The sequence below is a fragment of the Brochothrix thermosphacta DSM 20171 = FSL F6-1036 genome (genome assembly GCF_036884295.1).
GTDB classification, from domain to species: domain Bacteria; phylum Bacillota; class Bacilli; order Lactobacillales; family Listeriaceae; genus Brochothrix; species Brochothrix thermosphacta.
In genome coordinates, this window is record NZ_CP145608.1 from 2,479,877 (window position 1) to 2,537,547 (window position 57,671).

Genomic DNA, 57,671 nt, shown 5'->3' on the forward strand with positions numbered 1-57,671 from the left:
TGTCACTTCGCCTGCTTCATTTGATACCAGTTTTTCGATTACTGTTTTACCTTCTGCATTAATTACTTTAAACTCTGCATTTTCTAAAAATTTTCCATCAACATCTACTTTCGTTAATACTGCACTACCTTTGTAGTTTACAAATTCGCCTACATTGACGACTTTAGGCATCGCTGCTTGCTCTGCTTCTATTGTAAATTCAACAGTGTCAGTATTTAAAACGTATCCTGTTGGTGCTTTTGTCTCAACAAACTGGTATGTTCCTGGTGCAAGTTCTGTAGCTGTCACTTCGCCTGCTTCATTTGATACCAGTTTTTCGATTACTGTTTTACCTTCTGCATTAATTACTTTAAACTCTGCATTTTCTAAAACTTTTCCATCAACATCTACTTTTGTTAACACTGCACTACCTTTGTAGTTTACAAATTCGCTGGCATTGACGACTTTTGGCATCGCTGCTTGCTCTGCTTCTATTGTAAATTCAACCGGTTCAGTATTTAAAATGTATCCTGTTGGTGCTTTCGTTTCGACAAACTGGTATGTTCCTGGCGCAAGTTCTGGTGCTGTCACTTCACCTGCTTCATTTGATACCAGTTTTTCGATTACTGTTTTACCTTCTGCATCAATTACTTTAAACTCTGCATTTTCTAAAACTTTTCCATCAACATCTACTTTCGTTAATACTGCGCTCGCTTTGTAGTTTGCTAATTCACCTGCATTCACAACTTTAGGCATCGCTGCTTGCTCTGCTTCTATTGTAAATTCAACGGTATCAGTATTTAAAACGTATCCTGTTGGTGCTTTTGTCTCAACGAATTGGTAATCACCTGGTGCAAGTTCTGTAGCTGTCACTTCACCTGTTTCATTTGATACAAGTTTTTCGATTACTGTTTTACCTTCTGCATCAATTACTTTAAACTCTGCATTTTCTAAAACTTTTCCATCAACATCTACTTTCGTTAATACTGCACTACCTTTGTAGTTTGCTAATTCACCTGCATTCACAACTTTAGGCATCGCTGCTTGCTCTGCTTCTATTGTAAATTCAACGGGGTCAGTATTTAAAATGTATCCTGTTGGTGCTTTTGTTTCAACGAATTAGTAATCACCTGGTGCAAGTTCTGTAGCTGTCACTTCACCTGTTTCATTTGATACAAGTTTTTCGATTACTGTTTTACCTTCTGCATCAATTACTTTAAACTCTGCATTTTCTAAAAATTTTCCATCAACATCTACTTTTGTTAATACTGCACTACCTTTGTAGTTTACAAATTCGCCTACATTGACGACTTTAGGCATCGCTGCTTGCTCTGCTTCTATTGTAAAATCGACCGGATCAGTATTTAAAATGTATCCTGTTGGTGCTTTTGTTTCGATAAACTGGTAAGTTCCTGGTGCAAGTTCTGTAGCTGTCACTTCGCCTGCTTCATTTGATACCAGTTTTCCAATCACTGTTTTACCGTCTTTATCAACAACTTTAAACTCTGCATTTTCTAACTTTTTACCATCCGCAGTTACTTTCGTTAATACTGCGCTACCTTTGTAGTTAGTTAATTCGTTAGAATCTACAGCAGCTGGCTCGCCTGCAGCAGAGTCAACGATTGTAAACGCAACGGGGTCAGTATTTAAAACGTAACCTGTTGGTGCTTTTGTTTCAACAAATTGGTAATCACCTGGCGCAAGATCTGCAACAGCTATTTTACCCTTTGAATTCGTTATTAAATTATCGACAACTGTTTTACCATCTGCGTCAACAACTTTAAATTCTGCGTTCTCTAGCGCATTTCCATCAACATCTACTTTAGTTAATGCTGCGCTACCTTTATAGTTTGCTAACTCAATTGTTTTAACTACTTTTGGCATTGCTGCTTGTGCTGCCGCAATTGTAAACTCAACCGGGTTAGTATTGATAATGTATCCTGTTGGTGCTTTTGTTTCAACAAATTGATATGTGCCTGGCGCTAAGTTTTCCGCAAAGACAATACCCTCTTCATTAGATGTGATTTTTTCAATCACGGTCTCATTTTTATCATTGACTACTTTAAATTCTGCGCCTTCAAGTGTGTTACCTTCTTTATCAACCTTGATTAATTCTGCGCTACCCATATAGTTAGCGAAAACACCTGAGTTGATATCTTTTGGAGCATAAGATTGTTTTGCTTCTACAGTGAAGCTTACTTTATCTGTATTTAAAACATAGCCTGTTGGTGCTTTTGTTTCAACGAATTGATATTCGCCTGGTGCAAGATCAGCAGCTTTAATTTTACCTTCTGCATTTGAAGTCAATTTATCAATCACAGTATTACCGTCTGCATCAATCACTTTGAATTCTGCACCCGCTAATTCGTTACCATTGCCATCAATTTTACGAAGTTCTGCGCCACCTTTGTAGTTAACAAATTTTCCAGCATCTACTACTGTTGGTTTGCCTGCGTTTTCAGCACTAATAGTAAAGGCTGTTTTCGCATCATTTAAGATGTAGCCTGTTGGTGCTTTTGTTTCGATAAATTCATAATCACCTGGTTCAAGTTCTGGTGCAACAACTTGACCATTTTCATCTGAAATTATTTTTTCAATGATTGTTTTTCCATCTGAGTTCACAACTTTAAATTCAGCATTTTCAAGCGCTTTTCCATCCGCATCAGTTTTTGTTAACTGAGCGCTGCCTTTATAGTTTGTTAGTTCATTGGCAACGATTGTTTCTGGTTTTCCTTCAGTAGAATCAGCAACTGTAAAAGCTACTGCTTCTGTATTGAGGATATAGCCTGATGGTGCTTTTGTTTCAACAAATGTATATTTCCCAGGTGCTAAATTAGCAACTGTTATTTTACCGTCTGCATTTGTTGTTAATTTTTCAACAACTGTTGATCCTTCTGAATCAATCACTTTAAATTCAGCATTTTCTAAAGCGTTACCTTTAGCATCTACTTTTGTTAACTCTGCACTACCTTTGTAGTTTATTAATTCGCCTGCAGCAACTACTGCTGGTTTATCAACATTTGAGTCATTAATTGTAAATGTAGTTTTTGTTGGATTTAAAACATAGCCTGCTGGTGCTGCTGTTTCGACAAAAGCGTAAGTTCCTGGCGCTAAGTTCTCAGCCAATACTTTACCCTCTTTATCTGTTGAAAGATTCGTGATGATATCTTCATCTTTATCATTAACAACTTTGAAAATTGCACCTTCTAAGGCTTTGTTATCTTCAGTAACTTTTTTCAATTCTGCACTACCTTTGTAGTTAGCAAAATTCCCTGCAAGAACCGTTTCTGGTTTACCTGTATTAGTTGTGTTAATCGTAAAACTAGCTTCAGCTTTATTTAATACATAGCCTGCAGCAGCTTTAGTTTCCACAAATTTATAGTCACCAGGTGCTAAATCAGAAATTTCTACAACACCTTCTGTATTAGACACAAGGTTTTCAGCAACTGATTTACCTGCACTATCAATTACTTTAAATACCGCACCTTGAATGGCTTGATCATCTTTATCAACCTTAATCAATTGAGCGCTACCTTGATAGTTTGTTGCCGTTGTTGTTAAGACTTGCTCTGAACGCGTTGTTTGGTCAATTGTAAACGTGTCTGTTTCTTCGTTTAAAATGTATCCCGTTGGTGCTTTTGTTTCAACAAATGTATATTTCCCAGGTGCTAAATTAGCGACTTCAAGCTCGCCATTTTTATCTGTCGTTAAGTTTTCTGCGACAGTTGCACCTTGTTCATTCACTAACTTAAAGACCGCACCTTCTAAAGACTCGCCCTTATCATTTTCTTTTTTCAATTTAGCAGTTCCTTGGTAGTTAACCAATGTCCCTGCGTTGATAGCTGTTGGTTTACCTGCACTTGAATCTGCGATTGTAAATTCAATTGGTGTATCGTTAATACCGTAACCAGTTGTCGCTGTCGTCTCTACAAATGAATAGTTACCCGGCGCTAAGCCATCAGCAGTAACAATCCCGTCTGCATTAGATTTAAGCCCTGTTTTAATCGTATCACCTTGTGCATTTACAACTTTGAAAATAGAATTCGGTAACCCTTTAAGTTTCGCATCTGTTTTTAGAATAGAAGCGCTACCTTGATAGTTTTTAAATTCAATGTTTGTTGTTACCATGACACCATTTTCATCTAAAACAACATCAAATGTTTGCGGTGTTGTATTTAAAAGATAACCCGCTGGTGCTTTAACTTCTTTTAATGTTTAGGTTCCTTCAAGTAAACCTTCAATCGCTAGTTTACCATTTGCATCTACTTTTAAGTCTGGAAGAATAACATCTCCTGCCTCGTCTAACACTTCAAACGTTGCACCAGGAAGTCCTTTACCAGCTTCATTTACTTTACTAACTGTCACTAATGTTGCTGGATCAACAACTTTGAGTGTCATCATTGGATTTTGTTGTGTCACCACAACTTTAACTTTCTTACCAACTGCGTATTCCGGATCGATTGAGAAACCAGCAGGTGACTCTGTTTCTTTAATCACGTAATCGCCAGCTCTCAAGCCACCGAATGAAACAGTACCACTAGCATCTGTTGTACCAGTACGTAACATCGTTTTTTTCGTTTTATCTAAGATAATAAATGTCGCACCAATCAATGGTTTATTCGCTTTATCTACCTTAGTGATTGTTAAACCACCACGAATACCTGATGCATCACCAGAACCTGATGATGTTTGTACAATGACTTCTTCTGACGTTTTTTGTGTCACTGTCGTGACGTTGTCACCACTCATTGTAATTTCATTGCTTACGCTTTCTTTATCACTCGCATCGATTGCTGATGAATAATTTAAAACATACGCTTTATTGATTGTTTTTAAAAACTTAAGTTCAAAACTTTGTTTTCCTGTTGAACCATCCGTTGTAATGACAAGGCTGTAATCAACATCCCTCACCAAAGCTTTGGTTTTATCTGCTTCGACATAACCGTTAGATTGAACTTTAGTTTCATAGATATGGAACGAACTTTCAATTAAAACTTGGTTAGCTGTTGGTGTATCAATGATTTTATAACCACTAATTGTTGATTGACTATTATTTAAACCAATTGTCCAATCAATATTATCACCATTTTGTTGGCCACTTTTAGTGACAAGCGAACCACCAAAACCAACTTGAACAGTCGCATCTAGCGGGAAATCTTTGCCATCATTTGTATAAGTAGCCGTATTTTTATATTCGCCACCAATTACCAAACCATCAAGTGATGTTTTAAAGTCCATTCCGATAGAAGCATCTTTACCAGTGAAGTCTTTTAACAACTCAACTTCAACTGTATAATTATTGCTAGCATTTGGCTCTGTCACCTTAAATTCTTCGGGTTTTAAAGCTGCCCCTTTAACAATGACACCTTTTTTATCAACAGAATAATGATAAACATTCACTGAATTAGGAATGAATTTTTGGTTATTATTTGAATTATTTGTATACGGTATTTTATCTGTAATTTTTGCATTTTTCAAATCAGCACGGTTATAGTTTGCATGAATTGTCCATGTGATTTCTTTAGTCATAGAATTATAAGAACCTGATTTCGAACCATTTGATTGTGATTCTACAGGTGCCGTATATTCCTTACCATCAGTTGAAGTATGCGGTTTATTATCACTACCTGTCCATGATAAAGAAGCTGTATTACTATACTTATTGGTATCATTTTCAAGTGCTTCATAACGCGTATCATACGTCAGTGTGAATTTATGATTTGTTGTTTTGTATTTACCTATAAAAGTAATATCAAAACCTTTGCCATTTTCTTTAGGAACTAATGTGTAATCAGTACCGTTAACTAATAATGCATTTTTATCATCATTATCAACTAATTTCAATGTTTCTGGCAGTAATTTAAGCGCTGTTGTTCCAAAAGCATCATTGATTTTCATATCAGTCATCGTGTACTTATTACCATTAATATCTAATTTCCAACTCACTGTTTCTGCATCACTATCAGAATCAGTAATTGTTTTAATCAATGATTGTTGACCTGATGTACCACCTGCGTTTGCAGTTTGGCCACCGCCAGTTGTAACGTTGTTAACGACTGGACTTGCGCCATCAACAATATCATTGTGCTTGATCGAATATTTAATGACATATGCTGTAGTGATAGCATTTGTGAAACTCACTTCGAAACCATTTTTACCTTCGGCTGCGTTGTTTGCTTCTTTAATCGAATACTCACTTGGACTAATAGGCGTTTCATCTATTTTTTCATTACCGTTTTCATCTATTTTAACGGGATAAATTTTAACGCCTTCAAGCCCACCAACCAAATCAAGGTTGTTACCAAATTGATCGGTTAATTTAGCTTTATCTTTAGCGATTGTTAGTTCATTGTAGTTGTATTTAACCGCAAAATCATATGTTTGCGTAGCTGGGTCGTATTTTGTTGTTTCTTTTGTAAGTGGTTTACCATACTTTGCACTCACTGTACTATCTGCACTTGCATTTTTACCAACGCCTGTCAAAGTCGCTGTGTTTTTGAAATCTTTTTGGCCTTCTAGCTGTTCAGGATTTTCAATATCCGTATCATAAATAATACGATATGCCTTGTTGATGCTAGGGTCCTTAAAGGTAATGGTCCCATCTTGAGCTAAGGTATATTTGCTTGGATCGACTAGTTTACCTTGTGTTGTATTACCTTTAACATCTACATTCAACTCATAGACAGCTGCTTTATTTAGCTTTAAGCCTGTTGGCAAAGCATCTTTAACTACTGCATTTTCAATTTTAGACAAACTTGTATTGATATCCACTGTCCATGTGACAGTTGTTGGGTTATAGCCTTTATCTAAGACACCCGTTTTAGAAATATCTACACCGTTTGTTGGTTTCAAGAAAATAGGTACCGTGATTTCTTTATCACCTACTGGAAAAACAATCTCTTGTTGTGTTTCGCCTGTAATTATTTCTTTGTTTAAAGCTGTCGCAACTTTAATTGTTCCTTTTATTTCTGAACGGTCTTCTACTTCTGCATTAAAAGTTAAAGTAACGTGACCATTTGTATCAATTTTATATGTCCCTAATTCAACACCATCTTGAATTAAAACACCATTAACAGTACTATACATTTTAAAAACGTTTGGTAAATCAAACTCAAATGTATCACCATTCACAACATCTAGATCTTCTGGTATTTCCCAACCTATATCGATATTTACGTTCTGATCTAGTGCTGCTGGATTATCCACAGTAAAGGGTTTACCATCTTTATCTGTAATTTTAGCACTCGTTATAATATTCTCTGTAATTGGTGCCCCTGGACGTGTTTCTGCTTTAATAAAAGCCTGTTTTGCAGCTTTTTTGATTTTTTTAGTTGTTGGTTTTTCAACTTCCTTGGAAGGTTTCTCGTCATCTTTTGAAGACTTTTCATCTTCTTTCGGAGGTTTCGCTTCATCAGTAGAAGCTGCTTTTTTCCTGTTCTACTGTGAACTCTTTGACAATCATGCTTTCACCTAATGAAAAAACAATTTTTTCAGCTTTTACATCAGTTTCAACAGCATTGTAGGTGGCTTTAAAAACAAGATGGTACGGTGCGCCAGTTACTGCTTCATCATTAAATAAAATCTTAATGCTATTATTAGCAATAGTGTAGCTTCCGACTGCTTTGTTTTGTTCGTCAACAACATTTCCTTCACCAAAAACATCCCCATGTAATTGGCTTGGCAATGCCATCAATGTAGCCTCTTTCGTTATTTCCCCATCTTTCATCGTCAACCCTAACTTGACGAAAAGTTCTTGTTTCTCTTTCAACGTTGTTGCTTCTGTAGTTAATTCTTCATTGTCTGAAACTAAAACATCAGTTAACGATACTACTGTTGGCAGTTCTGCTGCTTTAACTGGTACATGTACTAATACCGATTGCGCAACAAATGTAAACAACACAAAGAGAATGAAACTTTTTTGAAGTTTCTTAATCATCCCTGTTTTCCCCCTATTATAATAATTATTTATCCCTTTTGTATTTTCAATTTTTATGTAGTAAGTAATCCCCTACTTACTACTTTCGCCAAAAAAGCAATCCCCTACTCATTGGCAACTGTGAACAAGTAATCCCCTACTTGCTCTATAAATTATGTAGCAAAATTAGATAATCCCCTATCTAATTATTTACTTGCAGCCAGTTATCCCCAACTTGCTACCTTATACAGTATATCGAACTCACTAATAAAATAAAAGTTGCTTTACAACTAAAATCGCTAAGTCTTTAGACCCTTTTATCAAGAACGATAGAAACTATGTTGTAATTCAATAAAATATAAAATAATCATTCTTTTTAATATAAAAAAATACTTTTTTATTATATTATCAACTATTTTTATATTAAACGTTGCAAGAAAATAGTTTCATAAAATGTTAGTTTTTTAAAAAATAGGATATTTTGTACTATAAAACGTACCTGTAAAAACATTAGATTATTTTTTGCATATTTTCTATCAAAACGATTAAATGTTACTACGAAAAAGAAAGTTATAATACTTTTTCTTTTTAAAGCTCTCATGTATAGTATTACTTAATCTACCTTTAAAGATATATTGTTAGTCTCGGGCATAAAGAAAGGAACATTTAAATGAAAAAAACATACACAATCGGAGTTGAAGCAACACTCGATGTAATTGGTGGAAAATGGAAAACTGTCATACTTTGTCACCTTCGTAACTCTTCTCTACGCACAGGAGAATTAAAACGATTAATGCCAGGTATTTCACAGAAAATGTTAACTAAACAATTACGAGAACTGGAAGATGCCGGCGTTATTAATCGGAAAGTCTATAATCAAGTTCCGCCTAAAGTACAGTATTCTCTAAGTGATTATGGCGAAAGTCTTTCTGTTATCCTTAACAAGCTCTGTTTATGGGGTGAACAACACGTCGATCGCTTAGAAAACGAAGGCCTTGATGTTTGTTTGCTGAGTCGCGACGAAAAGTTAGCTTAATTTTTAATCAACACTAGTTATCCCCTCCAAAAAAGCAACTTATCATTAAAAGCGATAGTGATTTTTTTACCTTGAAGGCCTTATAAACACTTGAACAGCACCCTATAATATATTTTATAGGGTGTATTACTCGTTTATTAGACTTTTTCCACGATTTATATTCAAACAAAAAAATGCATAAACACTTAAAATTATATAGCTTTTTTCAATAGTTTTTTATCTGTTTAACCTGTGTTCTTTTGCCCCCATAAAAGTTGAGAATATATTTTCAGGCGTGTTTTTTATTCAAAAAATGTAATATCATACATATTCTTTTCTGTATAAGGTTGTATATTTAAACTATAATCATTACATAAATAAGCTGCTAATTTTACAAAATTAAAGATTATTAAAGTCCAATTGCTTGAATATTCAAATCCAATATTATCCCCTAGGACGTAATACATATTTTTTAATCTTACTCTTTTAAATAATCCAGTAGCTCCTGATTTTTAGGGGAAATTCACTTTAATACTTCCTTGAGTAAACGCTATAAAAAAATGAAGCAGATTATTCTACTCCATCAAAATTTAATTTACGGGGATAACTTCTACTTTCAAAACTATTCTCGGACTTGTATTTGTTTTTTTATAATTTGATAGAATCGACTTCATTATTATGCAATTCAGCTTTATTTAGTTCAGTTAAAAACAATTTGATCCTCGTCGCTTGTTCATATGTTGGGACAAATCTTACTCTATAAGAGTACTTTGTATTATCATGCACAGTATATTGATCGGAGAGCACAATGTCATAAGTCTCTTCAGGCGAATAAGATTCCATCGCTAGCTCAAATTCCCCTAACAAATGATTTTGTATATGTCTCGAATAAAATTTTAAAAAAACAGGATCTTTTGAGGATTCGAGCCCAATTCTTGCAGCTGGTAATAGTTTTGAATAATTAATGGTATTATCCAACATTACACTATGAATAAAAATAAAAAAATCATCTTTATCGTCTTTGAAATAATCTGTTAGCTCCTCAAATATTTGTTTTAATTTCAATTTTAAAAGTGGTCGATGTTCCCTAAAATAACTATCATAATTCACATGTTCATCGTCGATAAAAAAACCTTCAAATACTAACATTCTTATGTAGATTTGGGATAATTTACTTTTAAAAGCAATGTCTATTTCAATATCATTAACTAAGTTTTTCAATTCATCTACAAATTTTTCCGAATAACGATACATGATGTTCTTACTTTGAACATGCTCTGAATAGATCAATGTCATTATTGATTGAGAGTCACCTAATAATGGAAAACTATTAGCCATTACAAATATGAAATGAAAATCATTCAACCAATTATCTCCAGAAATATTTTCATATTCAGTTTCTATTTTTGTTAATAACATTTCAAAAACGCGATTGTTTCGTATTACTTTTTTCATACCATAAGTAATTGAAACTAAATTACCTTGATTATTTCTCATCTCACAAATTTCATATAATAATAATAAGCGATTTTTATTTGCTTTTGTAATTTCAATATTTAAAATTGTTTCTGTTTTTTTTATAACAGATGAAAAATAACGATCGGTGGTGAACTCACTTTCAACACCCACCTCTAAATATAAACAATAATAAAAATAACGAATCTGATGTTCTTCCCCTAACAGCTTTGTATTTGTATTCATTTTAATATTAAAATCGGCTAAAATCGAACGATTAACATCTTTCAAAAGACGATAAAAAGTTGATTCACTGATATTTTCCTGCTCTATAAAATTAACACGTTGTTTATTACTTTTTAGTGCGTAATCAAGGATTTTATAACGTAAAGAATCGGAGATAAATTGCGAGACAAGTAATTGTTTCGTAAAAGCAATACCATACTCAAACTCAACATGATGTAAGTGTAATTTTAAAGTAGCATCTAAAAAAAAACTTTCAATTTCATCTGCTAATAGCAGTAAATATTTTTTCAACGTTTTCCGAGACAATAATAGATTCTCTTCTAAAACTTCATAATTCACGCTTTTATGCTTTTCTAGACTTGTCAGCAGATTATATTTTATTAATTGTTCTTTATCGAGTAATCTTTTCATATTTATCGTCCTCCTATTTGACTATGAATCTTTTGGCTATATAATAATTCTAACTTATCTAAAACAAATTAAGCAGCCATTAATTAGTTTTTAAATAGAATAAAATAAAACTACAATCAACTATAATCCATTATTTCTTTATACATAAAAAAGAGGCTGAAAATAACTATATAGCATACTAAATTGATTTTTTTCTTTAAAATTTTAATACAGACAGACTTTTTATATTAAAGGGTCTTCATAGTCATTTGAAATAATATACTCTGACAATTATATTTGTAATTTGCAGACCAAAACAGACGATAGTCTTCGAGGTTTTCAGTTGTTGTAGCTTAATTATCCTATTATCAAAAAATATTTTCATTCCATATACTCGCTTAAATTATTCTACAATCCGCGCCTTCACCATAGGATATTCCTTAATTACAACTGTATAGCATTTCGAATAACTACATAAACAGAAATAAGACTGTCAGTATCTTGGTTAAAAGATACTGACAGTCTTACTTTTTTAATATTATTTAAAATATATTTAATTTTAATTGCTGGGTTGAGGGTAAAATGATCTGCGCAGCTTTTAATTCGATATCCGAGCCAATGCCAACAGATAATATTCCTGCGGCATTTATAGCTTCTACTCCAGCAGCCGCATCTTCAATCCCAACACAATTTTCAAGCGGTACTCCTAATTGATGAGCACACTTTATGAAAATTTCAGGATCCGGTTTTCCTTTAATTAATAAAGATGGGTCCACAATTGTATCAAAACAACTACGTAAACCGATTTTATCTAAAATATACGAACCATTTTGACTTGCTGAGGCTAAACCAATACGAATATCGGCTCGTCTTGCTTCTTTCAAAAAAGGCTCAATGCCAGGTAAAATATCCTGCGGTGTCATCATGCTAATCAATTTTTTATAGTAATCGTTCTTTTCAATGCACATTTTCTCCATTTTTTCTTCAGCGTAACAACCGACCGGCACATTACTTTCCTGCAAGATAATTTTCAATGAGTCTAAACGTGATATTCCCTTTAAACGCGTCTCTACATCAGGTTCCAATTGTAATTGATATTTCTCCGCCAACCATGACCACGCTTTAAAATGGTAGGCAGCTGTATCTGTAATTACGCCCTCAAGATCAAACAATATAGCTTTCAGTAACATTTTGTATCAAACCTCCCACAGAAGGCATCCACTGGGCTTACACCTTTGAATGGACTACGGCCTAATAATTTTTCAATTGTTGCTGCAACAACTTCTGATTGATTACTATAAGCATTAATATAAACTGGCACTCTAGGTGCATCTAGTAAGTGATATGGATTTCCAAAAGAGAGCATGATTGTTGGGATTTCTTTTACCATTGCGGGCATAAATTGTCCCATAGGCAAACCGAACTCCACACGATTCGTTGTTTGATTACTTTTACCTTGGTAATCAAGAACATACAAAATCACATCATAGCGCTCAATAGTTTTAGCACTTGAACTCATCATCATCTCAATGCCAAATTGAAGGTCCTTGCTATCAGCAGTCATCACATTGAAACCCTCATTAACTAAAGTTTTTTCAATTTGTTGACTCGCTTTCAGCTCATTCCCTAATGGTAATAGTAGAATTTTTTTATCTTTTTCAACGTCTAAACGATGGAAATCGATGGCATTTTTAACGAGTGTAACGCCTTTATCGGCAACCTGTTCTTTCAATTGCTGTTGTTGTTCTATTGTTAAGCCCACTTGTTTAGGATGTTTGTTTTTTTCTAGAAGCGCTTTTGTACCGAGTATTCTCGTAACTGCTTCCTCTAGACGAGTAGGTGAAATAATACCTGCTGCAACAGCAGCATAAATACTTTGGTAATCTTCTTCTAGATCTTTGGTAAATAATAACATGTCACAACCCGCATTAATGGTTTCAACAACAGCTTGACTTCGTGGGTAAAAACTATTAAACCCACCCATATTAGAAGCGTCCGTAATGATTAAGCCATTAAATTTCAGCTCACCTCTTAAAAGACCTTGTAATAAACTTTTTGATAACGTTGCTGGACGTAAATCATTATCAGCTATTGTTGGCGTAACGGAACGGTCATACGCAGGTAATAAAATGTGTCCAGCCATTATACAAGGTACTTCTTGCTCAATTAGTTGTCTGTATACTGCACCATATGACTGATGCCACTCATCGAGGGATAATGAATTCACAGAGGGTAATAAATGATGGTCACGATCATCAACACCATCACCTGGAAAATGTTTAACAACAGGTAGAATATCATTATCGGAAAAAACATCGACACATTTAGCTGACATTGCTGCCACTTGATCGACTTGATCACCAAAACTGCGTGTTCCTGTTACAGGGTTATTGGGGTTGATTTGCAAATCAACTACTGGCGAAAAAGTCATATTTATGCCAGTATTAGCTGCCGTTTTTGCAACATCGTTCACAGCGTTTTCAACCAAATCAAGATCATTGGTGGCTGAAAGTAACATGGCACTTCCATATCCCGATTGATCGTTTAACAATGCATTGGCGCCACTTTCTAAATTAGCTGAAAAGAAAGGCTGAATGGAAAGTTCCTTTTCACAAAACGCCTTGATAGCCAGGATTGTTTTCTCTGAAGTGGGTCGGTACATTAGACCCCCAGGTTTAACTTTAGTTAACATACCTTCGATAATTTCTTTAGGATACATATCACTATGCATTAAGAAAAACAGTTGTCCGATTTTTTCCTGTAACGACATGGCTTCCATTTTTTTTATCAGTTCGTTTGCTTCATTGTTCGAAAAATTATATGGTGTGGTTGTTAAAATTTCTAGTTGTGTCATTATTCCAAACCCCTTTTCCATTTTAATCATGTTCGTGTTTGCCTTCTGCTAAGTCAGCACATATTTGTTTATATCTATCCGATGTTAAAATATAACTTCTCAACAAGAAAGCAATGATAACAAGACCTACTGCAGGAACAATTGCCAATACATATTGTAATCGCACTAATGTTTCAACTGTTTGAGTGCCTGTTGGTGTATAGCCAATACCTGTTAGAATCCAACCTGCAAAAGCGCCTGATAAACCTGTTGCTAATTTTGAACTGATTGTATTAGTTGAGAAGATAATACTTTCCGTACGATGACCCGTCTTCCATTCACCATACTCAACCGTTGAAGCAACCATGTTTGTAATAAGCAATGAGTAAACACCTAATAACGCATTAGAAACGCCATCAATCACGATGTAATAACTAGAAACATCCGTATTAATAATATATAACATTGAAATAAGTGCTTGGAATATAATAAAAACAGTCATGATTTTTTTATCGCTATATTTTTTAATTAATTTCGGAGCAAACGCGACCAGAAATAACGTTAGTGGCAAACTCAGCATTGATGCAAAGGACCCTAGACTATCATTACCCAATTGATATTTATAGAAGTAAATAACAAGGGCACCTTTTAAAGATACTGGGATATAAATAAACATCTTCGCCACGATGATAGAAATAAGTGGCTTGTTCGCTGATAAGGCACTAATCATTTGTTTAACAGTTACTTTTTCTTTTGCTGCTTTACCTTTAGAATCAACATCTTCTGTAATTAATGACAATGATTTCGCTAAAGTGACTCCTGCGATTGTAAAGATAACTGCTAAAATAATACTGAGGTAAAGAAAGCCAGTATTATAATTACCTGAACCGAGTAAATTCACTAACGGCATTTGTACAATTCCTAAACCAAAGGCTGCAAAAAGAATTCCCATTTTTGCTACTGTTAATAACTTCATGCGCTTTCCTTCTTCTTTTGTAATCGAAGGAACTAATGACCAATATGAGATATCAAAGAACGCATAGGCTGTCCAAAATAAAATCGTCAGGATATAGATATATACTAAGTAGGCGCCTTGGCTAATTGGCGGGTGGTAAAATAAGGCCACCAATAACAAACTAATGACAACTGGCATTACCGTAATGTAGGGCTTATACTTTCCCCACTTTGTGTCAGTCTTTTCGATTAAGACAGCTGCAATTGGATCTGCAATCAAACCATAAATACGAACAACTAATAATACCGTTCCGATTGTTGCGGCTGAAAAACCAGCTGCTTCAGTGAAAAAAAACAAATAAGCACCTGTCATCAAACCATAAATAAGATTTTGACCGATTCCTCCAAACGTGAAATTCTTAATAATCTTATTGAAATTATTCATATTTTCACTCCTCTAATTTTTTAATACCTTAAGTATAGTGATTCTGAAATTTAAAAACTAACTGTCTCACCCTTTTAAACTAACGAATCCTTTACCAATTAAAGCGCTTCCAATTAAAAAATCCTGAAAATTGTCAAAAAAAAGAGAGTGTTATGTACTAACCTCTCCAATTTTATGGCAACACTGTTATTCCTCTCTATATTTCAATGAAATTAAACGCACTTCATGCGGCAACATTGTCAATTCTAATGAATATTCATCCTTTATTTCAACCATACGACTGCTGACTGCTGGAGTAGCTGTTTCTTTAAGATGGCGTTCTAATGTCATACTGTTTTCCAACGCGCCCGTTGCCAACCACTTGTCATAGGCAGAACCCTGTAATTGATTCACTTTTTTCTCTGTTACCTGATAATAACCAGGTTCTATTTTTCGCAGCAGGTAAATAACCCGCTTTTCCATTTTATGCTTAAAAACATTATAGCGTTCCTTATCTGTAATATGTGCATGATTAAACTCTTTGTATAGATTATCGTATTCCTGAAAATTATGAACTAATATTTGATAATTCTTTTTACGATCGGTTGTTATTATCAAATGGTCATCTTGATACACAACTGTTTCTGTTAACTCTGCTAACAAGCAAAACGCATAATAACTCGGTTTTTTTATACCTTCACGCGTAACTAAACCAAAACCTCCATAAAACAGGTCATCGGTTAATTGAATTTCAGGGAATATATCTGATAACGTCCAAAATGATAACACATCAACATGTCTATATGCTGAAATAACATTTTTAACAATAAATGACGCCATGAACACCGTATCGTGTATTAAATCAAATAAATCGGATGAAGAATTCCACTCAGTAACCACTGTACGATGATTTTTAATACTATCACTCTGTTGTATCTTATCTTTAATATTTTTAACCATCTTCTCGATATAATCAGGTTCAGCATAATGATAGAGACCTTTTCGTGATGTTGGTAAAATAGAAATATCCGAAAGGTTCTTTTTCCATTCAATCGGATAAATATGGTATGTAAAACTTTCTAATTCTAGCTTCTCTTTGCTGATATATTCCAGCGCAACGTCCGTCCAATCATGTTCTGTAATCGCCCAGCTTGTTGTACTAAATCCACTTACTTTTAAGTTTTTATGACAGCTTTTAATTGCATGGTAAGTGTCTTTGAAAAAAACTAAATAATCCATTTGTGTTCCATGCCAATAAAAATTAGTAATATCTGGTTCATTCCAAATTTCAAACTCCCAACTTAGAACTTCATCTATACCGTATCGACCAATTACATGTCGTATAAAACCACTTACGAGTTTTTTCCATTTATGGATATCTTTTGGCATTGTTGTATTTGCCTTCCAAAAATACATTGTTTTATCTTCACTTGCCAATTCTTTAGGCATGAAGCCAATTTCAACAAAGGGCTTTAAGTGATTGTTTACAAAAAAATCAAAGATCCGATTAATCGTTCTAAAATTAAACATCACTTCACCGTCAGCATCTTCATGATAAACCATCAACTCATCTGAAAAAATACCGTGAAATCTAACAAACTTAATACCAATGTCTGTCTGAGCTAGTAATAACTGTTGCCGTACATCAGCATCCAATAAATCTTCTGCTCGGCCAATACCAACTGTTTGTATTAACTCTTTTTTAAACGACCCACCATTGGTTGCCACCATATCAACAACTCCATTAACAAATGTCATTTCTTTTTCCATATACATTTGCGTATTCGTCTCTTTAACCAATGCAAACAAACTCGTTAATGAATCATTTTTACTTAAATTGATGTAGTTGTATAACCTATTTTGAATCTCATCATCCGTATATTCAAGACGACTATTTTTAATCCTAAATTGCTTTGGTGTCATATGATACCTTTTTTTGAATTGATCATTGAAAGAACTCAATGAAACAAAGCCATGGTTCAAACTAATTTCACTAATATTTTCATCTGTTTGCAACAAATCGTAACATGTAAGTTGCATACGGTAACTCATAATGTACTCTGAAAGATTGACTCCCAAATTTTTTTTAAACAAACGTGACAAATAGGATTGATTAAAATTAAATTGCTTTGCTAAACTACTTAATGTAAGCTGATTCGAAATATTATCATTGATATAGAATAAAATTTTGAACATCAAATCATCGAGATGTTCAATTTCACTACTGTCTCTTTCTATTAATAACAACTCTGTCAATGTCACTAATAGTTGTAAAATATTGATTTTCCGCTCAATACGACTAAGATTTCCTTTCAACTCTATCACTGCAAACTGTACAAGTTCTTTTACAATGCCACTCTCTAGTATAACTTTATCGGGCTTAACAACAAAAATCTTATCGCGATAAGATGGCATTTCCTGATTGATAAATTCACTGCTAATTTGAATAACCGATACAATGTTCCCAGCCGTTCCTTCCAACGAGTGACGCACTAGACTTGGAACAATAATCACGTCTTCTTTATTTAATTCATACGTCTCTTTGCCAATGTGAACAGATAACTGCCCTTCAATAACCATAATAATTTCAATAAATTCATGCCAATGAAATGGTACCAACCTTACTTCATGTAATAAATGATTGTAAGGCAAATCTCCGTCAGTAAAATTAACTTTTTCAAAATACATCGTTAGCCACAGCTCCTCATTTTGATAACGTTTTCACATCGCAAGTATAAATTAATTTCACACTGTATTCAAATCAATTTACACTGATTGATTATTTTCAAAGGATCCTTGTGACACTTCAATCTGGAGAAATTCCACCTTCCTTTACCTACTTACAACTTACACTGCTGTAAAATAATAATACTGCTAACACCAGGCATCCTGATACTAGCAGTATTATCTATTTATGAAAGATTCTGTTCTGATTTTAATGCGACTCTATTTACTCATCTGAGTACTCTAAAATATCACCTGGTTGGCACTCTAACACTCGACAAATTTCATTCAGAGTCGAAAAGCGGATAGCACTGACTTTACCGGTTTTTATTTTTGATAAATTAACATTTGCGACGCCGACTTGCTCTGATAATTCTTTCAATGACATTTTGCGTTTCAACATTACTTCATCTAATTTTAAAATTATTGCCATTTCATTTCACCTCATAAAGTTTCATCAGATTCAATTTGCAATTCCACTCCGTGTCGCATCACTTCAGTAAGACAGAAGAAAATAAATGCTAAAAACAATGTCATATCGATACCAAATTCAAAACTATATCCTGGCAGAAAAATTGTTTTAAGTAATGATAGCATTATTTGTGGGGCGATTGCATAGCTCAATACTAATACTGCTATTTTATGTAACCTCTTCACTTGTAGCATTTTAAAAGGTTTAAAATCTCTTTTTAGGTCTTGAAATATTTTACTTGTTAACCAAAAAATAGCAACCAATAATAGGGCACTCATCAGCATAACGATTAGATAAATAATTTTCATAGACACGGAATAATCTTTACCATTATCGATAGTACTCACAAATGAAATAACAGCAAATGATTCGTTTAACATATTAAAATCTTCTATCTTACCTAAATTAATCTTATTTATAAATGTAAAAATAACTACTAATATAGATAAAAATGCCATCCCAATAGCTAATATTTTGAATCCAATATCTAATACTGCCGTTAAAAGTTTGTATTTTTTCATAAATAACGCCTCCTTCATCTATTATTAATATATCACGATAATTAATGATAATCAATAATTAATTAACGATAAACATTAATATTAATTGTGGGTTATCTAGAAATAAACAAAAAAATACCGAAAGTTTTAGTTAAACATTAACTTTCGGCAGTTTATCAGGCTATCTATTACCTTTAAGAAGTTATTTCAATCGTTTTCTCCTTGTTGCTACTAATGAAAAAATCCCCCAAAACAATCAACAGTACACCCATCAAAGTTGTAGATGCTTTATTCTCTTTTTCACCTGTTTCAGGTAGCTCTTTAGCATTTGTCACTTCATTTTTATTGCTTGTTATCGTTCCCAATTGATTTGAAGTTTCATCCGTTGTTGAGCTTGCCCCTGGTGGTGTCATATCTTTTGAAGTTGAACCAGTTTGTGTACTTGGTGTTGGGGGCGTTGTTTCTCTCGTTGTTGAGCTGGGTTCTGCTGTAGTCGTTGAATCAGTCGTTGTACTTGATGTTGGGAGCGTTGTTTCTCTTGTGGTTGAGCTGGGTTCTGTTGTGGTTGTTGAATCAGTTGGTGTACTTGATGTTGGGGGCGTTGTTTCTCTTGTGGTTGAGCTGGGTTCTGTTGTAGTCGTTGAATCAGTCGTTGTACTTGATGTTGGGGGCGTTGTTTCTCTTGTGGTTGAGCTGGGTTCTGTTGTAGTCGTTGAATCAGTTGTTGTACTTGATGTTGGGGGCGTTGTTTCTCTTGTGGTTGAGCTTGGCTCTGTTGTAGTCGTTGAATCAGTTGTTGTACTTGATGTTGGGGGCGTTGTTTCTCTTGTGGTTGAGCTTGGCTCTGTTGTAGTCGTTAATCAGTTGTTGTACTTGATGTTGGGGGCGTTGTTTCTCTTGTGGTTGAGCTTGGCTCTGTTGTAGTCGTTGAATCAGTTGTTGTACTTGATGTTGGGGGCGTTGTTTCTCTTGTGGTTGAGCTTGGCTCTGTTGTAGTCGTTGAATCAGTTGTTGTACTTGATGTTGGGGGCGTTGTTTCTCTTGTGGTTGAGCTTGGCTCTGTTGTAGTCGTTGAATCAGTTGTCGAATTCGTCTCTGAAGTTGTACTTTCACTGGTCGTTGGACCATCATCCCTCAATAGTGTATAAGGTTGTATAATCGTAACCGAATATTCGAACGGCCCATAAATAGAGCCCGTATAGGTCACTCGTACTTCACTATTACCGGTTAAATTATTCCACGTTACTTTACCATTTTCATAGATGCCTTCTTTTGTCGCATTAACATTGATTGTGGGGAAACCTGTTTCAACATAAGGAAGATCCAATTCAAACGTCGGACTGGTTAACGTCACAGTCGGTAACGTAATTGTTTGGTTATTCGGGTTGGATGCATAGAAAGTCTCTGCTGGATATTGTGCTATTGGAGAAAAATCTCTAATTTGATTATTTTCAAAATGAAAAACGGAATACCTAGGTAATTTCGGAACATCATTAAACATAGACAAATCACTAATGTTATTTGATGAAACATCAAAAAAGAAATAATTACCTGTAGATGCCTCCCAATTATTGAAAATTGGTAACAACGGTGATAAGTCACTGATATTATTTTCACTTAAGTACATCTCACCTAGATTCAAGGCATACCCTAGCCCTTCCAAACTCGAAATATTCTTATTAACGGCCCTCAACTCTTTAAGTTTCAATAATGATTCGTCTGTTATGTCTGTATCGTCATTTAAATTTAATGTATCTTTAATCACGGTTCTCAATGCATTATCTGGGATAATTACTTGAGTCGCTGCCTTTGCATCTATACCAGTAAAACTTGCCGTACAGATAATTAACACTGCAGAAATAACACTGATTAGACCTCTTCTATGCCTCTTATTCATCTCAATCAACCTCTCCTCCATTTTTTGAAAAACAATTTAAAGACCCCTTCTTAATTGTTTTTTTATAAAATACCCTTATTTCCAATAAGAGAAACGCTGATGACATATGGATATAGTAAGTGATATTTATATAACCAAACAAAAAATAACATGTATCAAACGTAAAAAAACGATTGATACATGTTATTTTTGTTGATTGCACTTCACTCTAACTATCATTTTTTTTCGCATGTCTCTTTCGATATTGTAGCGGTGATTCGCCATACTTTTCACGAAATTTTTTAATAAAATAAGAGACATTTTCAATACCTGCTTTTTCTGCAATCACTTTTATCGCTAAATTACTTTGCAACAATTCTTTTTTTGCCGCCTGCAACCGTAGTTCTATTAACCTTTGTTGTGGTGTGATTCCTGTGAATTTTTTATATACATGGCGTAAGTAGGAAGGTGAACCATGAGCTAAATGACCTAAGTCCTCCAAACTTAATTTTTGCGCGTACTTCGTTTCTAAAATATTATTAATTGTTTTTATCCATTCCTCATTGTCTACTGGTTCGCCTAACGGCTGACATCTCTTACATTGCCGATATCCCCTCTGGCCGGGTTCATTTTTATCATAGTATACTGTAATATTTTGTCGGTTTGGCATTTTTGAAGGGCATGACGGGCGACAAAATATTTTTGTGCTTTTTACGGCATACCAAAAAATACCATCATATGTTTTATCATTATTTTTAATAGCTGCCCATTCTATATCTGTCACACTCACACACAATACCTTCTTTCTTTAACCACTTACCTTTAAAATGATTATATCTGGGTACCCTCTATTTTTAACAGTTCTACTTTTCTATTTACCCCGCCGGCATATCCGGTTAAAGAACCATTACTGCCTATCACACGATGACACGGCATAATAATCGAAATTGGATTATGTCCCACCGCACCACCAACGGCTCTGGCCGAACCGATATCCCCACCATATAAAAGGCGCAATTTGTCTACAATTGCTTGATACGTCATTGTTTCTCCATAAGGGATTGTTATCAATACCTCACATACTTTTTTTCGGAAATCTGTCACCTTTGGGGCTAATACAAGTTGCCCCATCGTTGGGATATGCCCCATGAAATATTCATCTAGCCAACGTTTAGCTTCATCAATCATTAAATCTTGACCTGTAACGGCCTCTTCCAAATGGTAACCCGCACCATAATATTTCTGTTCTGAAAACCATACACCAATTAACGCTGTTCCATCACTCAACAACAATAAATTGCCTAACGGTGATTCATAGTCGCTTTTTATTAACATCTTCTCATCCTCCCATTTCGTTGTGATAAAACGTCATGAAACTACTTTTTCTCTTTAATCAGCTCTTCAATATATTATAGCAGTTTTAAAGATGTCAAAATGTCACTATCTGTCTTTCTAAATAATGCTAATTTACAGAACAAAAAGACACCACTTAAAAAGTGAGGTCTTTTTATATAAAATTATTTAGAAGATTATACGTTAGTTAAAGAGTCTTTATCACTTTTAATCATCGCAGCAATGCCAATCATTTCACCTGACTCATTGATTACTTTCCAAATACTTCCCTCAGTTATTTCAAATAATTGTCCATTGCTATCAATTCTTGTACCCGTGTAACTATTGGATATTCCTCTTAGCGTTACTTCTTCCAACATCTCATTACGTTGTTTTTGGTTTTGTGGTGGTGCACTTTTACGAGAAGGTAGTGCTAAAAATTGTTCTAAACTATAACCGAAAATTGTTTGCGCATGTTGATTAGCGTATATAAAATGGGGATCTTCTGCAATGTTTTGGACCAATAACCCATAAGGTGCCTCTTCCTCTAACCACCGTTGTCTTTGTTCCTCTTGCTTTTCTTCTGAAATAGGTAAATTTTCCCCCATCCAAATTTTATAAGAAGCATCAATGAGTGAAAGTATTTGATCTCTTTTTTTGCCATCCATTTTTGTCATCCTCTCTTATAAATTACGCACCCGTGGATTTTGTCCCAAAATTTGATTCGGATAAACAGGGATCGTCACTAAAATAGATTGTTTTTTATACCTTTCAAGTTCATTTAAAATATCTTCAAAATTCGATAAATCTGGTGCTACAGTATAACTAAGCCAACCAGAGGCTTCAGCTATTTTTCCATAATCTACCTGTTGTAATGTATCATGGTATTTTTCTGGAGGAACACTTGGCAATATTGCAGGCAGTCCTTGCGCTACAATTGAATAAGTATGATTGTCTAAAATAAATAAAACGATGCCTAAATTTTTAGCTTCATTTAAACTTCCACCATATAATCTAAAACAACCATCACCACTAAACAAGTAAATACGCTTATCTGGTTGTGCTAACTTTGCCCCTACAGCTACGCCATAGGCACCACCCATAGCTGATCCTCGGTAAAAAGAAAAATAAGTGATAGTGTCATTGGGTCTTTGTGTAACATACTGATAATCTTTATACGCGAGACAAACATCGCTGATAACCAAACTCCCCGGTTGCCACCACTTGTGCAAATGTTGGTAAACTATTTTCATATCTGCGTAATGGGCACGGGGTGGTTCAAGAACACATGTATTCAATTCAACTGGCGCAAGGGGGCTTGCCGTTGTACTGTACACTTCGCGTTTACCTTCTGTAATAATCGTTTTTAAAACCTTAGTGATAGGTGCGTTTATTTGATGGAATTCATGTAACGCGCTATGCTGAAAACTCCCTCGGATGTGACCATATGCATTGGCTGTTTGTGTGATAAAAAAGACATCTCCAGCTGCAAATTTTTGTAAATTCGTTGTGTACTCATCAGGTGTAACACCTACACAGATGACAACATCATCTTCAGTCATTGACTCCCATAAATTTAACGCTTTATCGTTTCCACCAAACGAGATACAGCCATAACCATAAGGGTTTTCACTCCCAACACAGTTGACACCATTCATACTCCAGACTGTTGCGGCTGCCAATTCAATAGAGACCGCTGTTGTTAATTGTCTTATATCCGTTTCATGTAACCCTTCTTCTCCTACTAAAAGAAGCACGCGGCGATCCTTTACTTTTTTCTTTAATAATTGAACGAAAATAGCTATTTCTATACTGCTATCATGTAACTTGTTTTTAATAATTTTTGGTTCTTCTGACATTGGTAAGTTCATGATTTCATTATCCAATAAAAAAACAACTGCCTTTCGGGACAATAATGCTTTTCCTGCCTGTTCTAAGTATTTTGCAAAGGTATATGGATTATCTAATAGAAAGACATCTTCTATTTCAGCCTCTAATTGTTTAATAATATTGCTCCCATAAATTGAGGTATCCTGTAATGCACTATCTTCTTGATGACGTCTGGTTGAAATCGGAAAAATATACACCGATGGAATATCATGTAGTTTAGCATCGGATAAGCCACATGCTAACAGTTTAGTTGCGGCTCCAGTCGTAGCAATAGCTCCTCCCACCTTACCCGTTGCAAGGTAATGACCTAGTGGGGCAAAGCCCGCAGGGTATTCACTGATAGTAAATAACGCTGGTTTTATTTGATTGGGTTCATAAGGTGTTAAGTATTTCACATAATGAACAACCCCACCCCCAGTTACACCTGTATATATATCAATACCAAAAGCAGCCAGGTAGTCTACTAACGTTTCAAATCCATCTCTTTTATTCATAGCTGCATTTCTCCCTTTTTATTAAATCCTTATCAGATATATTATTAATCTTGATGTTTCAAATGAACACTTCACCAGCCAAAATCTCAATAAGGCACATTAGTGGTATACCCTTAAAAATAGAGTTAAACACATGTTAGGTAGCGTTTTTTTGTTGATAGTTTTATCAAAATGTATTTTTATCAACTCATTTTATGCATAAAAAAAGACTGCTTATACCACTTGAAAAGTGAGATATAAACAATCGGGCTAGTAATTACTTATACAACTAGTTTTGATTTTAAATGAGCTGATTTAATTGAGCAATTATCTATCAACTTAAATTCATTTTACCTCTATTTTTAGAATTTACCATTTAAGCTTAGAGGAACTTCATTCATTTTTTATTTTTTCTACGACCACAGATTTCTTTAAGACATCTCACGAATGAAAATACTCAAAAAGACTGCACGTATCGCTTCTAAATACCTGAAAGTACTATGGTGTAAGCAGTCTCTACTATGTATGAAATTAATAAAAAAATAAACTACTTAAGACAAACTAGAACAGTATGTTTGTCTTAAATAGTTTATAATTTGATTTAAACCGTACCGAATCTCTTCAGTCTGGCCCAGCGGTCGAATCACCGATTCACTGTTTCTATAAATAAAATACTACAGCTTATTGTCATAATTGTCAAGAATTAAACGTAATGTACTGAAAAACTTCATTATCTCACTCCCTTGATTAAGATAATGAAATCTAAGAGTACTCCTATCTACAAGACTAGATAAATCTTCACACCTATTTACCCTAGACCCTTGTCCCTTAACGAATTCGTCATGCATATATAATACACATATTACATCGTGAATTTTTTTCATTTTATAATATGGTTTCTTAATGTTTAACTTGAAGCAATACCCAACTAAGCAATTATTGACGTGCTCCAAAGGATTACTTGATAAATCAAATAGAAACGGTGTGCTGTGCATACTCATATTTCTTACTCTTTTCACACCCGCTAATAACCCGCGTAAAGAACTGACGGACAAACCTTTTTTTGGGTACCTATTCAAATAAAATTCAAGCAATCGCGTAAACTCACCGAAGGACATTATTTCTAAAACTGCCCAAACAGGCGGACAATCTTTGTGAGTATTGTAAAGTGCATACTGATAATTAGAAATATGACTAGCTTTTTTAAAAAGAGAATTTTTTGAAATAGGTGAATGAGACTTTTCAGTAGATTGAATAAACTGTTCGATAATATCATAACCATCTAAATTATTATTTTCAGTCACTTCCTTCATCAAAAGTGTTTTTAAGCTGTGTTCAATATCTAAACAAAACTGAGCAAGAATATATCGCAGTTGCATATCCACACTCGCTATATCCCCCAAATAAGAAAACTCTAGATTTAAATATTTACCTTCACTACTCTTGTTAAAATTTCGTTTGTAAACAGTTAATTTATAATAGTAGTTCAAATTTTCTAAGTTCTTTTTGGCATTTTCTTTTGTAACTATTGAGAATTTAACGCCCTTAACTTCTAAGGCATTCAACAATGTAATGAGGTCTTTTTTTGGATACCTGATTTTATGCTCTTTTATTTCTTCAATTTTCAAGGTGCAACCATCTTGTTTTGTCACATAAATTCTCCTATTTTAATATTTAACTAAAGTCTATCGTTTATTAGAACATTATGCAACCTTAATCAAAAACACTATAACTTACCCTGAAAATCTGTTTCACCCAGTAAGTAACAATAAACATATAAACTCATGACATTATGACAGTTCTGATTGAGAGTGACTATAAGGGAAAATCGGTCTCTGAATATCCTGCAGTGTAATCACCTTACCATAGCTTTACCCACGGCTGGAAATGACTGCAAAAACAGCTACCCAAAGGTAGCTGTTAATTTAAAACAATCGAAAGGATTGGCACCTAAAAAATGGAACGGTACTGTTGCGCTATTAACATAAGGATTGGCACTCAATTTCCCGTGAAAATTTCCGTCCCATGCTGTTCTCGTAAGCGAATAAATTCGCAACAATGCCAACATAAGGATTGGTACTCAATTTTCCGTGAAAATTTCCGTCCCATGCTGTTCTCGTAAGCGAATAAATTCGCAACGATAACAGCAATAATGGGCTGTGGGGGGCTTGAACCCTCGACCCGCTGATTAAGAGTCAGCTGCTCTACCAACTGAGCTAACAACCCAAACTATCATATAACTCTTACAAATAATAGTATACGCTTCTTACTTATCAATGCAACTAATCGAGTTGCATCGCTATTACTTCGTTTTTTTTATGTATATCGCTTGGCTGCCCATCTGTTCCCAGGCTGCAATAAAATCAGCACGATTAACAGTTTGGTCTTTTTCACCATACGGATTATTTAAATACACGTTATCTTTATCAAAACCTGTTAAAACAACCGAATGCATATCATATGTGATGTCTATTGGTCCTGCGGCTGTCTCCCACGTCTGCATATTCGTAACTGGGCTAAATGTACTTGTAACGATTACCCACACTGGTTGGCCTTCAGAAAGTGCTTCTATCACATTACTAAAGCCTTTACCGCTAATGTCTTTCACTCTATTTGAATCGACATAATCTGTTGCTAATTGAGCTATCGGGTCATGATACACACCTAATCCTGGTGTTTCACCGGAAACACTTCCCACAAAACCTTCGTGAGGGTTCCCTTTTAATCCCGTTTCATCTTCTAATGGAACTGTCGTAATAGCCTCTGCCAATTGTTGTTTCGTAATATTAATATCATTAAAATTAAGCATCATGGCTAAAGATGTGACTTCACAACCATTAAATAAACGTGGATCATCCATTTGATTCAATAATGGTACATCAATTTTAGCACTACGGTTAGAGTTTTCTTTTTTCACTTGTTGTTTTTTTATAACTTTAAATTTTTCAGAATATTTCTTGATATCTTTTTTATCGGTTAGTTCTTTAATCGTTTTCTCAACTCGTTTAATATCAGTTGCTTGTAAAGTATCTGCAGCTGTTTCAAACTCTTTATCTAAACGCATAACAATCACTTCTTGTGATCTTTTTTCAGTTGCCTTTGTATGAAACTGACAAACACTAACAAATGTCACTACAATAATTGCAGTAATTACTAGCGCTGAAATACGTCGTTGCTTTTTTGTTAACAATTTTCTCACCCCTAACTACTCGTTACCCTATCCAATAAATCCACAATGTTTCACATGAAACTATTACACTTATCCCTTACTTTAACTGTAACATAACTCATCTTACTTCAATAAAAAAAAGACTTATCCGCAACAGTGCAGATAAGTCTTAAACTATTTATTTTGACCAAACATCTTTAAGTACAATTGTTTGTTTACGATCAGGACCAACAGAGAACATTGATACAGGGACCTTAGTCAATTCAGCAATACGTTCAACATAACGTTGTGCTGCTTCTGGTAATTCTTCAAAAGAAGTAACACCTGTAATGTCTTCACTCCAACCTGGCATTTCTTCATAAACAGGTTCACATTTAGCTAACTCTTTTAAGCTAGCTGGGAATTCACGCGTGATAGCACCGTTGTATTTGTATGCTGTACAAATTTTCAAGGTATCTAAACCGCTAAGTACATCTAAAAGCATGACAGATAAGTCAGTTAGACCACTCACACGACAAGCATGTGAAACAACCACACTATCAAACCAACCTACACGACGCTTACGTCCTGTAACTGTTCCATATTCGCGACCAATTTCACGAATACGATCGCCGATTTCATCATCTAATTGTGTTGGGAATGGACCGTCACCTACACGAGAGCTGTATGCCTTAACTACACCTACAACATAATCAACTTTAGATGGTCCTACACCCGAACCATTAGCTACACCACCAGCAGTAGGGTTAGAAGAAGTTACATACGGATATGTTCCTTGATCAATATCTAACATTACGCCTTGTGCACCTTCAAATAAAACACGTTTATTTTCATCTAAAGCATCATTTAAAATAATTGAAGTGTCACAAACTAACTCTTTAATTTGTTGACCATACTCATAAAACTCTTCGAAAATCTCTTCGAATGTAAAGCCTTCTACTTCGTAAAAGCGTTCAAACATACGGTTCTTTTCACCAAGATTATAAAGTAATTTTTCTTTGAATACTTCTTTATCTAATAAATCTACCATACGGATACCCACACGCGATGCTTTATCCATGTATGCTGGTCCAATACCTTTATTAGTTGTACCAATTTTATTATCGCCACGACGTGCTTCATCTGCTTCATCTAAACGAATATGGTACGGTAAAATAACATGCGCACGATTACTAATACGTAATGTAGACGTGTTAACGCCTTTATCTTGCAGATACTTCATTTCACGTAAAAGTGCTTTTGGATTAACAACCATTCCGTTGCCAATGATACTTAACTTATCATCATAAAAAATACCTGATGGAATCAATTGTAATTTATACGTTTCCCCATCAAACTTAATTGTATGACCTGCATTATCGCCACCTTGATAGCGTGCAATTATTTCGGCATGTTCACTTAAAAAGTCTGTGATTTTACCCTTACCTTCGTCACCCCATTGTGTACCTACTACAACAACTGAAGACATTCTAACACCTCATTCAAAAATTTTGTTATATACATTAAATCCACTCTCAATTTTACAACATTAAGCGTCTGTGGTCAATCTATTTACGAACAATGCTAAGCAATAACGATCTATCTGTTCGCTTTTGCTATCAGCTCTTAAGACATATACTGTTAGCAAGGCTTTTTACGGACAAATATCTGACAAATATTCAAAAAAACACCCTATCTAAAGATATAGCAAATTGCTAATCCTAATATAGGGTGGAATGTTATTTTAGTAGAAAGATACGACTTCTTTGTACAATGCATCTGTTTGTGTTAATCCACAGACCGTTGTCAATACATAATCTAAACCTTCTTCTTTCAACATCTTTTGTAGTTTAACAGCTTCATCATCAGATGCGTCATCAAATTTCAAGGCTGCGACAATTGCCTTCGCTAAATTTTCATGAGGAAGCCCCAATTTACCGGCCTCTACCGCAGGACGCACAAGACGATCTGCAGCACCCAATTTACGCAATGGAGAGCGTCCTACACGATCAACACCATCTGCCAAAAGTGGGTTTTCGAAACGATGGATAATTTTTTTGATATAAGCGGCATGTTCTGTCGCATCAAGACCATAACGTTTAATTAAATAACCACCCGTTTCACCTAAGGTTGCTTCCACTTGTTCATAAATTGCTTTGTCTTCTAATGTTTGATCAATTGTCGCATAACCTTTAGCATAACCGAGGTAAGCTGTTACCGCATGTCCTGTATTAACAGTGAATAATTTACGTTCAATAAAAGGCGCTAGGTCAGGAACAACTGTCATTCCAGTAATTTCTGGCAACGCTGTTTTACTTTCAACTACCCATTCATAATAAGCTTCTACCATTACATCTAAGCCTAAACCTTCGGGTTGCGCTGGCACAATACGATCGACCGCTGAATTACAGAAATGAACATGTTCTTTAATTTTCACTTTCGTTTCAGCATCGACCGCTGCTAAAATAGCATCTCGTAAAATATCTGTTGCTGAAATTTGGTTTTCACAGGCAATTACATACAAAGGTTCTCTAGAATGTTGTACACGTTTTGTGATTGCTTTTGCAATAGCAGGTGCGATTAATGGTAAAATACCTGCACCAATCGCTGTTGTTAAAAACGTCGCTTCGCCAATCAAGTCTTCTACTTCCGTGATTTGTGAGCCACTATTTAAGCCAGCCACTGGTTTAATAAGGCTTTCTTGCGGCGTTGGCTCTGCTGTAACAACTTTGTATTGTTTTTGTGTGTTTAATTGATCAATAACGGTTTGATTTAAATCGGCAAAGGTCACTTCATAACTTGCTTCATTTAGCAATGCGCCAATGAATCCACGCCCAATATTTCCTGCTCCAAAATGAATTGCTTTTTTCATGATTTATCATTCCTTTGTGTTTTATTTATAATATATTTTTGCAGTGCCTGTTCTAATTGTTTACGAATCAAAACTTCTTGCCCTGATGAAAAAACGGCAATATGTTTAGGACTCTCAATAATCAAGGCACTGATCATACTAACAATTTCAAGTTCTGACTGGCTAAGATTTTCAGGTGCCAGCATTAAAATAAAGTTATTCACCGGCCATTCACGTGCATCCATCCCTTTAAGATGATAAGGCTGTTGCGTTTGAACAATTGCAAATGATAGCTCAGAGATTTGTTCGTGTCGACAGTGATACAATGCCATATTAGTATCTGGTATCGCTAGTCCACCTTGCTTTTCTCGCCAGATAAGCTGTTCAAAAATATGATCTACGGCGCCCGTTTTTTTCATTTTCACATTCGCTTGTACCATGCGATAGAGTATCTTTTCATAAGATACACCACTTGTATCAAACGTCACTTTTAAATCATCTAACAAACTATGAACAGCCGCAAGCGTCTTGTCTAATTCACCAATAAATGTTGAAAAATCTTCTGTCAACGGCACGGGTTGTTCTTCAACCACGCGAGTTGATGATAGGTATTTTTTTTGTTCCATTATGACTGGTAAATGCTCTTTAATGTAGCGACGCACAGAACGTACATCTTCAATTGAGAGCAACGGGTTAACTAACAAATAATCTTTCGGTGGATGCTGTAACCGCACTGTCGATAAAACAATATCGTAGTCATTCCAATCCAATTTTTGCATATCTGTCATCGAAGCAATGGCGTGTTGCGTTAGCTCAGGCACTTCTTTTTTCAACCGTGTGGCTAACATTTTAGAGGCCCCAATACCTGTCGGACAGATAATCAATGTCGCAATATCGATTTGTTCTTTTTTCATTTCTAACGCTGAACCAAAATGAAGTACAATATAAGCCATCTCATCAATTGCTAATGCATGGCCATTTAATTCTTCTTGTATCGCTTTTTCAATAGCCATAAATAACAATGGATACTGGCGACGAATATCTGCTGATAAAGGATTGTATACAGTGATATTATTTTGAAACCTAAAAATTGCTGATGGCATATGGGCTAATAAACCTTGAAAAAGTGAAAAGTCATCCGTTAAATCAACATTCAGTTGATCAGAAACACTATTAATTAGCTGGTGCACTAAACGATTAATCAACAAACTATCATAACCGCCCATTGTTTCATTGAGTTGTACGGCACTCTGCCATAAAACAGCAACTTCATATTCTTCTACATGTGAGAGCGGTACATCCGACTGTTTTTTAAAATTGTGCGCAAATTTATAGGCATCATCCGTTAAACGCATAGACGGTTCGTGTGCTTCTAAAACGAAGCCACTCTCAATACGATGTAATGTAATCGCAAGTTGAATCAAAAAACGCATATAGGAGTTCATTGCCATTTGGTAGTGGGTATCCGCAATATATTTTTTTTCAAAACAGTTAATGTGCTTAATTGTATCGATAGGGATATAAGCAAACCAATCAACCGATTCTGTTTTTTCCTGCTCTAGTTCCAATAACAAATCAACTAATTGTTCATCAAAGTGTTGTAAAAGATAGTTCGCTAATGCTTGTCGCTTATTTTTCTCTAAACCGACTAATTGAATACCGCTACCTCGATAACGTTCCACACTTACTTGTAAGGGTGTTAACCATTCAGATAAAACATCCAAATAACTACTAGCCGTTTGCACAGATACGCCGACATCCGTAGCTAAACTACTTAATTTGTAAGGTTCTTGTTGATGCGCAAGTATTTTTAACAACAACCAGTTTTTTTCTTCGGGTGTTTGGTCTAACGCTTCAGCTTGATGTAGCTCTTGTGCTAATTTAAACATATTAGCATTCGTTCCAGCAATTTGAAATTCTTGTTCCGTCTTACTCAAGGAAAGATGAAAAGTAGCTAACGTATGAGACACATTTTTTAAATCTCGCTGTACAGTTCGACGGCTCACTTTTAGCTGCGAACTAAAATAGTCCAACGTATTGCCTGATTTGTTTTTTAATAGGGTCTCTAAGATAACTTTTTCACGCGTCGTTAAAAACACTGGACGTCCTCCTCTGTTTTCTGTCGGTAAAGTATATCATCTAGCAGCAACCACTGTCATTTTTACGAATCCGAGTCATAGCACCTTCCGTTAATCGGAAGATGCTTGCTCGACAAAGTCTTTTATTTGTTATTTCGCTTTTGTAAGATGATCAACGAGTGTTTCTTTATCCGTTGCAATCACCATTGCATCCACTTCCGACATATCTGCACACGTCTCAGCAATCATTGATAGTATTTCAAGATGATCGTTGTTTGCACCTGCGATTGCGAAGATTAATTTCACTTGGTTTCCATTAAAATCAACACCTTCTGGTACTTGAACAATAATGACACCTGATTTCTTCACAGCTTGTTTAGCCGCTTCAGTACCGTGTGGAATTGCTACTTCATTTCCCATATAAGTTGATAAGTCATTATCGCGAGTAATCATCGCTTCTACATAATCAGTTGCGACATATCCTTTTTCTACCAACTTTTCACCAGCAAATCGAATCGCTTCACCTTTGTTAGCAAAAGCTTTATTGAGATACACGTTTTCAGTGTTCAAAATTGCAAGATTTGCTGCACTTGAATTAACTGGTGTTGCTTCTTCTACCGCTTCACTTTCAGTATGTGTTGCTGTTAAACGTTCAATTAAATTATCATACTCTGGGCTATCTAAGAAATTATCCACAGAGATATGAAGTGCATTTGCCCGCTTATCTTTTGCACGTGGTGTTAATTCACGTTGTGTGATAATAATTTGAGCATCCGATGGCAATTGCGAAATCGCCGTGTTTGTTACTGTGATATCTAATTTTGCTTGTTTTACTTTTTTACGTAATAATGAGGCACCCATTGCGCTTGAACCCATACCGGCATCACAAGCAAATACGATTTTATTAACTGCCTTCAAATCTGTCGTTGAACTCGTATCCGTAAAATGACCTGCAACGCTACTTTCTTTACCTTTCATTGCATTCATTTTAGCTGTTGCATCTTCAATTGATTCATCTGATTTTTTACTAAAGCGTAAAATCAGTGCTGCGACAGCAAAAGAAACCACTGTTGCTACTATAACTCCAGCAAGGTTTGCACCGTAATTAGCAAAACCTTTTGGTGTTGCTGCTAGTACCGCCAAAATACTACCTGGTGATGCAGGCCCAATTAAACCTCCATTAAATAGTGTTAAAGTGAACACACCACTCATACCACCTGCGATTGCTGCAATGAGCAATGCGGGTTTCATTAAGATATATGGGAAATAGATTTCATGAATACCACCAACAAATTGGATAATTGCTGCACCTGGAGCTGTACGCTTAGCTGCACCTGTTCCAAATAAGCTAAGTGCTAACAAAATACCAAAACCTGGTCCTGGGTTTGCTTCAAGTAAGAACAACACCGACTTACCTGATTCTGCAGCTTGTTGTACACCTAAAGGTGTTAAGATACCTTGATTGATTGCGTTATTTAAAAATAGCACTTTACCTGGCTCAATAAAGATTGAAGCTAGTGGTAATAAGTTGGCATTAACAATCCAATCAACTGCGCTTGCTAATGTGTTATTAAGTGCTGCCATTACTGGGCCTACACCTTTCAAACCAATAACAGCTAAAATACCACCAAGGATACCTGCTGAGAAGTTGTTCACTAACATTTCAAGACCTGATTTGATTTTCCCTTCAATCAGAGCATCAAATTTTTTCATTAAGTAACCTGCAAGAGGTCCCATGATCATTGCACCTAAGAACATCGGCACATCTGATCCAACGATAACACCCATCGTTGCAATTGCACCAACAACTCCACCACGATGACCGTGGACGATTTTACCACCAGAAAAACCAATTAATAACGGAAGTAAATAGTTGACCATTGGCCCAACCAACTCAGCTATTGCTTTGTTTGGCCACCAACCATCTGGTATAAATAATGCTGTAATTAATCCCCAAGCAATGAATGCCCCTATATTAGGTAGAACCATTGAGCTTAAAAAGTTACCGAACTTTTGAATCCCTTGTCTACCACTTGCTTTTTCTTTTGCCATTGTTCATCCCTCTTCCCTTTTAAACGATTTGATATCGCTTTCATAGTTCAATCTTATAACGAGACGTCTAGACATTCAATCTATTGTAAGACCAAGTTTGTCACAACAAGTTGTGACAAACTTGTGATTCCATAAAAAAGACGCCTTCTATAGCAGAAGACGCCTCAGCACACAGAAATAATAATATTAAATTGTTTCAGTCTAACAGCTGAGTATCGTTATCATCTCGATACTCTGTCGTTAGTCATCAGAATTATTCTTGCTCGCCATCCTTAGCATTTCCCATCATAAAGATGGCAATCGCAGCGATTGCGATTGGAATCAACGCAACAAAAAACATTGTTGACACACTTGAGGCCATAGCATCAATCACTTTATTTAAAACTTCAGTTGGTATTTTAGCACGCGCAGATGATTCAAACAGCTGCTGTGTATTACCAAACTGAGCTAAGTCTACTTTGGCTCCCACAAATTTATCACTTAATTTAGTGTTAAATACATTTGATTGTAACGTGCCAAACATCGCAATACCTAATGTCATACCGAACGAACGGATAAATGAATTAGTTGATGTGGCAGTCCCTCGAAAACGTGGTTCCAATTGGTGCATCGATGCTGTTGGTAAAATTGAGAAGGAGAAACCTACGCCAATTCCTGTCAGTGCCATATAAACCGCTAAAAGGATGCGAGACGTGTCAGCTGAAATGGTTGATAACAACGCCATCCCAATAAAAAACACGACAACAGAGATACTCATCAAGTGACGGAATTTCACACGTGTTAAAAAGATTCCGCCTGTCGCACTACCTACAACAGATCCAATCATCATTGGCATTAAAATAAACCCTGCATTCGTTGCACTCCCGCCATACACGGCTTGCACGAAGATTGGGATATAAACCGTCAGAATAATAAATGTTGCCCCATATAATAATGCGGCGATTTGTGCTGTTAAAAACAGGCGACGCTTAAACAAGCCAAATGGTAAAATCGGATCCACAGCACGTTTCTCCGCCATTACAAACAGCCCAGAAAAGAGTACAAATATCACTGCGAGAGCGATAATTTCGGCTGAATCCCACGCAAAGGTGTTACCGCCTAACTCTAAGCCAAACATTAAACTAACGACTGCAACCACTAACGTTGCCGCTCCTAACCAATCAACGACTTGTTTTTGTGGTGCATTGTTTTCTTTATAGAAGAGCATAATTAGTGCAATGACCACGATACCAATTGGCACATTCACATAAAACACCCAATGCCAGCTGAAATTATCGGTAATATAAGCACCTAACATCGGCCCCATTACACTTGATAAACCAAAAACTGCACCTAACATCCCAGTCATCTTGCCGCGTTGTTGCGGTGGGAAAATATCATAAACGATTGTAAAAGCAATCGGCATTAAAGCCCCACCACCTATACCTTGAATCGCACGGAAAATACTAAGTTGAATCATGCTATCTGCTAGTCCACACAAAGCTGATCCAATCAGGAAGACGACTATCCCAAAAATGAAGAAACGTTTACGTCCATACATGTCGGATAACTTACCAAAGACTGGCATCCCAGCCATCATCGTTACCATATAAGCAGCTGTTACCCATACAAAGTGGTCAAGTCCACCTAAATCGGAGACAATCGTCCCCATCGCAGTCGCTACAATTGTATTGTCCATCGCTGCCATGAGAATCCCTAGTAGCAATCCTACAACGACAAATTTTATTTTTTTATCAGTCATTCTTTTCACCTCAAGTTAATTTTACTCTTTATAAATCCTATATTGTATCATATTTTTCACGATAAAAAAGCCTGACACGCGTCAGGCTCTATCTTGCATAAGATTAAAAGCTAGAAGTACTATTTAAGCCCCCATCGGAGGTGGCATATCATCACGTACAACAAGGTCAACGAACTTGTTATACTCCTTCACAAAGGCAAGTTGCACAGTCCCGACAGGACCATTACGTTGCTTTGCAATAATAATTTCAATCGTACCATTATCTTCATCTGCTGCTTCACGATCGTAATAATCTTCACGATACAAGAAAGCAACAATATCAGCATCTTGCTCAATCGAACCCGATTCACGAATATCAGACATCATTGGTCGTTTATCTTGACGTTGTTCAACACCACGTGACAACTGAGATAAGGCAATAACAGGCACTTCAAGTTCACGCGCCAACTGTTTCAAGGTACGTGAGATTTCTGAAACTTCTTGCTGACGGTTTTCACCCCCACCAATACCGCTCCCTTGAATTAATTGTAAATAATCAATCACAATCATACCTAAACCATGTTCTTGTTTTAGACGACGACATTTTGATCGAATCTCGTTCACACGAATACCTGGTGAATCATCAATGAAAATATTAGTGCTTGATAACGTACTAATTGCTAATGCCAACTTGCGCCATTCTTCATCATTTAGTTTACCCGTACGCATATTTTGTGCATCAATATTGCCCTCAGCACAAAGCATACGGTTAATTAATTGACTCGCGCCCATTTCCAAACTGAAGATAGCGACAGTTTCATTCGTCTTAATAGCTGTATTTTGTGCTATGTTTAAAGCAAAAGCCGTTTTACCTACAGAGGGTCGAGCAGCAACAATAATTAAATCATTCCGTTGAAAACCAGCAGTCATCCGATCCAACTCTTTAAAGCCTGTCGGTAGCCCTGTAATATCTCCTTCACGATTACTCAGCAATTCGATATTATCATACGCTTCAGAAAGCACATCGGTAATATTTTTAAATTGACCCACATTCTTACGTTGCGCAACTTCTAAAATACGACGTTCGGCATCATCCACAAGCGCCTCGACGGTCTCTTCATTAGCAAAACCACTTGTAGCAATTTGCGTGGCAGTGTTTATCAAACGTCTTAACAATGCTTTTTCTTCGACGATTTCAATATAATAACCAACGTTAGCTGCCGTCGGTACCGATACTGCTAAATCTGTTAAGTACGAAATACCACCAATATCCTCAATTAAGCCTTGCGATGTTAAAGTCTCCGAAACGGTGACAACATCCAGCGCTTTACCTTGCTCATTCATAATCACCATTGCTCGGAAAATATGTTGATGCGCCTGACGATAAAAGTCCTCGGGTTGCAAGACTTCTGCGGCTGTAATCAAAGCATTAGGTTCTATAAATATCGCACCAATAATCGCTTGTTCGGCTTCATTATTTTGAGGCGGTGTACGATCGATGTTATCCATCAGGCAACTCCTTCCATCGTTTACTTTTTGTTACTATTTTTCTTCACTCACATGAACGTTAAAGACAGCCTCAACGTCATGATGTAATTTAATAGGGACTTTTGTTACGCCTAATGAACGGATTGGGTCCATTGTCATTTTACGTTTATCCACTTTAATGCCTGCTTGTTTTTCTAAACCTTGTACAACTTGCTTAGAAGATACTGAACCGAAAATACGACCATCCGCACCCACTTTAGCTTTTAATTCAACTGTTACTTTTTCTAATTCTGCTTTTAAAGCTTCAGCTTCAGCTAATTCTTCTGCTGCTAATTTATCTGCTTTTTTATTTTTAGCTTTTAATGTGCTAATACTTGTTGCGTTAGCTTCTTGAGCCAAACCTTGTTTGATCAGGAAGTTTTGTGCATAACCATCAGGCACTTCTTTAATTTCACCTTTTTTACCTTTACCTTTTACATCTTTTAATAGAATAACTTTCATTTTATTCTTCCCCTTTCCAATAAGCATCGATCGCTTCTTTTAGGCGTACCTCTGCTTCCTCACAACTAACGTCCGCTATTTGCGTCGCCGCGTTCGAAAGATGGCCGCCGCCATCGAGCATTTCCATAATAATCTGTACGTTGATTTCGCCGAGCGAACGCGCACTTATGCCCACTCTATCATCTTCACGTCTAAATAACACAAACGAAGCCTCTACACCTTCCATTCCTAACATACGATCAGCCGCTTGGGCTGCTAATACATTATTGTAAGGAACATCGTCTGGCCCCATTGTAATTGCCATACCGTCATGATAAAAGCTCATCGTTTCAACGAGACGATTACGTTTAACAAATGTATCTAAATTCTCTTTTAAAAACTGTTGAACTAACACGGTGTCTGCACCTAATGAGCGTAAATATGATGCCGCATCAAATGTTCGCGAACCTGTTCGTAATGTAAAGTTTTTAGTATCGACTACAATCCCGGCTAACATAGCTGTTGCTTCAATTGCTGAAATCGATGTTCCTGTTGGTTGATATTCAAACAACTCTGTAATCAATTCTGCCGTTGATGAGGCATAAGGTTCAATATAAACCAATACAGGGTTAGGGTGCTCAATAAAGTGTTCTGAGCGTCGATGATGATCAATAATCACACATTGATCAATCATATCCAATAATTCATTGGCTTCAACCATCGCAGGGTTATGTGTATCAACCACAACTAACAGTGTTTTTTTAGTGATATGATTCTTAACCTTTTGGGGTGAGATAATATTGCGCGTAACATCCGTATTCTTATCAATCTCACTCATTAAACGCTGAACATCATCGTTTAACATCTCCGTATCCACAACAACATAGGCATCCTTACCGTTCATTTCAGCAATTTTACGAATACCTAAGCAGGATCCGATGACATCCATATCTGGAAAACGATGACCTACCACTACAACGTTATCACTTTGCGATATTAACTCTTGTAACGCTTGTGAAATAACACGTGCACGTACGCGCGTCCGTTTTTCCATGGGGTTAGTTTTACCGCCATAAAAACGCACTTTTGCCTCGGGTTGTTTGATAACCACTTGATCGCCACCACGTCCTAAAGCTAAGTCCAATGATGATTGACTTAATTCTGCAAGCAATGTTAAATCAGAATCATTATATGCCAAACCAATACTTAAAGTTAACGGGATATTTTTCTTCGATGTTTTTTCACGAATGACATCAAGAATCGCAAATTTATTTTGTTCTAACTCAACCAACGTTGAATAGCGCATCACAACTGTATAGCGTTCTGATGACATCCTTTTCAAGAAAATCGCATGTGTTCGTGCCCATTGACCTAAGGTTGACGTAACAATGTTGTTTAACGCACCACGTCGTCTATCATCCATACCTTGTGTCCATTCATCATAATTGTCTAAGAAAATAACACCGATAACAATTTGATTTTCTTCATTTTCTTGTACCAATCCCTCAAGTTCATTAGCGTCTTGAAGATACAAAAAACGTTCATTCTTGTTCACTGTAACTTCAAAATACTGATTGTTCCACTGGATGGTCTGAGTGTTATCTGTCGTTGCGTTCTGAATAATACGCCACAAATCTGACTCTTCATTATTCAAAGTAAGTCCGATAACTTCTTCGTAGTCAAAGTATTTACGCATATAAGCATTCATCCATTCAACTTGGGACTCTTCATTGTAAATCAGTAAACCTAAAGGCATTTCACTTACTGCACGTTGTTCCGCTTTTTGTACACGTGACGCTAACATATTTGTTGTCTGTTGTATTTGTTTATTCAATTTAAATTCCGCAATAATCAACACGACTAATGTAGCTCCTGCTAAAATAAAAAACGGAAATACCAACCACCAATTATTAACTTGCGAGACAATCGCCATCACTACAAAAAGGATAACAATTGCATATAATAAAAAGCGGACATAGCGACGTTGCATGTATGATAACATTGTTTCAACTCCACTCTGTTCATCTTAAAAAAGACAAATCATTTCATGATTACTCTTGTAATTTTACCATACTCAACCGTTTTTTTTTCAAATCGGTCCTTTTTTTTTCATATCGGCGATTAACCACTACATATTGATACTAATTATTAGAGACAAACTTTCATACAATTTTCACTTAAAATTAGTACTAACTACCAAAAAACACCCTATTGTCACAATTACAAAATAGGCAAATCAGCGTGTGAATGTTATGATATATGGAGATAAAGAGATTCTCTTAACTAAAATATAAAGGAATGAATTCACGTGTCAAAAGTTAAAGATGCAGCATATTATGAACATCTTAAAAAAATGCTAATTGCTATACTATCCGCCTTTTTATGTGCTATCAGTATGAAACTATTTTTAATACCTGCGAAAGTTTATGCTTCTGGTTTAAATGGGGCTGCTCAGCTGATTGTTGATATTTTCCATGACTTTTTAAGCATCGATTTGCCAATGGGGCTACTTATAATCGCTCTTAATTTACCTGTTTTTTGGATTGGTTGGACTCGTGTAGGTAAGTCGCTCACATTTTATAGTTTTGTTGTGATTGGTATTACCGCTTTTTTCTTATCAGTTATCCCTACTCATCAAATTTCTGATGATATTATACTTAACTCTATTTTTGGTGGTGTTATTTCTGCCGCTGGTGTTGGTCTTGCTTTGAAACATGGTATTTCTACTGGTGGATTAGATATCATTGCCCTGTACCTGTCTCGTAAGAATGATACACCTACAGGCCGCTATTTCATGATTCTTAATGGTATTATCATCGTTGTAGCTGGAGCAGTTTATAACTGGCAGAACGCTTTATACACGCTAGTCTCACGCTATGTTAATAGCTACGTGATTGATCTTATTCATACAAATTATCAAAAATTGACTGTTTTTATCATCACGCCGCATGCAGATGCTGTTGTATCAGCTATTCAAGAAAACTTCGATCGTGGCGCTACGATTATCCCAGCATATGGTGGTTACTCAAAAAAACCAATTTATTCTGTCATGATGGTTGTAAGTAATTATGAAATTTACGAGATTGAACGCACAATTAAAAGCGTTGATCCTAAAGCATTTATAGACATAGTGGAAACACGTCGTTTAAATGGTTATTATCATAGCGAAAAAGAACAAAATTCTTTCTTGAAAAAACGTCAAAAACTAAAAAAAGATAATCACAAACACCCTAATGGCGAAAATATTATTGATTGTCAAAAACGTTACCGTCGTCGTTATCAACGTAATGGTGGTAAACAATCAACCATAACACATAATGAACACTTCCAAGCTAATCATAAGCACAACAAACAATAACAGAGGAGGTTTTAACATGCATCTAGCTGAAACAATCCAACAGAAAATGGCTACAGACCAACTTCACTCATTGTCCGATAACGAGCTACACCGTTTACTTGAACAAAGCAGCTCTTCATCACTTGTAATTGATCCTCAGGATAAACATTATACAACCGGTGATTTAATCAGTGATTTGATTACAAAAGATATTGTGTCACGTAAACAAAAACGTGACTTACTTAAAGTGCTTATTTCTGATAAATATCTCTTTAAAAATATTGATACACCACTTTCTAATGATGTGTTTAAACGAGTGTTCGCCTTACGTTTAATTGAGACACTCATAAAAAATGATGACCAGTTGATCGGGTTTTTACTTTCAGATCAAATTGATTTGATCTCGGTGTCACTCATTACCTACTTAAATAGAGAGACGGATTATCGTGGTTACCTTTTTTCTGACAATAACGCTTGGCTTCAAACGTTCACACACACAGCAAATGTGATTACGACGATTATCAGACACCCGCAAGTTTCAATAGATACAAAGATTTTACTATCAGAAGAGCTCTTAACAAAATACGCGACCTATCCTTCACACTTTCTATTTGGAGAAGAAATCGCTACTTCTAAAGCAATTACTTATTTAATTAAGCTTTATCCACACATAGAAGGCCGCGTACACGATTATTTATCTGCTTGGGTACCAACAATTGAATTCTCAACAGATGATGATGTGGCACGTTATTATAACCACCAACGTTTCGAGAATGCGTTTGTACTTTCACAAAAAATAATTAATTCAAACTAATATATAGTTTAAAAGAAGCAACTTATCCACATGTGGATAAGTTGCTTCTTTATTTTAGATATGACGTTACCCACAAAGATATCACCAGTTGTGGATAACATTTCCTTTTTCAGGCAATAAAAAAACCACTTTCCGGAAAAAGTGGCTAACTAATCGAACTTATTTTTCTTCTGCGACAAATGGTAATAAAGCCACTTGACGAGAACGTTTGATAGCGATAGTTAATTTACGTTGGTATTTAGCGCTTGTACCCGTTACACGACGTGGTAAAATTTTACCGCGTTCTGAAACGAATTTTTTAAGCAAATCTACATCTTTGTAATCGATGTACTCAATGTGGTTCGAAGTAAAGAAACATACTTTTTTACGACGACGTCCACCTCTGCGTTGTCCTGCCATAGTTGTTGACCTCCCTTAGTTTATTTTTAGAATGGTAAATCATCATCAGAAATATCGATTGGCTTGCCATCACTAGCAAACGGGTTGCTGAAAGCAGGCTTACTCGATTGTTGACTGTTTTGATTATACGCATTTCCTTGATTTGATTGTGGCTGTTGATTTCCACCATTATAAGAACTACTATCGTCATTATAATTGTTGCCGCCTTGATTGCTTCCACTCGCACCTGAATTTCCTGCGTTAGCATTACGCGGCTCTAAAAATTGAACACTCTCAGCGACCACTTCAGTTACATAAACGCGACGACCATCATTTGCTTCGTAATTACGCGTTTGTAAACGACCATCAACACCAGCTAAACTTCCTTTTTTCAAGAAATTAGCTACGTTTTCAGCCGCCTTACGCCAAACGACACAGTTAACAAAGTCAGCTTCTCGATCCCCTTGTTGATTCGTAAACGTACGATTTACAGCTAGTGTAAACGTGGCTACAGCAGCACCAGCTGGTGTGTAGCGAAGTTCTGGATCCTTAGTTAAACGACCCACTAGAACAACACGATTCATCATCAGACACAACCCCCTCTACTCTTAGTAATTTTTTTGCTATTTATGCTTCGTCTAAACGAACTATCATATGACGGATAACATCTTCACTGATTTTAGCTAAACGGTCAAATTCTTGACCTGATGCAGCATCTTCAGAATTGATTGTTACCAATTGATAGAAACCATCTTTAAAGTCGTTGATTTCATAAGCTAAACGGCGTTTACCCATATCTTTTACTTCGATGACTTCTGCACCTTCAGCTAAGATACCGTTAAAGCGTTCGAAAACAGCTTTTTTAGCTTCTTCTTCAATGTCTGGACGTACAATGTACATAATTTCGTACTTTCTCATCGTCTTTCACCTCCTTGTGGACTATGCGGTTCTATGATTAATCATAGAACAAGGAATAATTTTCATTACTCACATCTACGAATTATATCATATCTCCTATTCCAGTACAACTAATCATTTATATATATTTCTTTCAATAACGTTTTTATCCAAATAAAAAAGCGACTATTTCAATTGAAGTAGTCGCTCAAATTTATTATGAAATCTTTTGGTGGTTTTGGAATGTTAATACCGCTTCAACACGATTATGTACGTTCAGTTTTTTCAACACACTGCTTACATGATTTTTAACCGTATTTTCTTTGATATTCAATTCCTTTGAAATTTCATTGTTCTTTTGGCCTTTTGCCATTAATTTTAACACTTCATATTCACGACTAGTTAGTCTTAGTTGCATAGCATAACTGATATTGTCAGCTGCCTCTTCTTGACGATTTGCAGTAAAATAATCAATATGCGGATCTACAAAAATACGATTTTGCATCATGCTGTTTAAAGCAAAATTCAAACCAAGTGTATCCATATTAAACGTTAATAAGCCTTTCACACCTTCTTCAATACTTGTATCCACTTCGGATTTTGTATATTTAGATGCGATATAGCCAACAACGATTTCTTCTGTTTGTAAATATGTTTTGATATCTTCTGAAATGCCTTTGTCAGAATTGAGAAGTACAACATCTTGTGCACCGCTTAATTTTGATTGAATATCTTCTAAATTTAATTCACATGAATCTAAGGTATGCTCTGTTGTTGCTAAAATAATTTTAAGCCCCTCAGAATAAATATGATTACAACCTGCTAATACAATGTGTCCCATTTTTTAAAATCCCCTTTTTTAGCATCTGATGTTCAGATTACTATGTAGTTGTGTTTTGCCAATTTACTGCTGAAAAAATCAATGATTTTTTCGGTTATTGCTACCTCTTTTAATAATAATCGTTGAAGATGATGTTCCCTAGCATACATTTCAACCGCTTAAAGAGAGTTTAAATTTCAAAATAACATTTCTCTATCTAAATAAAAATAATTAATCAGCTATTTATAAAAAACTAGAGTACTACTCTATTATACCAATTATTTATGATTATTTTGATTAGATAATTCCCTTGTTTTTAATTCACCATGATAGAGTACTAATGTTATTCTTCTTATTATAACGCTTTTTAACCATTCTTATCAACATAAAAGTGAATATTTTTGATTACGTTCTTCAAAAACCCCTAATTAGCTGTATCCTCAATGTTTCTAGGATATAATGGATAAATAACTTACGGCATGTAAATAGATTAAAATAACTATAACAATCGCTGTTATAACAGCGTTTATACTTATTAACCATTTCAATACGTTTAAATGGATTAAAACCATATGGGTATCACAGTGGGTATCAAAAAATATATGTCGGGCGCATTTAAGTATCTTACTTCTTAGTAAGGTGCTTTTTTTGTCCGCTTCATGAGCCGAAGCCAAAAATGGCTCGGGCGTATATTATCAATCTGAAATTTTTATATTGGGAACATCTGAATATGAGTTTTTGGAATGTGTTTATAATTCTGAAAGTTCATTTCGGGAAAAAAATGTGCGTAAAATAATAGCTTCGATTGCTCGCTATATATACAAGGTAGGGGGGCTAAAATTCTCATGTCCCTTATTACATGCCATTCTGTGAGTATTTAACAGACTGATACACATAAATATATAACCGCTTCATAAAACGCCTACAAGAGGATTCTAGTGGAGTTAAATAACATGTATTTCTATTAATTTATGTATTTATTTGCTATTAATTGCATGTTTTTATACTTTAAATAGGCATAAAAGTATGATAATCACTTTAATTACATCGGTTTCATTCCCTTTAAGGACTCCGAAAACTCCGATTAAGGCATTCAACTAGTGGTGATCTAATGAAACATATAACCGACTGTATGCCCTTGTGTGCTGTCCTCACATACTCATGATTAAATATATGTCTAATGTCATAAGATTGTTTGTAGGCTCAATAAGTCCCCCTATCGCATGGCATAAAAAAGACTAACAGTTTAGGGGGCTGTTAGTCTTTATCACATAGAAGAACATAAAAAATCATCCTCTCGTAGATAAGTTTAATATATTCTTATCTCTACGAAAAGTTGTCTAAGATTCGATACTAACACCAATAATTAAGAACACTAATACGCAGAGTATTAATAGTGTTCATATCCTTGTATAGTTATCTGTTCTTACCCTTTGCAGGTGTTAGTTAGGTATAATTCTATAAAAAACATCCACCGAGCCAGTTTTGGCTTCGTCTAAGTACTTAGGTTAACCGCTTCACACTATTACACCTCATGCACTCATTCAGTGCGTTAACATAGTTTTATTAGTTGCCATTATCATTGCCACAAGTGGCAACATAGTGGTTATCTAAAAAATATCTTTCCCAAGAAGTTGGGAACAATGGTTATGAAGCGGATAACTTCGCCCACTTGTGGACAATACTTCTAAAAACGGATTATCTCAACTGTTTTTAGGAAACATTTTTTGTAAAAAGCCTTTTTTCTGCTCTTTAAGAAGTTCTAACTTACGCTGATGAAGAGCGATAGTGTTATCTAGTTGTTTGAAGAATGAACCGATTTTTTGTTGTTCTTCTAATTTTGGATATAAAATATTTACTTGTTTTAGATCAGAGTTATGCAGATGAACTACAGATTTTCCTTGAGCTCTCTTAGACATTTCTTTTTGTTGAGATCCATTAGAAATAGTTAAAGCTAAAAAAATAGAATCAATATAATTTACTGGTTTAATTATATTTAAATCTCCGCCTAAAATTATACCTGATTTCCCAACAACTGAAGCTCTAGAAATATCTTCTGAAGATTCTCCTGATGCAGGCACTATGACTTCAGATCCTTCACTAATTATTGATTTATCTTTCTTATTTACAAATGTATCTACTTTCTCAATAACTGTTTCATATTTTGTATATAAGCGACCATATAAAATTATTGGATCTCCAAATTCGACTAAATCATTTTTTGTATATCCATTGCCTTTTGAAAAACTAGCTAATTCACCTAACTTACGCTCTTCCCAATCGTCTGTAAAGCCCTTAAATCGAATCTCTGGGGCAGTTTGACCATTTTTAGGGAACATTTTTTGCAAGTAGCCTTTTTTCTGCTCTTTCAACAAATCTAACTTGCACTGTTGAAGGGAGATAGTATCATCTAAATGTTTAAAGAACGTACCAATCTTTTCTTGTTCTAATTTTCCAGGAAGATACAGATTCATGGATAATAAATTTTCAGGACTGACTGATTGTCGTTCATATACGGTCCCTTGCTGGTATTTCAATGCACGTTTAATAAAATCCTTTCGCGTTATAAGCATTTCAATAAATTCTGGCATTGTTACATCATTATTTACTAAAAAAGTTACATAGATGGGACTAAAAACAGCATTGCCATATTTATTACGTGAAATGGCTCCAAATTTTAAATTTGCTGGATTATACACAATATCATTTAATACCGTTACTTTATATTTTTTTGAACTTTTATCGCCAACAACCAGCTGTTCTCGTTCATAACGATCAGTTTTTGGAGTAACGCCATTTTCAACTGTAAATGATACTAAAGGATACTCCATACTTTGCGGTTGTTGATTATTTCTTTCCCGGAGTACTTCAGAGAGTCTACGCTGTTCCCATTCATTAGTAAAACCAGAAAATCTTATTTCTGGTATATTTTTATGTTCCATTTTTTCAGCTCCTTAATTACCAATTGATTAATATACTCGCAATTTGCTCATTTGCCTTTTTTTCAGCTGTTTTAAGTAAGTGAATATAGGTTGATTGTGTTGTAATAGTATTTGCATGGCCCAGGCGTTTCGCTACTGCTTGTATGCTGACACCTTTAGCTATAAGAACCGATGCATGTGTATGGCGTAAACCGTGTAGCGTTATGACTGGTATATTAGCCGATAGACACCTCTTTTTTAATCTGTTGTTAATCGTTGAATTAAAAACTGGTGGATGCCCTACACCACACAACTGAGGCCAGATAGGCATTTTATCTTTTTGCTTCTCAATCAAGGGTCTAAGTATCCAAGCCGTCTTTAAATCCAACGAAACACAACGGATAGACGACGTATTTTTAGTTGGCTGAAAGCGTATCTTCTGCGTCTTTTTCTTATAATCATAAGATTTTGTTATATTGATAGCTAATTGCTCAAAATCAAAATCTTCTTTAGTCAGCGCCAATGCTTCTGAAAAACGAATACCTGTTGTTATCAAAAGTAGAATAAAGTGATCCCAATTCAATGCTGACTGATACTTGATTTCTAAACATTTCATCAATAATTTCGCTTCATCTTCTTCAAGATGTTTAACAGACGCATTCACTTTAAGCCCGCCTAGTTGGACTCTACGTGTAATATCTTTTGTAATTATTTCGTCATCCAATGCATCGAGTAGACAAGAGCGTATCTGTCTATGAAAATCAACTACTGTTTGATGTGCATGTTTTGCGGCATATGCCCTAATAATTGTTTGATAATCTTGTCTACTTAGTTCTGATAAATCTTTTTTAGGTTCTAAACTTTCTAACCATCTACCTGTCATTCGATATTTAGCAAGCGTCACATCTCTTACAACGTCCTTCTTATTGCACTGCACCCACTCTTTATAGTACGTAGATAAATACATCATCAAAAAAGCACCTCTTTTAATAGATTTAGTTACCTTAAGATAACTACCCTACTAAAGAAAGTTACTGCTCATATTTTATTATCACAGTGTATTTTTTATAGCTTCAATGATTTCTTTATTACCATCACTCGTTTCTAAGTGAGCGATTAAACTTAACATTACTTTTTCACTGTCATTAATTTCTTGATTAATGCTAGTAAGCGACTGGCTATTATCAACCAAATCAATTGCCTCTTCTTCTTCAAAAGTATCTACATATCTCGGGATATTGAGATTGAAATCATTTGCAGCTAATTCTTCAAAATTCGCGACATAAGCATATTTTTCAATAGCTTGTCGTCCTTTGTATGTCGCAATAATCTTTTCAATATGTTTTTGAGAAAGTAGATTTTGATTTTTTTGTTTAGTAAATTCATTTGATGCATCAATAAATAAAACATCTCGGTTTGAACGGTTCTTTTTAAGAATAATGACGGTCGTCGGAATACTGGTGCCATAAAAAATATTAGCAGGCAATCCTATAACCGCATCAATTGCACCCATTTCTAACAATGCCTGACGAATCGTTCCTTCTGCCGCTCCTCGGAATAAAACACCATGTGGTAATACAATCCCCATCGTTCCTGTATCTTTCAAATGATAAAAACCATGCAATAAGAAAGAAAAGTCAGCTTTTGATTTTGGTGCTAACTTTCCAAAACGCTCAAAACGTTGATCAGAAAGAAATTTATCCGCCGCTGACCATTTAGCTGAATAAGGAGGATTCATCACAACTGAATCAAATTGGTGTGGTTCTTCTGTTGGCCAATCTGCATCTAACGTATCGCCATTATTCAAGTTCATGCGCGCTTTATCGACACCATGTAAAATTAAGTTCATACGCGCTAAATTAAACGTTGTCGTATTTAATTCTTGCCCATGATAATGTACTTGATTAGGATTCATTAAATAGCGACGAATGTTTAACATCAAAGAACCTGACCCCATTGTCGGGTCATAGATATGAAACGGCGCACGATTTTCTTGACCAATTGACGTGATTTCTGACATGATATGCGATACTGCTTGTGGTGTATAAAATTCGCCTGCTTTTTTACCAGCACTTGAAGCAAATTGCCCAATTAAATATTCATAAGCATCACCGATAACATCCCCATCGTGTTCAAATAAATCAATTTCATCCAGTGCACGTAAAACTTCCGTAATAGTGACATTGCGCTGTTGTGCATTAGAACCTAATTTCGTAGAATTCAAATCAATATCTGCAAATAAACCATTAAATTCTTCTCCTTGACGTTCCAGTTCATTAAAACCCTCTTGTAAATCTGTTAAATTAAATTCATAGCTATCTGCTTTTTGGCGATAAGTGTAGAAAAGTTGTTCTGGTTTAATAAAATACCCCGTTTGTAACCGAATGATTTCTTCTAATTCTTCGGGCTCTTCCGTATACCATTCCATCAATCCGTTATACTGCTCACTACGACTTGGAAAAAGAGCTGCTTTCCCATTTTCTTGTTCATATACTTCTCTTAATTGGGAATCAGATAAATATTTATAAAAAATCAAACCTAATAAATAGTTTTTATACTCACTTGCATCCATTTTTCCACGAAGAATATCCGCTGATGCCCATAATTGTTGTTCTAATCCAATCGCCATTATAATTCCTCTTTCCATTTTTGAATAATATCAAAGTTTTTTTGTAGTAACTGTTCTAACACTTTGGTACGTCGACGGTATTTTTCACCTGTTTTTTCTTCAAACGCTTCTTTTGAGAGGGTCATCGTATCTAATAGGTGTGATAAATAAGGAATGACTTTCCCTTCTGAACGGTATTCATTAGCCGCTGATTGTAACAATTCTATTGAAAGCCCCAACTCCTGCGCCTGATTTTCGGTTAAATGTCTAATTTTATCTTGAATAGCGTCTTCCTTTAGGGCAATAACATTTATTGGTTCTTCTGTATGAATCAATTGATTTTTCAACTCTTCATACATCGGTTGAACGAGAGGGTCTTTCATTTGTATTTCTTTGTCAAACCTTTCAATAGCGCCTTCTTCTCTTTCTTGAAGAGCTCTCAGTAACTGATTAATATAAAAACTATCCACTACATCTTTATGCGTGGCGTTCAAATGAGAAGAAAAAGTAATATCTGCTAATAGCTCCTCAATATCTCGATCATCGTGTTCTTCTACTAGTTTTTCTTTTATCTTAACTTTTAAATTTTCATTTTTCCCTTGATAATTTGGCATTGCTTCTACAAATTCAGTGAATTCTTCAATTTCTTCTTCATATTCATCGTAGCTTTTTAATGCTTTATAACTTTTTTCCAATTTTTGATAAGCGCTAACTTGATTAATCATCGCCTTTACATCTGTTGGATTAACCATAAGCTCTCCTTCTGCTTGATGATAGACTTGGGCTAATGATTCAAACTCTTCCCTTACCTCCTTATATTCTCTTGGAATAAGTACTTTAAAGTCTTGTATCTCGTTTGAAAATAAACGGAATGTATCTTGTACATTTCTCTTCATGGTTTCAGGTTTACGAAATGTAACAATCATTCCCACGTCTTTTTCAAAACTAATACGATTCGTTCGTGAGAAAGCTTGCAGCATTTTTTGATAACTCATCTCACGATCAATATATAAAGTTTGAATAGTCGGGGAATCAAACCCTGTAAGTAAACGATCAACAACGATTACTAAATCAAGCCATTGCCCATTGATTTGATATTGTTTCTCTTTACGTGCTAAGCGTCTATTTATGTTTTGATTGTATAACTTTTCATCATCATGTGCTGTCATATCAAATTGCTTGGCATAGTCAGTCATTATTTCAACAAGTTCATCATCTTGTGCGTTTTTATCTAGTTGATCTGGATTGGTTGAAAAAGTAATCGCCACACGTGGAAAATCCTCATCAATCAATTGATGACGCTCATCAAATTGACGACCAGTCAGCAAAGTGCCTTCATCTTTCATTTTTTTCAACATATAATACACGCGTTTAGCTTGTGCAATCGAATGTGTCGTTAAAATACCAGACATTGTAGGATAGCCATTTTTCACGTTAAACTTTTTTATAACACTCCGACGATTAAATATTTTATGTAACATCGCGTGTATGTGTTTGTCATCTTCATACAATTCCGCGGGTAATTGACTTTCCTGCTTAATCGGATCATCACTTCTTTTTCCTTTATTCGATCGCGCTATTATCTCTTCTTGATCTTCTTCTAACAACAAAGAATGATATTCGACTTGAAAACCCAATACCGCTTCATCATCCATTGCATTTTTGGTAGTATACGCATGTAGTAAAGGGCCATACTGTTGTTCTGTCGTTCGTGCATAGGTCCCATTTTCTTGTTTTTTATTCTCTTCAAAAATCGGCGTTCCCGTTAATCCAAACCATGTTGAATTGGGTAATAATTTTTTTATACGTCGCATTTCTTCATCACTTACTGCTCGATGAGCTTCATCTACAATAAAAACAACATGCTCCTTGCGCAATTTTTCGAATTGATTTGTCCCCTTTTTTTCACTTTCTTGTTGCGCATTACGCATTGCAGCCGATAACTTTTGGATGGTCGTTACTAAAATCGTATTATTATTTTTCGCTGACAACAAACTACGTGTCAGCTGTTTTTGATTTTTTATTCCCACTATCAATGTATTCGCAACGGCTGTCCCCGTCGATTGTCCGGTATGATATTCGGATGCAAATTTCGTAAACTCATCTTGCGTCTGTGCATCTAAATCCGTACGATCAACAACCATTACCGTTCTGTCTACACCTATCGAATGTTGAGCCAATAATTTAGTTGCAACAAAACTTGTAATTGTTTTCCCTGAACCTGTCGCGTGCCAAATAAAACCACCTTCATGTTGCGCTGCTTGTCTACGTATTCTACGAATCGCATGAATTTGATAAGGACGCAGAACCATTAGAAATTTTTGGTTTTTTTGATCATCGACTAAAACGGTGAATTGACTAATTAATTCATGAGCATCTGGAATCCTTAACACCACACGGGTGAAATCAAACAAATCAGGGACAGGGATATTATCTTCTGTTCGCCAGTTAAATAAAAACTTCTCCATTCGTTTATAAGCTTGCGGTGTATCTTCACTTGGACGCGCAAAATATCGTGTATCCACTTTATTAGACACAACAAAAATTTGAGTGGTGGCATAAATACCCTTGAAAAAACCTTCTTCTGCATATCGCTGTATCTGCTGATACGCTTGGATAAATCCATCTTTCGCAGATTCTTTTTTCAATTCAACATGGATAATCGGCAACCCATTAATTAGCAACGTCACATCTCCGCGTACAAGCCGCTTCGTATCTGGAACAATTTGATGCACCACTTCATATGAAGATGTCCCGCCTGAAATATCTTTGTTACGGAACGCTTCCAGCGTTACTTTTTCACCTGTATCTCTTTCCAATACTATTTGTGAAATACCATTTTCACCACGTAGCCATTGCGAGGCTAAAAAAGGAGTTCCTGTAAGGCGAGCAAGTTCGACTTGAATTTTTTTAGTTTCTTTGATGCTTAACTTTATATCTTTCAAAACAGCCACATTCAAGCGATCTAAATGCGAAAAGAAATTCCCCCATAAATCTGCTTCTGTTTTTATATCCGGTCGATAACGCCATTGATTTTCTTTCTCGCTAAGAATTCTTATAAAATCTCTTTCAATATCTAATTCAGTTGACATAGCTTTCTCCACCTATCTGACCCTCACTGATATTTTAATTACTATTTTTATCGTTAACCTTCTTTATCTTACTATTTTTTTATAGATATAAACAGCTAAAATCAAAATTTTAAATTGACCAAAAACATTCCAATGACTAACTATGTAGATAAGTTTATTCAAAGCGTTCTCAAGACTGACATTAAAATATTTCATGATAGATTTTTGAATGTAGTATTTTGTAGTAATTTGCATGATAATGATTGCTGTTTTCCTTCTGTTTATCTAATAAATGGGCATTTTTTAGATTTACAAACTACTACAAACGCTATTTTTATCACCCCATTTGCAACCTCATGCAATGAATAATTGCACTAGGTGGATACATGAAGCACTCCTTACACATGCAAAACCTTAGCAAATCTGAGCATTTCTCTGCAACCTACACTAAGGATCATTGAGTTCAGCTATTTACCTGGTCTTTTTTAGGTGTCTTGATTTCTAACGTGTCCTATTACTTTAAAACCTCACAAAACCTTACATAAATTAATCGGCTGATTTTTCAGCACAAAGTAAATATAAAAAAGATACCATTCTTTACAGAACAGTATCTTTCTTTTTTTATATTTTACTGACCGAATATTAATGTAGTATTTTGAGACCCTGCATATTTTTGTGTGAAATCTTTAGCATATTGAGCTGTATTAACTTTATATGCATAGTTGCTATGCGGATTCCAACTTGTAACAGGAGACTTTTGATTGAATTTAACATTACTTCCAACATCTATAAATTGTCCGTTCCCTTTATCATCCAAAGCACCACCTCTTTGAGAGCCTTCTCCAAAGTAGTTTGCTTCAGAATATATTTTCGCATGATTTGCAAGTGTAAAACCTAAATTAAAATTATTGATATAGTTATTTTTAACATGGAAAAATCCATATCTCATTAATCCAGGTGCTCTAACTGTAAGGTTATCAAAATAATTATTCGCAATTGTCATGTGTGGATAGCCATCGTATGTCGCACCACTTGAACTGTTATCATCTGGATATCCAAGAATTAATCCATAACGATGATTACTAAATTTCGAGTTACTTATCGTTACGTAGTCAGCTTTAACTCCCACATAAAGTAATTTATCTAAATCATGACCGTTAGGATCATAATTATGACCTGCGAACGTAACATGATCAATCCAATAATTTTGACCATAATTCAAATACATTTGAATATCATCATTAGCATTTATAGATGCATCGTGAACTAGTGTTATGTTTTGAAAAATAATGTTGCTAGAGTTTTGATTAGCTGCTAAATAAATATTATTTAGCGTTCTATGTTTATAACTTCCAACTAATGTTTTATTAGATCCTAAATCTACTTTAGTTTTTCCATTTGTTGATATATTTTTTTGAATAACAATTATCTCTTTCACATTCGTAGATAAATGTTGTTTTAAATCTTGAATAGTTGAAACGTAAACAATTTTACCACCTACACCACCAGTTGTTGCATTTTTATTTTGACCTTTTTCATTTTTTGCTTGTCCTGCAAAACCAGTGAGCCCATTTGCACCAGAATTCGGAAAAATATCTGCAGCACTAACAGAAAAGGGCACGACAAGCAATACTGTAACCAATAAAACACCTAATAATAACATTGTTTTTTTCATTTATATAATCCTCCTATGCATTGATAAGACAACTATACATAGAATTTTGTACGCTCGTCAACCTTTTTATGAAAACGCTTTACTGTTATCACATAACTTACTCATTGTATGATTTAACAACCACTTTATCTATGCGTATAACTAAAAGCTGATTACTCATATTATTATCTACACAACTATGAATTGGTATACCTCAAAACACCTAATCATTATCTTTTTAGCAAACCCTAAAATTTCGATATTGCACCTCAACGCTCGTATTATTTGTACGTGTGTTATTGCTCATGCCCAATTATGGGCACGTAACCCTTGCGATTTCTCACACACACCGCCATAACGATTCGTTAGGTCATCATCTCCTAGTGATTCGCTAGGTCACCATTACGCCCTAAACTTTCTTTAGCCCCCCCTCATGAGAATATTTTTATTTCTGCGGAAAAGACCCCCACCCCGTTCCCCAGTTTGAATTTAAACAGTGAAAATTTTGAAGCGGGGGCATCATTGCGATTAAATTCATTTTATTCCGCACTCACTTCCCTCTACAGACGTTTCAAACTCGTTTACATGTAAAAATGCTAGTATTGGGTTAAAAACAGCTTACACGCTAAATAAATACTCATTTTACACTTCAGCCTTATCCCTCTAAAAATCAACTGATTCAATAACGTTGATCAGAATGATACTTTCACGACTGATAAAGGATTAGAAACATTGACACACTAGCTTAATTAAACGTGACCAACAAATAGGACAGCTCAATTTTGACTTGACCGCTTCAATGCGATTAGAGGACAACGCATTTTATCGTTATCAACGACTGGTGACTTTTCACCTCTCCTATATCCGATGTCACTGTTAAGACTGTAGCTATAAGATTTAACACTAACATTCTCTAACATTTCCACTATTCTCCACTAATTTTATATACAAGATGTATTCCAACATTTTCCAACATTTCACCCAATCAACGACACCCGAAAAACGGGTTTTGTTCATTTCCCTACGCATTAACTGACAAACACTTGCAAAATGAGTTTATTCGGCTCTCATTCATCTTTATAGCGATTTAAAATAGTTTTACATGTAAATGCTCGCAAATTATAGAAAACGTCTTAAACAGACAATCAAGGGCTTATGTTAAATTAACAACTCGTCAAATTGACGAATCGACAATAAATAAAAACTGTATGATCCAAAATAAATAAAAACACCTATCAGCAATTCGTCAAATTGACGAACACCTAAAATTATAAGCAGTATGATCCCTACTAAACAAAAGCACCTGTCAACCATCGTCAAAATGACGACTGTTCAAACGTATGCCATTGAACGCCTAACCGTCTTGAAATTCACGATTGTTCAAACATATGTCATTGAACGCTAACCGTCCTTAATTTCGTGACGGTTGAAAATACCCGCTTCACTCACAACAAAAAAGCAAGCACCTGTTAAGGTACTCGCCTGTTTGTTAACTGATATACGTTGCAAACCTCGCTACTTTTTCATCACTCACGCCTACTACTTCGAGAAACGTATCAACGACTGGCTTTTTATGTCGGCTATATGCCCCACTGTTTAGCTCAAGTATCTCTGCTACCTTGCTGTCATTAATCAAATAGATAAAGCGTAATGTAAATAATCGCTTGCGTAATTCTAAGGTTTGAAGCGGATAACGGCTATTATTAACCGCTAACGCCTTGTAATACTTGTCTATAACATCACACCACTGGTTAAAGGTTTGCTTGTCCTCATTCTCGTCTACATCGTCAAATGGTTGTGGTAGGTGTATAGGTGTGATGTCTTGCGTGTAATACAACTCCTCCATGCCTAACCGTCTGCGTGTCTGTAAATAGTGTTGAATGATAATGTGCATGCCATTCCGCTTCGTAACTCCGTTTAATGCCATATGTGTTCCCCCTTTGTTTGAATGCTATTAATTGACCAACGCTATTTTACTCCCGTCGCACTTTTACGCTCGGCTCATTTTTGACCCCGAGGGAATTTTCCCCTCGGCTATATATTTATAAATGTCAACATTTGTCAACATTTTTCGACACTTATGCCGAATTACGCTTCTTCACTGTTTCAAATTTAATATAATACCCTGTCTTTTTGAATGGTGAAGTTTCAAGATGACAGTGCGCACTATAATACCCCTCCATTTTTCCATGCACATGATAATCCTCACAAAACGGACACCATGCTTTGATTGTATTTTCTGAATGTGGTAACCCTAAAAGTGTCGGGTAGTTATTTTTTTTACTTCTCGCCATGTGTTGCACTCTCCTTTTCTAAGTTTTTGGTGATAAAAAAAGCCAAAACGGGTTAATTCCAACAATTAAATGGCAACCAAAACACTTACGGCTCTAAGACTATAATTCCCATTGGCTTATTTGTCTAACCTTTTTCAATACATACTCCTTATGTGTATACATGTATCTATTTACTATTTCCCACGTACAAGAGTTATAAAAAGTATAGGTAATTGAGCCAATAGGGTGTTAACTCCTTTAGTACCTTATGATTTCATTGCCATTTTTTTGGCTTTCAACCACCCTTTTTGCCTTTTGTTCATTCACCCTATGCATTTATCATTTGCCCATTCATTGACACATGCTAAACCTTTACAGCTCTAGATGATTAATAACATTTGGCTTGATTGCCCATTGTTTTATGAGTAAGGGGTATTATCTTCCATAACCAACCCTTTAAAAACCATTCCTCTTTTTCCGTTTTTCATAATCCTTGCATAGATATAACCATGTTTTTCAACTAATTTGATAAAATTTTGTTTGTTCAACGCTTTAATTCCCTCTTTGTTACAAAAAATACGGTATTCATCATAAACATAGGAC

At 35.4% G+C, this 57,671-nt stretch carries 43 protein-coding genes and 1 tRNA gene (2 of these 44 running past the window's edge); 4 read left to right on the top strand and 40 right to left on the bottom strand.

Annotated elements, in window-relative coordinates; genetic code table 11:
• From V6S17_RS12275 to V6S17_RS12290, 4 genes are all read right to left on the bottom strand, one after another.
• Positions 1–1,017 carry the 5' portion of an MSCRAMM family protein gene (locus tag V6S17_RS12275; protein WP_338515872.1) on the bottom strand. Its footprint begins 1,113 nt before the window's first position, so only the first 1,017 of its 2,130 coding nucleotides appear in the window; the start codon lies at positions 1,015–1,017; the stop codon falls past the left edge of the window.
• Between the two features lie 81 nt (positions 1,018–1,098).
• Positions 1,099–4,107: an MSCRAMM family protein gene (locus V6S17_RS12280; protein WP_069124569.1), complete on the bottom strand. Its 3,009-nt coding sequence runs from the start codon at positions 4,105–4,107 to the stop codon at positions 1,099–1,101.
• Positions 4,108–4,194: 87 nt separating this feature from the next.
• Positions 4,195–7,185: a collagen binding domain-containing protein gene (locus tag V6S17_RS12285; RefSeq protein ID WP_029091440.1), complete on the bottom strand. Its 2,991-nt coding sequence runs from the start codon at positions 7,183–7,185 to the stop codon at positions 4,195–4,197.
• A 205-nt stretch (positions 7,186–7,390) separates the two neighbouring features.
• Positions 7,391–7,915 (bottom strand): hypothetical protein, encoded by a 525-nt coding sequence (locus tag V6S17_RS12290; protein ID WP_029091439.1) that lies wholly within the window; start codon positions 7,913–7,915, stop codon positions 7,391–7,393.
• A 649-nt stretch (positions 7,916–8,564) separates the two neighbouring features.
• On the opposite strand from V6S17_RS12290, the gene V6S17_RS12295 reads away from it, so the two are divergent.
• Positions 8,565–8,930 (top strand): winged helix-turn-helix transcriptional regulator, encoded by a 366-nt coding sequence (locus tag V6S17_RS12295; RefSeq protein WP_029091438.1) that lies wholly within the window; start codon positions 8,565–8,567, stop codon positions 8,928–8,930.
• Positions 8,931–9,557: 627 nt separating this feature from the next.
• Here V6S17_RS12295 and V6S17_RS12300 read toward each other — a convergent pair.
• The 8 genes from V6S17_RS12300 to V6S17_RS12335 form a co-directional block, all read right to left on the bottom strand.
• Entirely contained in the window at positions 9,558–11,021 is a 1,464-nt protein-coding gene (locus V6S17_RS12300) for a helix-turn-helix domain-containing protein (RefSeq protein ID WP_029091437.1), read from the bottom strand.
• Between the two features lie 521 nt (positions 11,022–11,542).
• Positions 11,543–12,190 carry a beta-phosphoglucomutase gene (gene pgmB / locus V6S17_RS12305; RefSeq protein WP_051457267.1) on the bottom strand — a complete coding sequence of 216 codons (648 nt, stop codon included), beginning with the start codon at positions 12,188–12,190 and terminating at the stop codon, positions 11,543–11,545.
• On the bottom strand, positions 12,181–13,854 hold the full coding sequence (locus tag V6S17_RS12310) for a glycoside hydrolase family 3 protein (protein ID WP_036027265.1): 1,674 nt from the start codon (positions 13,852–13,854) through the stop codon (positions 12,181–12,183). Before V6S17_RS12310 ends, pgmB begins: the two co-directional genes overlap by 10 nt.
• A gap of 22 nt (positions 13,855–13,876) precedes the next feature.
• A complete protein-coding gene (locus V6S17_RS12315; protein WP_029091434.1) occupies positions 13,877–15,232 on the bottom strand; it encodes an MFS transporter in 1,356 nt (451 codons plus the stop codon).
• A gap of 186 nt (positions 15,233–15,418) precedes the next feature.
• A complete protein-coding gene (locus V6S17_RS12320) occupies positions 15,419–17,899 on the bottom strand; it encodes a GH39 family glycosyl hydrolase (RefSeq protein WP_029091433.1) in 2,481 nt (826 codons plus the stop codon).
• Positions 17,900–18,161: 262 nt separating this feature from the next.
• A complete protein-coding gene (locus tag V6S17_RS12325) occupies positions 18,162–18,368 on the bottom strand; it encodes a helix-turn-helix domain-containing protein (protein WP_029091432.1) in 207 nt (68 codons plus the stop codon).
• 11 nt (positions 18,369–18,379) lie between these two features.
• The gene (locus V6S17_RS12330; RefSeq protein ID WP_029091431.1) at positions 18,380–18,928 is read right to left on the bottom strand and encodes a DUF2975 domain-containing protein; all 549 of its coding nucleotides are present in this window, start codon (positions 18,926–18,928) and stop codon (positions 18,380–18,382) included.
• 173 nt (positions 18,929–19,101) lie between these two features.
• Entirely contained in the window at positions 19,102–19,320 is a 219-nt protein-coding gene (locus V6S17_RS12335) for an LPXTG cell wall anchor domain-containing protein (RefSeq protein ID WP_157679002.1), read from the bottom strand.
• Positions 19,321–19,447: 127 nt separating this feature from the next.
• Here V6S17_RS12335 and V6S17_RS12340 point away from each other — a divergent pair, with 127 nt between their 5' ends.
• Complete coding sequence (locus tag V6S17_RS12340; protein WP_338515697.1) at positions 19,448–19,831, top strand: hypothetical protein; 384 nt, start codon at positions 19,448–19,450, stop codon at positions 19,829–19,831.
• Here the strand turns inward: V6S17_RS12340 and V6S17_RS12345 are convergent.
• The 16 genes from V6S17_RS12345 to V6S17_RS12420 all read right to left on the bottom strand — a co-directional run bounded on the left by V6S17_RS12345 (position 19,764) and on the right by V6S17_RS12420 (position 40,297).
• Positions 19,764–20,804 carry a hypothetical protein gene (locus V6S17_RS12345; RefSeq protein ID WP_338515698.1) on the bottom strand — a complete coding sequence of 347 codons (1,041 nt, stop codon included), beginning with the start codon at positions 20,802–20,804 and terminating at the stop codon, positions 19,764–19,766. The genes V6S17_RS12340 and V6S17_RS12345 overlap by 68 nt on opposite strands.
• Positions 20,805–21,012: 208 nt before the next feature.
• Positions 21,013–21,573 carry a bifunctional transcriptional activator/DNA repair enzyme AdaA gene (locus V6S17_RS12350; protein WP_029091929.1) on the bottom strand — a complete coding sequence of 187 codons (561 nt, stop codon included), beginning with the start codon at positions 21,571–21,573 and terminating at the stop codon, positions 21,013–21,015.
• A gap of 41 nt (positions 21,574–21,614) precedes the next feature.
• A complete protein-coding gene (locus V6S17_RS12355; RefSeq protein ID WP_029091930.1) occupies positions 21,615–22,118 on the bottom strand; it encodes a methylated-DNA--[protein]-cysteine S-methyltransferase in 504 nt (167 codons plus the stop codon).
• Positions 22,119–22,312: 194 nt separating this feature from the next.
• Complete coding sequence (locus V6S17_RS12360) at positions 22,313–22,783, bottom strand: MEKHLA domain-containing protein (RefSeq protein WP_051457283.1); 471 nt, start codon at positions 22,781–22,783, stop codon at positions 22,313–22,315.
• Positions 22,784–22,798: 15 nt separating this feature from the next.
• The gene (locus V6S17_RS12365; RefSeq protein WP_051457282.1) at positions 22,799–24,499 is read right to left on the bottom strand and encodes a thiamine pyrophosphate-dependent enzyme; all 1,701 of its coding nucleotides are present in this window, start codon (positions 24,497–24,499) and stop codon (positions 22,799–22,801) included.
• Positions 24,500–25,152: 653 nt separating this feature from the next.
• The gene (locus tag V6S17_RS12370) at positions 25,153–26,130 is read right to left on the bottom strand and encodes an Abi family protein (RefSeq protein ID WP_051535996.1); all 978 of its coding nucleotides are present in this window, start codon (positions 26,128–26,130) and stop codon (positions 25,153–25,155) included.
• A 501-nt stretch (positions 26,131–26,631) separates the two neighbouring features.
• A tRNA-Lys gene (locus V6S17_RS12375) sits at positions 26,632–26,704 on the bottom strand.
• 76 nt (positions 26,705–26,780) lie between these two features.
• Positions 26,781–27,668 carry a C39 family peptidase gene (locus V6S17_RS12380; RefSeq protein WP_051535997.1) on the bottom strand — a complete coding sequence of 296 codons (888 nt, stop codon included), beginning with the start codon at positions 27,666–27,668 and terminating at the stop codon, positions 26,781–26,783.
• A gap of 157 nt (positions 27,669–27,825) precedes the next feature.
• Complete coding sequence (locus V6S17_RS12385) at positions 27,826–29,115, bottom strand: adenylosuccinate synthase (protein ID WP_029091931.1); 1,290 nt, start codon at positions 29,113–29,115, stop codon at positions 27,826–27,828.
• Between the two features lie 255 nt (positions 29,116–29,370).
• A complete protein-coding gene (locus V6S17_RS12390; protein WP_029091932.1) occupies positions 29,371–30,498 on the bottom strand; it encodes a mannitol-1-phosphate 5-dehydrogenase in 1,128 nt (375 codons plus the stop codon).
• Complete coding sequence (locus V6S17_RS12395; RefSeq protein WP_029091933.1) at positions 30,495–32,576, bottom strand: BglG family transcription antiterminator; 2,082 nt, start codon at positions 32,574–32,576, stop codon at positions 30,495–30,497. The genes V6S17_RS12390 and V6S17_RS12395 overlap by 4 nt, the downstream gene beginning before the upstream one ends.
• Before the next feature lie 129 nt (positions 32,577–32,705).
• Complete coding sequence (locus tag V6S17_RS12400) at positions 32,706–34,607, bottom strand: PTS mannitol transporter subunit IICBA (protein WP_029091934.1); 1,902 nt, start codon at positions 34,605–34,607, stop codon at positions 32,706–32,708.
• A 253-nt stretch (positions 34,608–34,860) separates the two neighbouring features.
• Positions 34,861–36,348: an MDR family MFS transporter gene (locus tag V6S17_RS12405; RefSeq protein WP_029091935.1), complete on the bottom strand. Its 1,488-nt coding sequence runs from the start codon at positions 36,346–36,348 to the stop codon at positions 34,861–34,863.
• A 123-nt stretch (positions 36,349–36,471) separates the two neighbouring features.
• Entirely contained in the window at positions 36,472–37,836 is a 1,365-nt protein-coding gene (dnaB, locus tag V6S17_RS12410; RefSeq protein WP_029091936.1) for a replicative DNA helicase, read from the bottom strand.
• A gap of 33 nt (positions 37,837–37,869) precedes the next feature.
• Positions 37,870–38,316, bottom strand: coding sequence for a 50S ribosomal protein L9 (gene rplI / locus V6S17_RS12415; RefSeq protein ID WP_029091937.1), 447 nt, complete (start codon positions 38,314–38,316; stop codon positions 37,870–37,872).
• A 1-nt stretch (position 38,317) separates the two neighbouring features.
• On the bottom strand, positions 38,318–40,297 hold the full coding sequence (locus V6S17_RS12420; protein WP_029091938.1) for a DHH family phosphoesterase: 1,980 nt from the start codon (positions 40,295–40,297) through the stop codon (positions 38,318–38,320).
• A gap of 351 nt (positions 40,298–40,648) precedes the next feature.
• On the opposite strand from V6S17_RS12420, the gene V6S17_RS12425 reads away from it, so the two are divergent.
• Together V6S17_RS12425 and V6S17_RS12430 are read left to right on the top strand one after the other, a co-directional pair.
• On the top strand, positions 40,649–41,653 hold the full coding sequence (locus tag V6S17_RS12425; RefSeq protein WP_080712942.1) for a YitT family protein: 1,005 nt from the start codon (positions 40,649–40,651) through the stop codon (positions 41,651–41,653).
• A 16-nt stretch (positions 41,654–41,669) separates the two neighbouring features.
• Positions 41,670–42,446 carry a DUF2785 domain-containing protein gene (locus V6S17_RS12430; protein ID WP_029091939.1) on the top strand — a complete coding sequence of 259 codons (777 nt, stop codon included), beginning with the start codon at positions 41,670–41,672 and terminating at the stop codon, positions 42,444–42,446.
• Between the two features lie 159 nt (positions 42,447–42,605).
• Here the strand turns inward: V6S17_RS12430 and rpsR are convergent, their stop codons facing one another.
• From rpsR to V6S17_RS12490, 12 genes are all read right to left on the bottom strand, one after another.
• Positions 42,606–42,845, bottom strand: coding sequence for a 30S ribosomal protein S18 (gene rpsR, locus V6S17_RS12435; protein WP_029091940.1), 240 nt, complete (start codon positions 42,843–42,845; stop codon positions 42,606–42,608).
• Positions 42,846–42,871: 26 nt separating this feature from the next.
• Positions 42,872–43,411, bottom strand: coding sequence for a single-stranded DNA-binding protein (gene ssb / locus V6S17_RS12440; RefSeq protein ID WP_029091941.1), 540 nt, complete (start codon positions 43,409–43,411; stop codon positions 42,872–42,874).
• Between the two features lie 40 nt (positions 43,412–43,451).
• Positions 43,452–43,742 (bottom strand): 30S ribosomal protein S6, encoded by a 291-nt coding sequence (gene rpsF / locus V6S17_RS12445; RefSeq protein WP_029091942.1) that lies wholly within the window; start codon positions 43,740–43,742, stop codon positions 43,452–43,454.
• A gap of 196 nt (positions 43,743–43,938) precedes the next feature.
• On the bottom strand, positions 43,939–44,562 hold the full coding sequence (locus tag V6S17_RS12450) for a response regulator transcription factor (protein WP_029091943.1): 624 nt from the start codon (positions 44,560–44,562) through the stop codon (positions 43,939–43,941).
• Positions 44,563–46,244: 1,682 nt separating this feature from the next.
• Entirely contained in the window at positions 46,245–47,483 is a 1,239-nt protein-coding gene (locus tag V6S17_RS12455) for a restriction endonuclease subunit S (protein WP_029091974.1), read from the bottom strand.
• 16 nt (positions 47,484–47,499) lie between these two features.
• Positions 47,500–48,432 carry a site-specific integrase gene (locus V6S17_RS12460; protein WP_029091975.1) on the bottom strand — a complete coding sequence of 311 codons (933 nt, stop codon included), beginning with the start codon at positions 48,430–48,432 and terminating at the stop codon, positions 47,500–47,502.
• 81 nt (positions 48,433–48,513) lie between these two features.
• Entirely contained in the window at positions 48,514–50,091 is a 1,578-nt protein-coding gene (locus V6S17_RS12465; protein WP_029091976.1) for a type I restriction-modification system subunit M, read from the bottom strand.
• On the bottom strand, positions 50,091–53,162 hold the full coding sequence (locus V6S17_RS12470; RefSeq protein ID WP_029091977.1) for a type I restriction endonuclease subunit R: 3,072 nt from the start codon (positions 53,160–53,162) through the stop codon (positions 50,091–50,093). Before V6S17_RS12470 ends, V6S17_RS12465 begins: the two co-directional genes overlap by 1 nt.
• A 607-nt stretch (positions 53,163–53,769) precedes the next feature.
• A complete protein-coding gene (locus V6S17_RS12475) occupies positions 53,770–54,816 on the bottom strand; it encodes a polysaccharide lyase family 1 protein (RefSeq protein WP_029091978.1) in 1,047 nt (348 codons plus the stop codon).
• A 1,468-nt stretch (positions 54,817–56,284) separates the two neighbouring features.
• Positions 56,285–56,722, bottom strand: a complete 438-nt coding sequence (locus tag V6S17_RS12480) for a hypothetical protein (protein WP_029091979.1) — start codon at positions 56,720–56,722, stop codon at positions 56,285–56,287.
• Between the two features lie 151 nt (positions 56,723–56,873).
• Positions 56,874–57,089 carry a hypothetical protein gene (locus tag V6S17_RS12485; protein WP_036027526.1) on the bottom strand — a complete coding sequence of 72 codons (216 nt, stop codon included), beginning with the start codon at positions 57,087–57,089 and terminating at the stop codon, positions 56,874–56,876.
• Between the two features lie 398 nt (positions 57,090–57,487).
• Positions 57,488–57,671, bottom strand: partial view of a DNA primase family protein gene (locus V6S17_RS12490; RefSeq protein WP_051457278.1) — the 3' end only. Its footprint extends 1,217 nt past the window's final position; the window shows 184 of its 1,401 coding nt (coding positions 1,218–1,401); the start codon falls outside the window, past its right edge; it ends in the stop codon at positions 57,488–57,490.

Coding starts and splice junctions, on each gene's coding strand:
- V6S17_RS12280 (WP_069124569.1), bottom strand. CDS start 4,107: ATGGTAACAACAAACATTGAATTTAAAAACTATCAAGGTAGCGCTTCT.
- V6S17_RS12290 (WP_029091439.1), bottom strand. CDS start 7,915: ATGATTAAGAAACTTCAAAAAAGTTTCATTCTCTTTGTGTTGTTTACA.
- V6S17_RS12295 (WP_029091438.1), top strand. CDS start 8,565: ATGAAAAAAACATACACAATCGGAGTTGAAGCAACACTCGATGTAATT.
- V6S17_RS12300 (WP_029091437.1), bottom strand. CDS start 11,021: ATGAAAAGATTACTCGATAAAGAACAATTAATAAAATATAATCTGCTG.
- pgmB (WP_051457267.1), bottom strand. CDS start 12,190: ATGTTACTGAAAGCTATATTGTTTGATCTTGAGGGCGTAATTACAGAT.
- V6S17_RS12310 (WP_036027265.1), bottom strand. CDS start 13,854: ATGACACAACTAGAAATTTTAACAACCACACCATATAATTTTTCGAAC.
- V6S17_RS12315 (WP_029091434.1), bottom strand. CDS start 15,232: ATGAATAATTTCAATAAGATTATTAAGAATTTCACGTTTGGAGGAATC.
- V6S17_RS12320 (WP_029091433.1), bottom strand. CDS start 17,899: ATGTATTTTGAAAAAGTTAATTTTACTGACGGAGATTTGCCTTACAAT.
- V6S17_RS12325 (WP_029091432.1), bottom strand. CDS start 18,368: ATGGCAATAATTTTAAAATTAGATGAAGTAATGTTGAAACGCAAAATG.
- V6S17_RS12330 (WP_029091431.1), bottom strand. CDS start 18,928: ATGAAAAAATACAAACTTTTAACGGCAGTATTAGATATTGGATTCAAA.
- V6S17_RS12335 (WP_157679002.1), bottom strand. CDS start 19,320: ATGACACCACCAGGGGCAAGCTCAACAACGGATGAAACTTCAAATCAA.
- V6S17_RS12345 (WP_338515698.1), bottom strand. CDS start 20,804: ATGAATAAGAGGCATAGAAGAGGTCTAATCAGTGTTATTTCTGCAGTG.
- V6S17_RS12355 (WP_029091930.1), bottom strand. CDS start 22,118: ATGTTAATAAAAAGCGACTATGAATCACCGTTAGGCAATTTATTGTTG.
- V6S17_RS12360 (WP_051457283.1), bottom strand. CDS start 22,783: ATGGATGGCAAAAAAAGAGATCAAATACTTTCACTCATTGATGCTTCT.
- V6S17_RS12365 (WP_051457282.1), bottom strand. CDS start 24,499: ATGAATAAAAGAGATGGATTTGAAACGTTAGTAGACTACCTGGCTGCT.
- V6S17_RS12385 (WP_029091931.1), bottom strand. CDS start 29,115: ATGTCTTCAGTTGTTGTAGTAGGTACACAATGGGGTGACGAAGGTAAG.
- V6S17_RS12390 (WP_029091932.1), bottom strand. CDS start 30,498: ATGAAAAAAGCAATTCATTTTGGAGCAGGAAATATTGGGCGTGGATTC.
- V6S17_RS12400 (WP_029091934.1), bottom strand. CDS start 34,607: ATGGCAAAAGAAAAAGCAAGTGGTAGACAAGGGATTCAAAAGTTCGGT.
- V6S17_RS12405 (WP_029091935.1), bottom strand. CDS start 36,348: ATGACTGATAAAAAAATAAAATTTGTCGTTGTAGGATTGCTACTAGGG.
- dnaB (WP_029091936.1), bottom strand. CDS start 37,836: ATGGATAACATCGATCGTACACCGCCTCAAAATAATGAAGCCGAACAA.
- rplI (WP_029091937.1), bottom strand. CDS start 38,316: ATGAAAGTTATTCTATTAAAAGATGTAAAAGGTAAAGGTAAAAAAGGT.
- V6S17_RS12420 (WP_029091938.1), bottom strand. CDS start 40,297: ATGTTATCATACATGCAACGTCGCTATGTCCGCTTTTTATTATATGCA.
- V6S17_RS12425 (WP_080712942.1), top strand. CDS start 40,649: ATGCTAATTGCTATACTATCCGCCTTTTTATGTGCTATCAGTATGAAA.
- V6S17_RS12430 (WP_029091939.1), top strand. CDS start 41,670: ATGCATCTAGCTGAAACAATCCAACAGAAAATGGCTACAGACCAACTT.
- rpsR (WP_029091940.1), bottom strand. CDS start 42,845: ATGGCAGGACAACGCAGAGGTGGACGTCGTCGTAAAAAAGTATGTTTC.
- ssb (WP_029091941.1), bottom strand. CDS start 43,411: ATGATGAATCGTGTTGTTCTAGTGGGTCGTTTAACTAAGGATCCAGAA.
- rpsF (WP_029091942.1), bottom strand. CDS start 43,742: ATGAGAAAGTACGAAATTATGTACATTGTACGTCCAGACATTGAAGAA.
- V6S17_RS12450 (WP_029091943.1), bottom strand. CDS start 44,562: ATGGGACACATTGTATTAGCAGGTTGTAATCATATTTATTCTGAGGGG.
- V6S17_RS12455 (WP_029091974.1), bottom strand. CDS start 47,483: ATGGAACATAAAAATATACCAGAAATAAGATTTTCTGGTTTTACTAAT.
- V6S17_RS12460 (WP_029091975.1), bottom strand. CDS start 48,432: ATGATGTATTTATCTACGTACTATAAAGAGTGGGTGCAGTGCAATAAG.
- V6S17_RS12465 (WP_029091976.1), bottom strand. CDS start 50,091: ATGGCGATTGGATTAGAACAACAATTATGGGCATCAGCGGATATTCTT.
- V6S17_RS12470 (WP_029091977.1), bottom strand. CDS start 53,162: ATGTCAACTGAATTAGATATTGAAAGAGATTTTATAAGAATTCTTAGC.
- V6S17_RS12475 (WP_029091978.1), bottom strand. CDS start 54,816: ATGAAAAAAACAATGTTATTATTAGGTGTTTTATTGGTTACAGTATTG.
- V6S17_RS12480 (WP_029091979.1), bottom strand. CDS start 56,722: ATGGCATTAAACGGAGTTACGAAGCGGAATGGCATGCACATTATCATT.
- V6S17_RS12485 (WP_036027526.1), bottom strand. CDS start 57,089: ATGGCGAGAAGTAAAAAAAATAACTACCCGACACTTTTAGGGTTACCA.